Annotated in this window: 53 protein-coding genes, 2 pseudogenes and 1 riboswitch (2 of these 56 cut by a window edge); of the genes and pseudogenes, 41 read left to right on the top strand and 14 right to left on the bottom strand. The window is 35.2% G+C overall.

Annotated elements, in window-relative coordinates; translation table 11 throughout:
* A protein-coding gene (gene yfkAB, locus ACTYBU_RS11550) for a radical SAM/CxCxxxxC motif protein YfkAB (RefSeq protein ID WP_445489859.1) crosses the window boundary here: on the bottom strand, positions 1-77 show its 5' end (the start). Its footprint begins 1,045 nt before the window's first position; only the first 77 of its 1,122 coding nucleotides appear in the window; it begins with the start codon at positions 75-77; its stop codon lies beyond the left edge, outside the window.
* Positions 78-206: 129 nt separating this feature from the next.
* Between yfkAB and ACTYBU_RS11545 the strand changes: the two genes are divergently transcribed.
* The 6 genes from ACTYBU_RS11545 (at position 207) to rlmD (ending at position 6,948) form a co-directional block, all read left to right on the top strand.
* Positions 207-701 (top strand): hypothetical protein, encoded by a 495-nt coding sequence (locus tag ACTYBU_RS11545; protein ID WP_445489857.1) that lies wholly within the window; start codon positions 207-209, stop codon positions 699-701.
* Positions 702-1,427: 726 nt separating this feature from the next.
* On the top strand, positions 1,428-1,613 hold the full coding sequence (locus ACTYBU_RS11540; protein ID WP_445489855.1) for an SE1561 family protein: 186 nt from the start codon (positions 1,428-1,430) through the stop codon (positions 1,611-1,613).
* A 316-nt stretch (positions 1,614-1,929) separates the two neighbouring features.
* A complete protein-coding gene (locus tag ACTYBU_RS11535; protein ID WP_445489854.1) occupies positions 1,930-3,465 on the top strand; it encodes a fumarate hydratase in 1,536 nt (511 codons plus the stop codon).
* Positions 3,466-3,621: 156 nt separating this feature from the next.
* Positions 3,622-4,398: a delta-lactam-biosynthetic de-N-acetylase gene (pdaA, locus tag ACTYBU_RS11530; protein ID WP_445490081.1), complete on the top strand. Its 777-nt coding sequence runs from the start codon at positions 3,622-3,624 to the stop codon at positions 4,396-4,398.
* Between the two features lie 231 nt (positions 4,399-4,629).
* Positions 4,630-5,481, top strand: a complete 852-nt coding sequence (locus ACTYBU_RS11525) for a DNA-3-methyladenine glycosylase family protein (protein ID WP_445489852.1) — start codon at positions 4,630-4,632, stop codon at positions 5,479-5,481.
* A gap of 75 nt (positions 5,482-5,556) precedes the next feature.
* Positions 5,557-6,948 carry a 23S rRNA (uracil(1939)-C(5))-methyltransferase RlmD gene (gene rlmD, locus ACTYBU_RS11520; protein WP_445489850.1) on the top strand — a complete coding sequence of 464 codons (1,392 nt, stop codon included), beginning with the start codon at positions 5,557-5,559 and terminating at the stop codon, positions 6,946-6,948.
* A gap of 442 nt (positions 6,949-7,390) precedes the next feature.
* On the opposite strand, the pseudogene ACTYBU_RS11515 reads toward rlmD, so the two are convergent.
* The 3 genes and pseudogenes from ACTYBU_RS11515 to ACTYBU_RS11505 all read right to left on the bottom strand — a co-directional run.
* Positions 7,391-8,428 (bottom strand): annotated as a pseudogene (locus tag ACTYBU_RS11515) (recombinase family protein); the annotation flags it as partial.
* Positions 8,425-8,586, bottom strand: a complete 162-nt coding sequence (locus ACTYBU_RS11510) for a hypothetical protein (RefSeq protein WP_445489849.1) — start codon at positions 8,584-8,586, stop codon at positions 8,425-8,427. The gene ACTYBU_RS11510 and the pseudogene ACTYBU_RS11515, both read right to left, overlap by 4 nt.
* Positions 8,587-8,715: 129 nt before the next feature.
* Complete coding sequence (locus ACTYBU_RS11505) at positions 8,716-9,114, bottom strand: recombinase family protein (RefSeq protein WP_445489847.1); 399 nt, start codon at positions 9,112-9,114, stop codon at positions 8,716-8,718.
* Between the two features lie 507 nt (positions 9,115-9,621).
* Between ACTYBU_RS11505 and ACTYBU_RS11500 the strand changes: the two genes are divergently transcribed.
* The 4 genes from ACTYBU_RS11500 (at position 9,622) to ACTYBU_RS11485 (ending at position 16,194) form a co-directional block, all read left to right on the top strand.
* Positions 9,622-10,542: a phage/plasmid replication domain-containing protein gene (locus tag ACTYBU_RS11500; RefSeq protein ID WP_445489846.1), complete on the top strand. Its 921-nt coding sequence runs from the start codon at positions 9,622-9,624 to the stop codon at positions 10,540-10,542.
* 104 nt (positions 10,543-10,646) lie between these two features.
* A complete protein-coding gene (gene hsdR / locus ACTYBU_RS11495) occupies positions 10,647-13,022 on the top strand; it encodes an EcoAI/FtnUII family type I restriction enzme subunit R (RefSeq protein WP_445489844.1) in 2,376 nt (791 codons plus the stop codon).
* Positions 13,023-13,051: 29 nt separating this feature from the next.
* Complete coding sequence (locus ACTYBU_RS11490) at positions 13,052-14,497, top strand: type I restriction-modification system subunit M (protein ID WP_445489843.1); 1,446 nt, start codon at positions 13,052-13,054, stop codon at positions 14,495-14,497.
* The gene (locus ACTYBU_RS11485) at positions 14,494-16,194 is read left to right on the top strand and encodes a restriction endonuclease subunit S (protein WP_445489841.1); all 1,701 of its coding nucleotides are present in this window, start codon (positions 14,494-14,496) and stop codon (positions 16,192-16,194) included. Before ACTYBU_RS11490 ends, ACTYBU_RS11485 begins: the two co-directional genes overlap by 4 nt.
* 38 nt (positions 16,195-16,232) lie before the next feature.
* On the opposite strand, the gene ACTYBU_RS11480 is transcribed toward ACTYBU_RS11485, so the two are convergent.
* A complete protein-coding gene (locus tag ACTYBU_RS11480) occupies positions 16,233-16,709 on the bottom strand; it encodes a hypothetical protein (RefSeq protein WP_445489840.1) in 477 nt (158 codons plus the stop codon).
* Positions 16,710-16,896: 187 nt separating this feature from the next.
* Here ACTYBU_RS11480 and ACTYBU_RS11475 point away from each other — a divergent pair, with 187 nt between their 5' ends.
* Positions 16,897-17,148, top strand: a complete 252-nt coding sequence (locus ACTYBU_RS11475) for a helix-turn-helix domain-containing protein (RefSeq protein ID WP_445489838.1) — start codon at positions 16,897-16,899, stop codon at positions 17,146-17,148.
* 87 nt (positions 17,149-17,235) lie between these two features.
* Here ACTYBU_RS11475 and ACTYBU_RS11470 read toward each other — a convergent pair whose 3' ends face one another.
* A complete protein-coding gene (locus ACTYBU_RS11470; RefSeq protein WP_445489836.1) occupies positions 17,236-18,600 on the bottom strand; it encodes a zinc-ribbon domain-containing protein in 1,365 nt (454 codons plus the stop codon).
* A gap of 276 nt (positions 18,601-18,876) precedes the next feature.
* On the opposite strand from ACTYBU_RS11470, the gene ACTYBU_RS11465 reads away from it, so the two are divergent.
* The 17 genes from ACTYBU_RS11465 (at position 18,877) to ACTYBU_RS11385 (ending at position 35,755) form a co-directional block, all read left to right on the top strand.
* The gene (locus tag ACTYBU_RS11465; RefSeq protein WP_445489835.1) at positions 18,877-19,563 is read left to right on the top strand and encodes a hypothetical protein; all 687 of its coding nucleotides are present in this window, start codon (positions 18,877-18,879) and stop codon (positions 19,561-19,563) included.
* Between the two features lie 19 nt (positions 19,564-19,582).
* Positions 19,583-20,413 (top strand): serine/threonine protein kinase, encoded by an 831-nt coding sequence (locus ACTYBU_RS11460; RefSeq protein WP_445489833.1) that lies wholly within the window; start codon positions 19,583-19,585, stop codon positions 20,411-20,413.
* Positions 20,414-21,685 (top strand): hypothetical protein, encoded by a 1,272-nt coding sequence (locus ACTYBU_RS11455; RefSeq protein WP_445489831.1) that lies wholly within the window; start codon positions 20,414-20,416, stop codon positions 21,683-21,685.
* A 447-nt stretch (positions 21,686-22,132) separates the two neighbouring features.
* Entirely contained in the window at positions 22,133-22,972 is an 840-nt protein-coding gene (locus ACTYBU_RS11450) for a hypothetical protein (RefSeq protein WP_445489829.1), read from the top strand.
* Between the two features lie 658 nt (positions 22,973-23,630).
* Entirely contained in the window at positions 23,631-23,891 is a 261-nt protein-coding gene (locus tag ACTYBU_RS11445) for a hypothetical protein (RefSeq protein ID WP_445489828.1), read from the top strand.
* Positions 23,888-24,271: an aspartyl protease family protein gene (locus ACTYBU_RS11440; RefSeq protein WP_445489827.1), complete on the top strand. Its 384-nt coding sequence runs from the start codon at positions 23,888-23,890 to the stop codon at positions 24,269-24,271. Before ACTYBU_RS11445 ends, ACTYBU_RS11440 begins: the two co-directional genes overlap by 4 nt.
* A gap of 338 nt (positions 24,272-24,609) precedes the next feature.
* Positions 24,610-24,804: a DUF5412 family protein gene (locus ACTYBU_RS11435; protein WP_445489825.1), complete on the top strand. Its 195-nt coding sequence runs from the start codon at positions 24,610-24,612 to the stop codon at positions 24,802-24,804.
* Between the two features lie 9 nt (positions 24,805-24,813).
* Positions 24,814-25,380, top strand: a complete 567-nt coding sequence (locus ACTYBU_RS11430; RefSeq protein WP_445489824.1) for a hypothetical protein — start codon at positions 24,814-24,816, stop codon at positions 25,378-25,380.
* 18 nt (positions 25,381-25,398) lie between these two features.
* Positions 25,399-26,289 (top strand): DUF1835 domain-containing protein, encoded by an 891-nt coding sequence (locus ACTYBU_RS11425; RefSeq protein WP_445489822.1) that lies wholly within the window; start codon positions 25,399-25,401, stop codon positions 26,287-26,289.
* A 575-nt stretch (positions 26,290-26,864) separates the two neighbouring features.
* Complete coding sequence (locus ACTYBU_RS11420) at positions 26,865-27,356, top strand: general stress protein (protein WP_445490080.1); 492 nt, start codon at positions 26,865-26,867, stop codon at positions 27,354-27,356.
* A 111-nt stretch (positions 27,357-27,467) separates the two neighbouring features.
* Complete coding sequence (locus tag ACTYBU_RS11415; protein ID WP_445489821.1) at positions 27,468-28,238, top strand: hypothetical protein; 771 nt, start codon at positions 27,468-27,470, stop codon at positions 28,236-28,238.
* A gap of 329 nt (positions 28,239-28,567) precedes the next feature.
* Positions 28,568-28,653, top strand: a riboswitch (cyclic di-GMP riboswitch).
* A 290-nt stretch (positions 28,654-28,943) separates the two neighbouring features.
* Positions 28,944-30,635 (top strand): methyl-accepting chemotaxis protein, encoded by a 1,692-nt coding sequence (locus ACTYBU_RS11410; RefSeq protein ID WP_445489820.1) that lies wholly within the window; start codon positions 28,944-28,946, stop codon positions 30,633-30,635.
* A 531-nt stretch (positions 30,636-31,166) separates the two neighbouring features.
* A complete protein-coding gene (locus tag ACTYBU_RS11405; protein WP_445489818.1) occupies positions 31,167-31,460 on the top strand; it encodes a hypothetical protein in 294 nt (97 codons plus the stop codon).
* A gap of 11 nt (positions 31,461-31,471) precedes the next feature.
* Positions 31,472-31,693: a hypothetical protein gene (locus ACTYBU_RS11400; protein WP_445489817.1), complete on the top strand. Its 222-nt coding sequence runs from the start codon at positions 31,472-31,474 to the stop codon at positions 31,691-31,693.
* Positions 31,686-34,046: a hypothetical protein gene (locus ACTYBU_RS11395; RefSeq protein WP_445489815.1), complete on the top strand. Its 2,361-nt coding sequence runs from the start codon at positions 31,686-31,688 to the stop codon at positions 34,044-34,046. The genes ACTYBU_RS11400 and ACTYBU_RS11395 overlap by 8 nt, the downstream gene beginning before the upstream one ends.
* Positions 34,047-34,766: 720 nt before the next feature.
* Positions 34,767-34,895, top strand: coding sequence for a hypothetical protein (locus tag ACTYBU_RS11390; RefSeq protein WP_445489813.1), 129 nt, complete (start codon positions 34,767-34,769; stop codon positions 34,893-34,895).
* A gap of 344 nt (positions 34,896-35,239) precedes the next feature.
* Positions 35,240-35,755, top strand: a complete 516-nt coding sequence (locus ACTYBU_RS11385) for a YehS family protein (RefSeq protein ID WP_445489811.1) — start codon at positions 35,240-35,242, stop codon at positions 35,753-35,755.
* A gap of 514 nt (positions 35,756-36,269) precedes the next feature.
* Here the strand turns inward: ACTYBU_RS11385 and ACTYBU_RS11380 are convergent.
* On the bottom strand, positions 36,270-36,608 hold the full coding sequence (locus tag ACTYBU_RS11380; protein ID WP_445489809.1) for a winged helix-turn-helix transcriptional regulator: 339 nt from the start codon (positions 36,606-36,608) through the stop codon (positions 36,270-36,272).
* 295 nt (positions 36,609-36,903) lie between these two features.
* On the opposite strand from ACTYBU_RS11380, the gene ACTYBU_RS11375 reads away from it, so the two are divergent.
* The 4 genes from ACTYBU_RS11375 (at position 36,904) to ACTYBU_RS11360 (ending at position 40,272) form a co-directional block, all read left to right on the top strand.
* Complete coding sequence (locus ACTYBU_RS11375; RefSeq protein ID WP_445489807.1) at positions 36,904-37,458, top strand: NAD(P)H-dependent oxidoreductase; 555 nt, start codon at positions 36,904-36,906, stop codon at positions 37,456-37,458.
* A gap of 20 nt (positions 37,459-37,478) precedes the next feature.
* Positions 37,479-38,192 (top strand): SDR family oxidoreductase, encoded by a 714-nt coding sequence (locus tag ACTYBU_RS11370; protein WP_445489806.1) that lies wholly within the window; start codon positions 37,479-37,481, stop codon positions 38,190-38,192.
* A gap of 351 nt (positions 38,193-38,543) precedes the next feature.
* Entirely contained in the window at positions 38,544-39,047 is a 504-nt protein-coding gene (locus ACTYBU_RS11365; protein WP_445489804.1) for a hypothetical protein, read from the top strand.
* Positions 39,048-39,147: 100 nt separating this feature from the next.
* Positions 39,148-40,272, top strand: a complete 1,125-nt coding sequence (locus tag ACTYBU_RS11360) for a GIY-YIG nuclease family protein (RefSeq protein WP_445489802.1) — start codon at positions 39,148-39,150, stop codon at positions 40,270-40,272.
* A gap of 86 nt (positions 40,273-40,358) precedes the next feature.
* Here the strand turns inward: ACTYBU_RS11360 and ACTYBU_RS11355 are convergent, their stop codons facing one another.
* Positions 40,359-40,538, bottom strand: coding sequence for a small acid-soluble spore protein H (locus ACTYBU_RS11355; protein WP_445489800.1), 180 nt, complete (start codon positions 40,536-40,538; stop codon positions 40,359-40,361).
* A 711-nt stretch (positions 40,539-41,249) separates the two neighbouring features.
* Here ACTYBU_RS11355 and ACTYBU_RS11350 point away from each other — a divergent pair.
* The 5 genes from ACTYBU_RS11350 (at position 41,250) to ACTYBU_RS11330 (ending at position 45,691) form a co-directional block, all read left to right on the top strand.
* Positions 41,250-42,452, top strand: a complete 1,203-nt coding sequence (locus ACTYBU_RS11350; protein WP_445489798.1) for an MFS transporter — start codon at positions 41,250-41,252, stop codon at positions 42,450-42,452.
* A gap of 859 nt (positions 42,453-43,311) precedes the next feature.
* Entirely contained in the window at positions 43,312-44,271 is a 960-nt protein-coding gene (locus tag ACTYBU_RS11345) for an aldolase catalytic domain-containing protein (protein WP_445489797.1), read from the top strand.
* 472 nt (positions 44,272-44,743) lie between these two features.
* Entirely contained in the window at positions 44,744-44,902 is a 159-nt protein-coding gene (locus ACTYBU_RS11340; protein WP_445489795.1) for a Fur-regulated basic protein FbpA, read from the top strand.
* A 56-nt stretch (positions 44,903-44,958) separates the two neighbouring features.
* Complete coding sequence (locus ACTYBU_RS11335; RefSeq protein WP_445489793.1) at positions 44,959-45,423, top strand: riboflavin kinase; 465 nt, start codon at positions 44,959-44,961, stop codon at positions 45,421-45,423.
* Positions 45,335-45,691, top strand: coding sequence for a hypothetical protein (locus ACTYBU_RS11330; RefSeq protein ID WP_445490095.1), 357 nt, complete (start codon positions 45,335-45,337; stop codon positions 45,689-45,691). Before ACTYBU_RS11335 ends, ACTYBU_RS11330 begins: the two co-directional genes overlap by 89 nt.
* A 467-nt stretch (positions 45,692-46,158) precedes the next feature.
* Here the strand turns inward: ACTYBU_RS11330 and ACTYBU_RS11325 are convergent, their stop codons facing one another.
* Together ACTYBU_RS11325 and ACTYBU_RS11320 are read right to left on the bottom strand one after the other, a co-directional pair.
* Positions 46,159-47,457: an MFS transporter gene (locus ACTYBU_RS11325; protein WP_445489791.1), complete on the bottom strand. Its 1,299-nt coding sequence runs from the start codon at positions 47,455-47,457 to the stop codon at positions 46,159-46,161.
* A 737-nt stretch (positions 47,458-48,194) separates the two neighbouring features.
* A complete protein-coding gene (locus ACTYBU_RS11320; RefSeq protein WP_445489789.1) occupies positions 48,195-48,368 on the bottom strand; it encodes a hypothetical protein in 174 nt (57 codons plus the stop codon).
* A 510-nt stretch (positions 48,369-48,878) separates the two neighbouring features.
* On the opposite strand from ACTYBU_RS11320, the gene pepF reads away from it, so the two are divergent.
* On the top strand, positions 48,879-50,687 hold the full coding sequence (pepF, locus tag ACTYBU_RS11315; protein ID WP_445489787.1) for an oligoendopeptidase F: 1,809 nt from the start codon (positions 48,879-48,881) through the stop codon (positions 50,685-50,687).
* Positions 50,688-51,056: 369 nt separating this feature from the next.
* Here pepF and ACTYBU_RS11310 read toward each other — a convergent pair whose 3' ends face one another.
* Entirely contained in the window at positions 51,057-51,806 is a 750-nt protein-coding gene (locus ACTYBU_RS11310; protein ID WP_445489786.1) for an ABC transporter permease, read from the bottom strand.
* The gene (locus tag ACTYBU_RS11305; protein WP_445489784.1) at positions 51,803-52,546 is read right to left on the bottom strand and encodes an ABC transporter ATP-binding protein; all 744 of its coding nucleotides are present in this window, start codon (positions 52,544-52,546) and stop codon (positions 51,803-51,805) included. The genes ACTYBU_RS11310 and ACTYBU_RS11305 overlap by 4 nt, the downstream gene beginning before the upstream one ends.
* A 402-nt stretch (positions 52,547-52,948) precedes the next feature.
* On the opposite strand from ACTYBU_RS11305, the gene ACTYBU_RS11300 reads away from it, so the two are divergent.
* Entirely contained in the window at positions 52,949-53,848 is a 900-nt protein-coding gene (locus tag ACTYBU_RS11300; RefSeq protein WP_445489783.1) for a sulfite exporter TauE/SafE family protein, read from the top strand.
* A gap of 187 nt (positions 53,849-54,035) precedes the next feature.
* Here the strand turns inward: ACTYBU_RS11300 and ACTYBU_RS11295 are convergent.
* Both ACTYBU_RS11295 and ACTYBU_RS11290 read right to left on the bottom strand, forming a co-directional pair.
* Positions 54,036-54,549, bottom strand: a pseudogene (locus ACTYBU_RS11295) (GerAB/ArcD/ProY family transporter).
* Positions 54,550-54,700: 151 nt separating this feature from the next.
* Positions 54,701-56,167, bottom strand: coding sequence for a glycoside hydrolase family 68 protein (locus tag ACTYBU_RS11290; RefSeq protein ID WP_445489781.1), 1,467 nt, complete (start codon positions 56,165-56,167; stop codon positions 54,701-54,703).
* 177 nt (positions 56,168-56,344) lie between these two features.
* On the opposite strand from ACTYBU_RS11290, the gene ACTYBU_RS11285 reads away from it, so the two are divergent.
* Together ACTYBU_RS11285 and ACTYBU_RS11280 are read left to right on the top strand one after the other, a co-directional pair.
* The gene (locus ACTYBU_RS11285; RefSeq protein WP_445489779.1) at positions 56,345-56,536 is read left to right on the top strand and encodes a hypothetical protein; all 192 of its coding nucleotides are present in this window, start codon (positions 56,345-56,347) and stop codon (positions 56,534-56,536) included.
* 589 nt (positions 56,537-57,125) lie between these two features.
* On the top strand, positions 57,126-57,671 hold the 5' portion of the coding sequence (locus ACTYBU_RS11280) for an acetate uptake transporter (RefSeq protein WP_445489777.1). It continues 72 nt past the right edge of the window; the window shows 546 of its 618 coding nt (coding positions 1-546); its start codon is at positions 57,126-57,128; its stop codon lies beyond the right edge, outside the window.

Genomic DNA, 57,671 nt, shown 5'->3' with positions numbered 1-57,671 from the left:
TTTCCGTGCTGCTCGATATCCATATAGGCTTCCCACGGATCAATACTTGGGTTAATGGATGGTTTTTGAGAAATCATTGTTTAACTCCTTCTTCCTTCAAATCTTTAGTCATTATTGAGCGAAATGGTTGGATTGTCAAACCTTTTTGTTTAAAAAAATTCCAGCAGGGAATGGTACAAGTAAAAATGCAAAGGGAGATGAACTGCATGTCTAATGAAACAAAAAGAAACAGCAAACTAATAGCTGGAATGGTAATTGGCGGCATCATTGGCACAACATTTTCCCTAATGGATAAGTCAACAAGAAAAAATGTGCTAGTAAAAATGGAAACGATAAAAAACTGTTCGAATCGAATGATGCAGGAATTAAAAGAAAATCCTTCGGAAGTGAAAGATAAACTTAGTGAAAAGCTTCACTATACATCAGTTGTATTGAAAGATGCCTTGCGTGAAGGACAAGCATTATATGATCATATTCAACATACAGTAAGTCTAAGAGCGAATGACGTGAAAGAAATCGCACAAGATACAATGGATACGTATTATCAATCAAAGCAACAATTGCTGGCCATTTCAGAAAAATTTAAAGAAGCCGGCAATACAGTTAAAATTCCATCAATAGATGAGGAAGTAAATGAGAACAATACCAACTTGCCTGCCGTTCAAGGAAATAGGATGGTAAATAATCACCCCGTTCTTTAAATCCATATGTAGGGATAAAAGCATCTATTCACCGTTCAGAAAAAGTTCAATTAGAGAATCTTAGACTGCTCGAAACCGTTTATCCCACTCTTAACCCCACCTCAAGATGCCGAGAAATCGAGGAAGCTAGGTAGGGGATAACTGCCCATAAAGGTCCGATAAGTGCAACTAACCATCAGTGGGGGTTGAGGAAAAACCCCCACTGATGGAAGTTTACTTTATCACAGTACCATTTGCATTCTTAACCTTTGGAAAAGCAAAGTTTCAGGTTTAAGTAATGAGCATCAAAGCAAGGCGAACAACAAAGAAATCGAATGTTTGTAGACAGCTTACTATATTAATAGTTTATCATAAAGCAAAAACCTCCGTCAGTGTGATAGTGCTTTAACACTGATGCATGTCTATGTAGAATGAAGGAAAAGATCACCAAATGAAAAAGACAATGGTGATCTTTTTTTTGATTCATTTTGTTAAAGGATAAGAAAGTATAAGTTTTCTGAAGCCTGACAAGTGTCTAGCGCAAGCGCCCTATCGACTTCAACGCTTCCCCTCACCTCGCTTGCGTAGTCAACATCGACGCTTGCGCTTTTCTTATTAGTTGATTCCCTAAGGTGTAAAAGGCAGAAGAATGTGTAAACCTATATAATAGAAAAAAGAAAAGAAAGCATTGCCGAATGGAAAAAAGTTCGGTAGGATGATAACGAAAGTGAAAGGAGAGGAAATACTTTGGGCAGTTCCATAACAGGAAAAAATGAACAAGTAGATTTTTTAAAAACAAGATTAAATATGTTTATGGAAGTTTTGGATGCGATTGATCCAGAAGAAGCAGAGCTAGAAGATATTGATCGTCTAATTGAAATGATTGATGATATAGAATCCAAATGCAATGAATTTAAGCATAGAGACTTATAAAGTGAACCTTTCCATCAGTGGGGGTTTTACTGCCCGTTAAGAGTTGGATAAAAAATGTCAATTATGTAAAGACCTCAGTACACGAGTAATATTGAGGTCTAATCCTCTTTTTCTTTCCTTCAAAAAAATCCCTCATTAATGAAAGCGCCATTTCATTTACTTAGCAGTTTTATAATAATAAATGCGTGAAAACGATTGTGAATTACTTCTCACGATTTGACAGGAAGAGTATAATTTTTAGTAGAAGGTATTCCTATTGCTTCGATAGGTGGAACAACAACAACATTCGTCAAAATAGGGTGGAGGGGGCAATAACATGAATGTAGAAAATTTAACACGAAGCATCTATCAATTAATTGTAGAGACATCAACAAATCTTCCGAAAGATGTACGAAGAGCAATAAAAAAAGCAAAGGCATTAGAAAGTGCCGGCACTCGGTCTGCAATGAGCTTAGCAACAATTACCCAAAATATCAGCATGGCAGATGAAGAAGTGTCGCCAATCTGCCAAGATACGGGTTTGCCGACATTTAAAATTAAAACACCTATTCAATCGAATCAGCTGGAAATAAAAGCAGCCATCTATAAAGCGATGATAGAAGCAACTGAAAAAGGGAAACTAAGGCCGAATTCTGTTGATTCCTTAACGGGAGAAAATAGCGGGAACAACTTGGGAGCAGGCACACCTGTTATTAAATTTGAGCAATGGGATAAAGATTATATCGAAATGGCGTTAATTTTAAAAGGAGGGGGATGTGAGAATAAAAATATTCAATACAGTCTTCCATGTGAACTTGAAGGATTAGGAAGAGCAGGGCGAGATTTAGATGGCATCCGCAAATGCATCATGCACTCTGTCTACCAGGCGCAAGGGCAAGGATGCAGTGCCGGTTTTATTGGCGTTGGAATTGGCGGAGACCGTTCAGCTGGCTATGATTTAGCCAAAGAGCAGCTTTTCCGTTCTGTGGAAGATACAAACCCAATACCTGAGCTTGCTTCCCTTGAAGAATATGTGATGGAAAATGCCAATAAGCTTGGCATTGGGACAATGGGCTTTGGTGGAGAAACGACACTTTTAGGCTGTAAGGTAGGAGTAATGAACAGAATTCCAGCAAGCTTTTTCGTTTCTATTGCCTATAATTGCTGGGCTTTCCGTCGTTTAGCTGTAAAAGTGCATGCAGATACTGGCGCAATTTCTGAATGGAAATATCAAGACGGGGAAAAAATAGATTTTACGAAAGAAGAAAATCAGCAGGCAAATGATAAGGAAGAAATGATCACCCTGCAAGCCCCAATTAGTGAAGAAGCTATCCGCCAATTAAAGGTTGGCGATGTTGTCAAAATCAATGGAATGATGTATACAGGCAGGGATGCGATACATAAGCATTTAAGTACAAATGATGCTCCAATTGATTTAAATGGGCAAATTATTTATCATTGTGGTCCAGTTATGCTAAAAGACGAGGATGGGAAATGGCATGTAAAAGCAGCAGGACCAACAACAAGCATCCGAGAGGAGCCTTATCAAGGCGATATTATGAAAAAATTCGGCATTCGTGCTGTTATCGGCAAAGGCGGAATGGGTGCGAAAACGTTAAAAGCTTTAGAAGAGCATGGAGGCGTTTATTTAAATGCCATTGGCGGTGCAGCCCAATATTATGCAGACTGTATTAAATCCGTTGAAGGAGTGGATTTAATGCAATTTGGGATTCCAGAAGCAATGTGGCATTTACGCGTAGAAGGCTTTAAAGCAGTAGTAACAATGGATTCACACGGCAATTCCCTTCATCAAGATGTGGAAAAGTCCTCATTGGAGAAATTGGCCCAATTTAAAGAACCTGTTTTTAAATAACTAAGTCAGCTGCTAGTAGTATTTTCTAGCAGCTGCTTTATTATGCAGAAATAAATTTTCACAAATTAACCAAGCATTTTTTCCTTTTGAACACAAACAATAAGAGAAAGCTTTGAAGTAAGGAGGAAAAAAATGAAGATTTTAATAAAATATTGTATGATGCTATTCCTTATTTTATTTGTTGGATTACAACATGCATTTGCGAATGTTTCCAATAGTCCAATCCATTGGGGATTTAAAAAAGCAGCCAATGAGCAGCCGGCAGAAGCAGGCAAAGAATTAGACGAGCTGCTGAATAAATATGGAGCATATTATAAAGACAGCGCAGATAAAAAAGTGCTGTATTTAACATTTGATAATGGATACGAAAACGGCTATACAGGAAAAATATTAGATGTATTAAAAAAAGAACAAGTACCAGCTACTTTTTTTATAACCGGCCATTATTTAAAAAGCGCATCTGATTTAGTAAAAAGAATGGCGAATGAAGGCCATATTATCGGCAACCATTCCTATCATCATCCAGATTTCACCCAAATTTCTGATGAAAAGTTAAAAGCAGAATTACAAAGTGTAGCAGCCGAAACGGAAGCATTGACTGGTAAAAAAGGCATGATCTATCTGCGTCCGCCGCGGGGAGTATTCAGTGAACGTACGCTTCAGTTAGGAAAAGAACTCGGGTATACACAAGTATTCTGGTCATTGGCTTTTGTTGATTGGAAAACAGATCAGCAAAAAGGCTGGAAATACAGCTATGATAATATCATGGCACAAGTGCATCCAGGATGCATAATGCTTCTTCATACCGTTTCAAAAGATAATGCAGAAGCGCTGGAACAAGCTATTCAAGAGTTAAAGAAAAGAGGCTATACATTTAAAAGCCTAGATGATTTAACGCAGAAAAGTGAAGTTGAGGAAGGCATTATGAACTAAGCAGATCCGATTTGGGTCTGCTTTTTGGATGATTAGCGTGGGATGAAAATTAGCATTTCTTGTCGATAAAAAACTATATCTAAAAAATTGAAACGAAATCAGCAAAAACTGAAACAATAAACAGGAAAACTGAAACAATAGATATTTTCCAGGAATCAAAGCGGTAGAATTTCCACTAATAGCCATGCTATAATACGGAAAAAAGAGAACGGATGATTCATTTTGCGGAGAATGGAATTTGCAGGACCATATAATTTCGATTTAGTTTTAAGCCGTTTAGCATTAGATCCCTTACATCAAGTAGATGTAGCCGACAGAAGTGTGAAAGTACCTCTTTTCATAGAAAAAAAGCCATTTGTTGCAACAGTAAAGGCAGTAGGAACAACGGAACACCCTGCATTTGAAGTGAATGGAATAGAAGGAGAAATGGAAGAGAAGCTTATACAAGAATTAAAGCGCATTTTTCAATGGGATATCTCCTTGTTGTCCGTTTATGAGCATTTTCAACAGACAGATTTAAAGAAACTATTTGAAACTCATTTTGGCACTCCGCTAGTATTAGATTTTCATCCTTATAATTGTTTAGTAAAATGCATTGTCCATCAGCAATTAAATTTGAAATTTGCTTATACGCTTACCCATCGATTTGTAACTACATATGGTTTTCAAAAAGAAGGAGTTTGGTTTTACCCGCAGCCGGAAAGAGTGGCAGAACTAACAGTGGAAGAGTTAAGAGAGCTGCAATTCAGTACGCGGAAAGCAGAATACGTCATAAACCTCTCCAAACAAATCGTTAATGGCAATCTTCAGTTAGACAATTTGCAGCAAAAATCAGATGAAGAAATTATGGCAGAACTGCTTCCTTTAAGAGGAATAGGTCCATGGACGGTGCAAAACTTTTTACTATTTGGACTTGGAAGAAACAATTTATTTCCGATTGCTGATATCGGCATTCAAAATGCGATCAAAAAACTGCTGCAGTTAGAAAAAAAGCCAACAAAAGAGCAAATGGAAGAATTAATCGTAAATTGGCATCCTTATTTAAGCTATGCCTCTCTTTATTTATGGAGAAGCATCGAGTAATACTGGATATTCGAAAAAAGAAGTTTTATTATTAAAGGATGATTTCTAGTAATAAAAGAACGGAGCATTAAAAATATGAAAGAAAAAAAGCAAACAAGTACGGTTAAATTGACACAAGGTCAAACTTTTCCTTTAACCATAAAACGGTTAGGCATTAATGGTGAGGGTGTCGGTTATTTTAAACGGCAGGTTGTATTTGTGCCAGGCGCCCTTCCAGGAGAAGAAGTGGTAGTGGAAGCAACAAAGGTACAGCCGAAGTTTTCAGAAGGCAAAATAAAAAAAATCCGCAAATCGTCTCCATTTCGGGTAAAAGCCCCATGCCCGATTTACGAGCAATGCGGAGGCTGCCAGCTGCAGCATTTAGCTTATGATCAGCAGCTAAAGGAAAAACGGGATATTGTCATTCAATCAATGGAACGGCATACAAAGCTGAAAGTGGACAAAGTTGATATTCGTCAAACGATTGGCATGAAAGATCCATGGAATTATCGCAATAAAAGCCAATTCCAAATGGGACAGCAGAAAAACGGCAAAATTATTGCAGGTTTATACGGCTTGGATTCCCACCGTTTGGTTCCGATTCAAAACTGTATGGTCCAGCATCCTTTAACAAATAAAGTATCGGAAGAAGTAAGAAAGATTTTAGAAGAGCTGCAAGTGCCAATATACAATGAACGAACACAAAAAGGGATAGTCCGGACGATCGTAACCCGAGCAGGCTTTCAATCAGGCGAAGTGCAAGTAGTATTAATCACCACACAAAAAGAAGTGCCGCGGAAAAAGAAAATCATGGCAGAAATTCAAAAGAGACTGCCAGAAGTAAAATCCCTTGTACAAAATATTAACGGAAACAAAACCTCGCTTATTTTTGGCGAAAAAACATTGCATTTAAGCGGAGAAGAGGTTATTCAAGAAACATTGGGGGATTTAAATTTCGAATTATCCGCACGAGCATTTTTTCAATTAAATCCAGTCCAAACCGTAGCGTTATACGATGAAGTAAAAAAAGCTGCAGGGCTAACAGGAAAAGAAAAAATAGCCGATGCATATTGCGGAGTTGGCACAATCGGATTATGGCTGGCAGAAGGTGCAAGTGAAGTGCGGGGAATGGACACAATTGAAGCAGCTATCACGGATGCGCAAAAAAATGCAGCACGCCACGGAATTGAAAATGCCACTTATGTAACAGGCACAGCCGAGCACTGGCTGCCCAAATGGGTAGAAGAAGGATGGCGACCAGACACAGTGGTAGTCGATCCACCGCGAACAGGCTGCGACCGCAAATTATTAGATGCCATAAAAAAAGTAAAACCGAAGAAATTTGTGTACGTATCATGCAATCCATCTACACTGGCAAAGGATATTGATTATTTATCGAAGGAATATAAAGTCGAGTATATTCAGCCGGTGGATATGTTTCCGCATACGGCGCACGTAGAGTGCTGTGTGTTGCTTGAAAAAAAATAGAAGATATGTATGAGTTCGAGAATCTATAGTAGATTCTCGGACTTCCGTCTTCTTTGATTTCGATACGTTCTATGAGTTTGTGTAGAAATATTTCATCAAGTATTGGGTTTCGAATAAAATCTTCAAATTGTTTTTGTAACTCGTTGAAATTAAGTGCCTCTTTCTGGCGGTGTAGAGTTTCTCCCAATATCTGTTTTTCTTCTGTTAGTTTTGATATAGAAGTGTTACAATCCTCAATCAGTAATTGATATTCTTCATTTTCAATTTCCTTACGGATTTTTTCTCTAAGTGCATTCACTTTATCCTGTTTAAGTCTTTCGATTTCATCATCAATTTTTAAGAACCTCTTTTGGTCACGTTGAAAGATCTTAGAGATTTTCTTTTCAATTTCTTTTTGAAAAGAGTTTGAATTCAGCGATGAAAACATGTTACGGATATCTTGTGTAATGGCTTCAACCAAATCCTCTTCCTTAATATGATGATCAGAGCATTGAGTGTATCCATGTTTATTATATGTTCCGCAAATATAACCTTTACGGTTTGACTTGAAATGCATACTTTTACCACAACATGCACAGAAGGAGACATTGGTAAATAAATGCTTTTTAGCGTAAGGGCGTTTTCGTTTTCGTTCTTTTATGAGTTGTTGCACAACTTTAAAATCTTCTTTAGAAATTATTGCTTCGTGAGAGTCATTGATAATTACATAGTTTGAAGGATCTATTTGTTTACGTTGGTCGGTTGTTACATTAACAGTTGTTTCCCTGTGCTGGACAAGATCCCCAATATAATGAGGATTTTCTAATATCTTTCTTACAGATGAACCATGCCATACTAAACCCGCATTACTTTTCCCTGCAACTTGTGAAGGGGTTGGGATTTTTTCCTCGATTAGCTCTCTTGCTATACTGTCATATCCCTTTCCAGAGAGGTATGAGTTATAGATTCTACGTACTATATCAGAAGTATAATCCTTTTTTACTTTGAGTTTTTTGTTCTCGATATAATAACCGTAAGGCGGTATAGAGCCATTAAACTCAGCATTTTTAATTTTGGTATTAAGGGCGGTTTTTACACGCTCACTTGTTCTTTGGGATTCTTGTTCATACATCCAAGCGTATAATCCAAACATTTGAGTATTGCCTGAAAGTGTATCGATTGCACCATCTAAAGTTAGAATGTGGATGTCTCGAACTTCTGCGAGATTTTTGATTTCGTATGAAAGTTGTCCATTTCTTGCTAAACGTGACAATTCTTTTGCTAAGATTATATCGAACTTCTTCTCCTTAGCATCAGTTATCATGCGTTTCAGTTCAGGGCGTTTTTTGGTCTTTGTGCCTGATTGAATATCTAAATAGATATCATAAAGATCCCAACCCTTTTCTGATAGCAGGTTCATGAATAGTTCTTTTTGATTAGTCAAAGATTGTTTTTGTTCTGCCTTATTTGTTGATACACGTATATAAACTGCACATTTCATGCCACTAACTCTCCTTCCGTAGCAGAGTCAGTGGAATTCACCTTGTTATTAGCATAGGATTTGGAAATTAATGTGTCAACTTTTTCATTAAGGATGGACTTTAAAATGCTTTCGAGGGTAATGGTAGATTCATTGTTGAAGATTCTTTCGATTTTCATTGGGGAAATCCTCCTTTGTGATTTATTAGTATTTAAAGGTATTATTGCTTTTTTGTTTTGGATAGTTGGTAAATTTATTATGGGAAACTGAGGGTGAATGTTTAGAAGCATATGAGTGACTATGGGGGATTAAGAGAGGGATTGTAGAAATGGGTTTTCGTCAATAGACAATACTTCAACTCTACTTGAATAAAGAGTATCAAAAACATCGTTAATAAGATTCAACTTCCTTGAAAATCTTGATACAGTTTTTACAACCACCAAGTCAAACTTCTTTTCTGAAGCATCTTTTAGTAGTTGTTGTAGACCTGGTAGATCAATCGAATTACCGCTTCCTACATCCTGGTAAACAGACTGTAATAACAAACCATGACTTTTAATAAACGCCCTACAATGATTAATTTGATCTTCCAATGTTTGCTGATTATCCTGATTGCAATTTGTTCGTACATAAACCGCACATTTCATTTTCTTCTCCTCCTTTAAATGATTTTCATTATTGTTTAAAGTCTGTTTGCGGTTTTTCAATTAAAGATCTCCTAATGATAGATTTTTAGTAATAAAGAATGATTAAGAGGTAGAGTCTGTTGCAACTCTTATATTTATTATATTGGTGTTGAGAACATTTTCAATAGCTCATGTGTCGAACCTTTTATATTACAGGTATTTGTGTTATATAACTATGGTTCTAACCCCTTTTTTTACAGAGAAAAATAGACAAGATAGCATAAGGCTAACTTGTCTTTAATTTATAAATCTCTATATAGTAGTAAATGCGTTGTAAAGCTACTAAAACAATATAGAACCAAAAGCGAATAGTAGAATCCTTGACTTACCTTTACAATAGCATTATTAAATCGCTGAAACTGCGGTTGTAAGGAAAAATAAATATGGGTGGTTCGGGAAAAAAACATATACGTCGGTGGCTCCTTCTTATACAAGAAACCTTATGAATCAAGGAGTTTACTGATATGAAAGATCATCTCGTTTACTTCCCGTAACCTTTAACATCAGAACTAAAAGGAGGAAAATAGCTTGCTTCATACAGCACACTTTTATTTAGATTTAACGAGAGAGGAGTTGCATATTCTCGAAAATCATTTAGGAGTATCATATGAGGACATTGGCAGTAAAGCTGATGAATATGCAGATGGATTTAAAACTTGGGTAACAAAAAAATATGGGACAAGACTTCACTTCATTATTGATTTTATTAAGTTATTAGGTAAGCCAAACATTAGAGAATCAGACTATTTAGAAGCAGACGAAAAGCTAAAAGGCTTCATATTTTATTTATTCCTGGATCAAGAGTATTATAATAGAGTTGTTCTAATCCGAATCGATTATCGATTGGATGTACGGATACCCGAAAACCACCGTAAAGCGATATTGTACCTGTATAAAAAGACAGCGGTAAAGCATCGACATCAAAAGCGATATGATCAATATGGTACAACTATCTACTTTAATTCCAAAAGCATTCAGGGAACTTGTTATGATAAGGAGGTGCATGTTCATATAATGGGAAGGGAGATAGAAGATTATGAGAAGGGCATTCTTCGATTTGAAGTACGATTAGAAAATCGCCATTTGAAATATATGAAATATAGACAAGGAAAAGAAAAATGGTTAGAAGAATATTTTAAACAAGAATTGTACGTTAAGTACATGAAGCAGTACCTCGGAACATTAGTTCACAGTGGTGATTATTTTAAAATTTCAAGTGCAAGAAAGATTATCAATGGAAGCAGTCTGAAAGTAAAAGAACAAGAAAAACTGCTCGAATTCCTTCGCTATGTTTCACGTTATGGCATTGAAAAGGCAAAAGAGAAGTACACAGGTTACTACTTCAACAAATTCCTCAATCAATTAAAACACCTCAATATCAATCCAATCCTAATTCCAAGAGACAGAAAAGATTTCCCTTCATTTATGAGAAACCCCTTTACTATTTGACAATAGGCAAAAAACCCCCCTTCTTTCCTACTAATTAACACATTCATTCCCAAATATTTGCTACAATAATGATTAAGAAGGAATATTGGTTTGGAGGGGTAGGGTTGGCGAAAAAACTTTCAGAACGTGATATTTGTACTAAATTTATTACCCCCGCTCTGATAAATGCAGGGTGGGATTTACATAAGCAGATAAGAGAAGAAGTTACCTTTACGGCAGGTCGTATTGTTGTCAAAGGAAAGAGGCACGTTAGAAGGAAAAGTAAACGTGCAGATTACATTCTTTTTCATAAACCGAACCTTCCGCTTGCCATTATTGAAGCAAAAGATGGGGAGTCTTCCGTTGGCAGCGGAATGCAACAGGGTTTGGAATATGCGGAAGCATTGGATATCCCCTTTGTTTTCAGTAGCAATGGGAAAGGCTTTTTATTCCATGATCGTACAGGACTAAGCAACCAAATGGAAAAAGAGCTAAAATTAGAACAGTTCCCTTCACCTGAGATGTTATGGAATATGTACAAACAGTGGAAAGGGATAGATGAAAATGCTGAACAAGTTATCACACAAGAGTATTACAGTGATGGTAGTGGGAAAACACCACGCTATTATCAACGAATCTCAATTAATAGAACTGTTGAGGCGATTGCAAAAGGGCAAGATCGAGCGTTACTTGTATCGGCTACAGGGACAGGAAAGACTTTCATCGCTTTCCAAATCATATGGAGACTTTGGAAGTCTCGAATGAAGAAGCGTATTCTTTTCCTCGCTGATCGTAACATATTGGTAGATCAAACAATGGCAAATGATTTCAAGCACTTTGGTGATAAAATGACCAAGATAAAAAACCGCAAAGTCGATAAATCTTATGAAATTTACCTTGCCTTGTATCAAGCGGTGACGGGTACTGATGATATGAAAAACATTTATAAGGAGTTTTCACCTGATTTTTTCGACCTTATCGTAATAGATGAAGCACATCGAGGTAGTGCAAAGGAAGACAGTGCATGGCGTGATATTCTTGAATATTTCAGTTCAGCTACTCAAATTGGCCTTACAGCTACACCAAGGGAAACTAAGGAAGTTTCTAACATTGATTATTTTGGCGAACCTATTTACACATATAGCTTGAAGCAAGGCATTGATGATGGGTTTCTTGCCCCTTATCGGGTAATTCGCTACACCATAGATCGGGATGTCGATGGATGGCGACCAACCAAAGGACAACGTGATAAACACGGAAATGAAATTGAAGACCGAATTTATAATGCAAAAGACTTTGACCGTAATCTGGTACTTGAACAACGCACTGTACAGGTGGCTAAGAAAGTGACCGAATATTTGAAGAAGACTGATCGTTTTCAAAAAACAATTGTCTTTTGTGTCAATATTAAACATACTGAACGAATGCGGGAAGCACTTGTGAATGAAAACCAGGATTTAGTGAAAGAAAGTCATAAATACATTATGCAAATCACAGGGGATAATGACGAAGGAAAAGCTGAACTTGATAATTTTATTGATCCAAGTAGCAAATATCCTGTGATAGCTGTCACATCAAAGTTGATGACAACAGGTGTTGATGCTCAAACATGTAAATTGATTGTACTTGATAGTAACATCAATTCGATGACCGAGTTTAAGCAAATAATTGGAAGGGGTACAAGGGTAAACGTAGAATATGGAAAATTTTCTTTCACCATCATGGATTTTCGTAATGTAACCAACTTGTTTGCGGACAAAGATTTTGACGGTGATCCTGTTCAAATCTATGTCCCAAAAGATGGAGATGACCTTGTTCCTCCTGATATAGATGAAGATGAAGGTATTGACGAACCTATTGATAATCCCCCATCATTTGGAGGCAGCGGTAATGGGGGTGGGGTTGGTGAGGATATATATGGTGATGGTTGGGAAAAACCTCGTACTTATTATGTGAACAGCGTACCCGTTCAAGTGATTAATGAAAGAGTCCAATATTATGGTGATAATGGTGAATTGATTACTGAATCACTAACAGATTATACGAAAAAGACCGTTCAAAAAGAATTCCGTACACTTGATGACTTTATCCAATCTTGGAGTAAAGCAGATAAAAAGGATGCAATCATTGAAGAGTTATTAGAACAGGGTGTATTATTAGACGAGCTTCAAGAAGAAGTAGGAAAAAACTATGATCCATTTGATCTTATATGCCATGTAGCGTTTGAACAAAAACCGCTAACTCGTAAGGAGCGAGCAAATAACGTTAAAAAACGTGATTACTTTGCAAAATATAGTGAAACAGCAAGGGCAGTGTTAGAGGCTTTACTGGAAAAATACGCTGATGAAGGTATTGAACATATTGAAAGTATTGAAGTGTTAAAACTACGACCGTTTGATGAACATGGTTCCTTAATGGAAATCATCAAATCGTTTGGCGGAAAGAAACAATATTTACAAGCAGTTCAGGAATTAGAACAGCAAATTTATATGACAGCTTAATTAGAATTTCATAATGGAGGAATTGCAACATGTCAATATCAAACACAATTAAATCCATCCAAGATATTATGCGTCAGGATGTAGGCGTAGACGGTGACGCACAGCGTATTGCCCAACTGGTTTGGATGATTTTTTTGAAAATCTTTGCAGATAAAGAAGCAGAATTAGAGATATTAGAAGATGATTACCAGTCTCCTATACCAGAAAATCTCTGTTGGGAAAATTGGGCCGCTAACGAAGAGGGAATGACTGGAGATGAATTGTTAGACTTTGTAAACAATGAATTGTTCCCTACGTTAAAGGAACTACCTGATGTAGAATCAGGCACAAGAGGTCATATTGTCAAAGAAGTGTTTCGAGACAGCTTTAATTATATGAAAAGTGGCACACTTATGCGTCAAATCATCAATAAAATCAATGAGATAGACTTTAACAGTTCAGAAGACCGCCATCTTTTTAATGATTTTTACGAGTCATTTTTAAAAGATCTTCAATCAGCAGGAAATGCAGGTGAGTTTTACACACCAAGAGCAGTGACACAATTCATGGTTGATATGGTAAACCCTCAGTTGGGAGAAAAAGTGCTTGATCCTGCAACGGGAACAGGTGGATTTCTTAAAAGTGCTATCGAACATTTGATGAAACAAGCGAACAATCCAGAGGAAAGAAAAATTGTCCAAAACTCTATATTTGGTATTGAAAAAAAGCAATTACCCCATACTTTATCGGTGACAAACTTAATATTAAATGATGTAGATGTACCGAATATTCGCCATGATAACTCTCTATCCCGACCAATTCGTGATTATAGCCCAAAAGATAAGGTGGATTGTGTTACTACCAATCCTCCTTTTGGTGGTGTAGAAGAGGATGGAATTCAAGCTAACTTCCCGACTGCCTTTAGAACAAAGGAAACTGCTGATTTGTTCATGGTACTAATCATGACTTTGTTAAAAGATGGTGGAAGGGGTGCTGTTGTACTTCCAGACGGATTTCTATTTGGTGAGGGTGTTAAGACAAGAATTAAAGAAAAACTGCTTGAAGAATGTAATTTACACACCATTGTAAGGCTTCCTAATGGGGTTTTTGCACCGTATACAAGCATTCGTACTAACCTCTTATTCTTTACAAAGGGGGAGCCTACAAAGGAAATTTGGTATTATGAACACCCTTATCCAGAAGGGCAAAAATCGTATTCGAAAACCAGACCAATCCGAATTGAAGAATTTGACCGAGAGAAAGCATGGTGGAACAATCGGGAAGAAAATGAATATGCATGGAAAGTTACGATAGAAGAAATTAAGGATAAAAGTTATAATCTTGACAACAAAAACCCCCACTCGAAAGAGGAGGAATTGCTTGAACCAGAAGTTGCTCTACAGAAGTATTTGGAATCTGTTGAAAGAGTAAAGGAAGCAAAGCAACAGTTGGTTGATGAATTATCAGCGATTCTTAAAGAAGGTTCTCGTAAATGACTGCAATTTTAGAACACTTTCATGAAGTTGTAAATACACCAGAGGATGTTGAAAAGGTAAAAAAGTACATCCTTCAATTGGCAATGCAGGGGGAATTGGTTGAACAAGATCCACATGATGAAACTGCATCCGAAATCTTAAAGAAGATTTCGGAAGAGAAACAACGTTTAATTAAAGAAAAGAAATTAAAAAAGACTAAGCCCTTACCACCTCTATCAGATGAAGAATCCCTTTATGAACTCCCAAATAATTGGAAGTGGATAAGGTTAGGGGATATTTCAAAAAATATTCACTATGGACATACAGCTTCGGCTACTACAGAAAATACAGGTGTTAAATTTGTACGAATCACTGATATTCAAGACAGTAGAGTAATATGGGGGAATGTTCCGTACTGTGGTATAGATGAAAAGAAATTAAGCGATTTAGTTCTTTCAAATAATGATATATTGATTGCCAGAACAGGTGGTACAATTGGCAAATCGTTTATAGTTGAAAACATTGAGCAGACAGCAGTTTTCGCATCATATCTAATAAGAGTTGTGCTATTTGAAGAGAATTTTCCTAAATATATAAAGCTATTTCTTGAATCCGATTTATATTGGAACCAAATTGCAAGTAAGTCACAAGGAACTGGACAACCTAACGTAAATGCAGTCTCACTTGCAAATTTGGTTATGCCTTTGCCTCCAATAAACGAACAAAAAAGAATTTTTAATAAGGTTAATGAACTGTTTGAACAATGTGACCAATTAGTTGTCAATCTCGTTAAAAAGCAAACGACATCGGCATTGTTAAACAAAAGTGTCTTCACAAGAATACAGAATCACATCAACCCTGAACAAATGAATGACTTACTTTTTGCAGTGAAGAATATTGAACACCTTTGTAACGATAAAGAAAGTATAGATCAACTACGTAACGCAATCTTAACTCTTGCTGTCCAAGGGAAATTGGTAGAGCAAGATGTGAATAATAGACCTGCTTCTATGTTAGTAGAAAAGATAAAAGAAGAAAAGGACAGACTGTTAGCAGAGAAAAAAATCAAAAAAGAAAAACAACTACCTACGATAAGGGATGAAGACATTCCATTCAAACTTCCACAAGGATGGGAATGGGTAAGATTGGGAGATATAACTACTAAACTGGGAGCGGGTAAAACGCCTTCTGGTGGTCAAAAGGGTTATGTTCAAAAGGGAGTTAAATTTATTCGTTCACAGAATGTATGGAATGATGGTTTATTACTGGAAGGTATAGCCCATATAACTCCAGAAACACATGAAAGCATGAGTGGAAGTGCTGTACAACCAAAGGATATACTACTGAACATCACAGGTGCTTCTATTGGTAGAAGTTCTCTTGTACCTGATAACTTTGATACAGCAAATGTCAACCAACATGTGGCAATTATTAGGTTAGTAGAGGAGAATACCAGACACTATATCCATACTTGTATTACCTCACCATACTTCCAAAGCGAAGTGATGCGGGTACAGGTAGGTGCTTCAAGAGAAGGGCTGAGTATGGCTAAATTAGAAAAATTCATTATTCCACTTCCACCACTTGAAGAGCAGATAAGAATAATGGAAAAAGTAAAAACCCTAATTAATCTGATTAATTTTTATGAAAATCAGGTCATAAAAAAGGACTATTCAACAAAATCGTTTTTTCAATCGTTAATTACAAATATAATCTAAGAAAGACAAAAAAAAGAGCCGTTTGGCTCTTTTTTGCATTATCGTTTATAGTGTTCCATGAAATCCAACAATGCTTGTGCGATTAAATCTTGCAATTTTAAGTGTGGGTAATTTCCATCACAAAATTTACTAAAGTCACTGTAGATGTCCTTGTTCATTTTAATGCTTTTGTTCTCGAAAGTTGCTGTTTTACTATATACTCTTTCGTTAAGTAGAAGTAAATTATTTGATTGATACATTTCAATCAATCTCTTAAAGATTTGCCTGTTCTCGGTAATAAAGGAAAGTGAATCACTATCCTTTCCACTTATTTCTTCTAAGGTAACCGCTTTGACGTATTGCTTATTCTTTTTGTTGTATTGAAACTCACCGTTGTTCCTCATGTCTGTTGTAAAGGTTGAATACGCAAAGTTTAACATACTTGCGATTTCCTTTAGTGTATGACTCTTTAGCAAGTTATTAACTTCTTCTACCTTTTTTGTAGGTGATAGCGTAATAAATTGATCTTTATTCATTTCAAAACCCCTTTCTATTTGTAATATTTTATAGCTATCAAATCCTATACAAGAACGGTTTATTTCATGCCGTTATTTCAACAAAAATGCTTATGAAACTCTGAATATTTCAAAGCTAAATAACTACTATATATAGATGCTTATATACATCAGGCGTTTTAAAAAAACAACTTAGAAGGAGAAAAATATGGGTACAATATCGGATCAAAAGACAATTTTTGGAGCATTTATTCTAAAATTAAGATTGAAAAAAAGCTGGAGTCTTTGTGATTTAGAAAAGGAAACAGGTATCACAGCAAGTTATTTAAACAGACTTGAAAGAGGAGAAAGGAAAAATCCAACGATTATGGTTGTAAATGCTTTGGCAAGTGCATACAATGTCGAACTGAAAACAATGGTTGATTTAATTCTGCTTGAAAGAGAGGAAGAAATAAATTGAGGAATAAGAATAAGGGACTTTTAGGTTATTATTTTTTATAATAAGACTCAGAGCCGTTGTTAATTTTAACATTAACAACGGCTGCGTTTATAACGTGTTAGTTTTGGGATGCCATCTTACCAAGTGACTATTAGGATTAAGAATATCTCTTACATAAAATAGGCATTTGGGGCATAATCCTTTCGATTTCACAAAATTTTTCACCTTTCTTGAATAAAGATGTTTGCAATCGGGATTAGGACAAGAAATGTCCAATGGTTTGTTAGATCCATAAGAAAGGTACTTTTGGTTATCAGGAATATATCTCAAAAGCCCAGGGGCAACTGATTCTAAGGATTGCGTTTTGATTAAAGGATAATTAGAACGGGATATTTTTGGTAGTAACGTGGTAATTAGACCATATATCTCCCTATCGGTATATGAATCAATAAATAAATTATATATCTGCTTTAGTATGTATAAAGTTTCTTGAATCGGTTTAACTAAAAATTCGTAGGTGTACTTATGTTTGCTACAAATTATTTCATGTTGATTTTCAAAGTAACTTAAATTAGGTAACCCATCTTCACGAATACGAATAAAAATTGAAATTTCATCACAATTAGCCAACATCTTATTCTTTTCCACGTCAGAGAGCTTTCTTTGTTCATGCTGTTTACCGTCAAATTCAATACCAACCTTTAACGTATGTTGAAATAGATCGATTTCAACTGGATTACCATTTGACTTCCAACGAACAGTTTTTAGATTATATTTTTCAAATCCACCAATAAGGTGGTTAAGCGCCATACCAAGTAGCTGTTCCGTAAATGAGTTATTAGTATGGTTAGGGCATCCCTGGTTTTGTTCTGTTCTACAGCTTACCGATTTAAAATAGTAATCATCACATTCATCGCACCACCATTGATATTCCACAGAAGAATAAGGTAAAATTTCAGTTGCATTGTATTCAGGATGTAAAGTTTTAGCAATCTTAGGAAACAAAACCTGTAAATTGTAATCGGGTGTTGCAGATTTCCCGTTACAATAAGGACATGGAATATGATCGACTAAGTCTGCACATATTTGTGTTCCTTCCCAGTTATGTTCTTCACAATGAACATTAACTACTTTATTAGAATACATAGGAGTATATTCGGGATGCACATTTTTTTCAGCATTCTTTCTGTAATCCCAGTATTCCACAACTCTGAAAGGAGTCTTATACATAACACTTCTTTTAAATGGAAGTTCATGACAAACATTACATACTGGAGAGCCTTTATAAAGTGCTTGGTATACTTGATTGGGAGTTTTTCTATAACTACATAATCTACCCTCGAAATTACAAATCCAAAATGCTAATGTATTATTATCCTTAGTGCTTATATCACTAAACTCCAGCTTTAAAAACTGCTTGTTTTTTTGTTCATCCCACATTTGAAACATATATTCTTTATTACTTTTTTTCATTCTGAAAACTACCTCCGTTTTTTGATTACGAAGGTAGTTATTTGCAACAAACACACGATTATAACAGGAAATTTTTAGTATTACCCATTCAATATAGTTTCTATTCACTATTTAGTAAATTAATTTTTACAAAATTAAAATTCTAATCAATAACAAATTGGAGAAACTGGTTATCGAAGAAAAATGAGATTTTTCTCTGAGAAGGAGATAATGACAATTCAAATTAATTAATCTATATTACAAATTATGAAATGAATAATAAGTGGGACTGATTATATGAACTATAACCTTGAAAAAGAAATGATACCTGTCATTGAAAAATATGTAGTCAATAAGTTTAAATGTGAGGCAATTGCTGAAGAATTACCTGTTAATCACCGAATTGTCGATATTGTTCTTGCAAAGGTAAGTTATCCAGAGGAAAACCGACTACAAGCATACAAAACATCTTTTAACAAATTAACCATGGCAGAATTAGACGTACTTGCGGATATTTACATAAAAAAACAGGTTAGTATTCATTATCTAATTAAGAAATTGAGGATGGATAGTAATTCCATCAAGGAAAAGTATCTAAACAAATTTTTGGAAAATAACCTTATATCAAGATTTTCAAAATACCGATATAGAACAACCGAATGGGCAGAAATAAAAGTGGAAAATATGATTGCTATAGAGGCAAAATTGTCCGATTGGAAAACTGTCCTTAACCAAGCAATAGATAACTTTGCTTTTGCTGATTATTCATATGTAGCAATTGATGAAACAATTTGTTCTGAAAAAATTATTAGTCAGTTTGTTGGAAGAAATATTGGGATACTGTCAGTTGGTAAGGAAAATATGGTAAAATTGGTCTATAAACCAAAAATTAACAAAAACACTATCCCAGGAGACTTTGCTTTACAAAGGATATTAGTTTGTAGAGATCTTATATGTAACAAAAGTAAATGGAAGTTAGTATGAATATTTGGAGGCAAATTATATGGCTAATCCTTTTGAACCGATTTTGACATTAGAAGAAGTTGATTGTTCCTTTAGTCAATATAGAATATTCGATTTACTGGGTGGCGGTGGACAAGGTAGTGTGTTTAGAGGAATAGATTTAAGAAGTGATGAAGAAATTGCGGTTAAGTTATACTCTCCTAATCAATTAATTAAAAGAGCAGAATTAGAAGTTAGTAAACTTGAAAAAGTTGATTCTCCTAATCTTGCAAATGTTGTAGAACATGGGTATGTAAGATTGAGAGATACTAATTGTTATTTTGTTACAACAAGATATATGGAAGGTTCGGATTTGAAGGAAGTATTAAATACGAGGAAGTTAACACCAGGAGAGACAAGAAAACTGCTAATTGATATCTTGTTTGCAATTGATGATTTGTGGAAGTTAAGAGTGGTACATAGTGATTTGAAACCTGCAAATATTTTATATTTGTCAACTGGTGACTTTATTTTAATCGATTTAGGTTTTGCGAAGCATCTTGATAATGAGACGATTACTATGGGACAAGTTATCTATGGAACTTGGGGTTATATTGCACCTGAACAAGTAAGAGGAAGACGTAACCTTACTCTTCGTGCTGATATGTTTTCACTCGGTGTCCTTGCTTATGAAGCTCTAACTGGTATTCATCCTTATCATAGAAATCAGGATTTAATTTTTCATGGTCAATTACAGGTAACACCGATTAAAGATTTAATAGAAGTTGATGAAAAGCTATCAAAATCAATTCATTGGTTAATGGAACCAAATCCTTTAAAAAGACCCGTATCAGGTAAAAGAGTTATTGATTTCTTAAAGGAGGATTTATAAATGTATCTATTAAACTTGGGTTATCAGTGGAGTAATCACGACATTGTTGAGGGTGTAATTATTAATGCGAGTGGGGTACATATTGAACAAGCAAATAGAAGAGATCAAATTGAGGCTGCAAAATGGAAACTTTTTGATCCACAATTTTACCTTAAAACATTGGATTTAGACCAGTGTAGAAAAACATGTGAAAGGTTGTCAACCTATCCTTGGTTTGGAGGTAGCAGTGTAGAATTTAATAGTGGTGAATATACACCTACGGCTTGGTTCCAGGAACATAAAGAGAACGTACAATGGGATAACAATATACCTTCAGATGAAGAGCAAATTACTAAGTGTATTAAGGATTGTCTTGATTTTCAAATGTCTATTGGGGTTACACATTTGATTGCACCAATTCCAATAATTGAAAACCCAGAAGATGAATTCGCTCAGCAGTTAAAATGGATTGATGTGGTAGAGAACCTCCAAAGTGATTACGATAAGCCAATTTTAATAACCATTGCATTTTTAGATAATCTTTTCTTTTATGAAGCCCCTTTAGAAAATAAGTTATTTCAAACGATGTTGGATAACTTATCGGTTAGAACTGAATTGGATGGAATATATGTGGTTCCAATTCAGACAAATGATGCTACTTTAAAAATAGACGATAAATATGTCGTAGAAAGTTTACTGTATCTTTGCAACTTTATGACACAAAATGAAAAAGTAGTGGTTACAAACTTTGTAGACTCACTCGGTTTTGCTTGTTTAGGTGCTGGTGCAACCGCCTTTGGTGGGGGATACTCAAATAAAGAAAAAAGAATGTGTTTAAATGATTTTATTGATGCTTCAGGAGGAAGATCATATCCACGTTTTTATTCTTTTAATTTAATTTCAGATTTATATTCAAATAGAGACTTAACCAAGGTAAAAGATGTTAGATTGTTAAGGTTAATCAAGGATGATATAACCGATGTCTGTACAGATTTATATTCTGAACTAAAAAGTGGTGGTTCCGCAAATAATGTACCGAATTGGCGTGAAAGTTTAAATAACGTTACTACCTCGAAACAGCATCGTATAAAATGTTTTAAGGAAAAAACGAATTTTCTTAATAACATTGAACAAATTGAGGATAAAGAGGAGTTTATTTTAGAGTGGTTACAAAGTGCAAACGCTAACAGATTATTACTTGATTCCAAACTAATCGATAATCCTTTGAGTGATGATTCCAACCACATTTCACTCTGGTTAAGTGCATTTGAAGAATATTTGGATAACAAATAAGAACAAGACGAGAAAACACACTCGTCTCTTCTTTTCTTCTAATAGATAATCGGTTGGGGAGGACGGTTCAATAATCAAGTTATCATCTTGAATGAGTTTGCAATACCTTGACAACCGCTGATATACACATAGTCGTCTTCTTGCATCAGTTTTGTAAAGGTAGAATAAATTGATTTCAAGAATTTTTGGTACTTGCTGTAGGTTTTTTCCTCCTTTTTGTAGAAGGTCATTGACAATTTTTACACGTTCTTTGCTACTTATTGTAATGAAGGTGTCTTTGTCATGGGTACACCGTTTCATAGAGGTATCTTTATTCCTTCTATTTTGAAGAATATGAAATATTGTGTTTGAACTGGAGACTTAGTCAAATATCGAATAATCATTTGCAATATTTTTAATGAAATTGGATACTAAATTGCAATGAGGATTTATGAAAGAGGTGTTTGAATGAGATATTATGCAGAAAGAAATAATTTGCTGAACAAGGACTTTAAAATCGACCTTGATGATTTGAAAAACTATTTTATTCAAGTATATAGGTATTTTAACGACAGGAAACTTTTTGATGTAGCTTTTAATGGCGTATGGCAATCAGAGAGATATAAAGAGGATTATCAGTTGCATCCTCCAACAATGTCACCGTCACCAGAAATTTTCTTCCTTAATCATCTGAATAAAGATGAAATATATCCATTTTGGGAATACTACGAGTCATATAGTGAGGAAGAACTTTTTACAGTTATTGAAATATTGTATAACCACATTTGTTCTTACAATTATAGTGAAGGCACGTTCATTGAAGAGAAATATAAACAGGAATTTGCTATGCACATAAATAATTTGTTGAAGCGGTATAAGAATGGATTTTATTTGAATGAAAAACATGGCTTTATTATGGAGGAACCAAATGAGGCAGTAAATGCATTAATGAATGAGACTATTCCTGATTCAATGGACAATGATGTCATTGAACAATTGAAAACAGCAGTGAAAATGTATTATAGATTTGATTCTAATGAAGAATTAAAAAAGAAAGCGATAAATATATTAGCTGATATTTTGGAACCGCTACGGGATGATTTAAAAAGCCTCTTAAACAAGGAATATGACATAAGTAAGAACGACCATGATAAAATCATTTTTGGAATCGTGAATGGTTTTAATATACGTCATAATGACAAAAAGCAACTTACTGAGTACAATAAATCGGTCTGGTATGATTGGATGATGCAATATTATACCAGTGTTATTTTTACTTACTATAGGTTAAAAGTACAATACGAATAAATAAATAGGTTAAAAGGTGAATTCCACTACTCTTGTTAAACAATGTCTACAGATAGCACTCTACGCATGTGGAGTGTGTTTCGCAGATGGTTTTGAAATGTAACTAACCAATAAATTCACTAACCCGCTACAATAAACATTTCCGATTTCTCATTCAAGTGAAAAAAAGATTTCGTAAAAAAGACAGGGAAACCCCTTGGGGGGTCTGCCTTTCTTCTTTTTTTGTAATCGGAAAACTTTATTTTAACTCGATAAAAAATGTGAAAAAAAACGTGAAAAAAGAGCGGGAGAAGCGGGTGATTTCGGAAAACTTTATTATGACAGCGAATGGTGGAATGCGGGTTTAAGCAGGGGAAAATCGGAAGTTTATTTTTTAACTGTACAGAAAGTGTAATTCCAAAATAAATATTTGCTAATCCGACTCTGAATCCGTTAAAAAACTACTTTTGCGATTTCGGGGTCTTTTCCGGTTCTATTCCTTGCACTTCTAGTCTTTTTTGTTCTTCTCTCCAAATAAGCAAATATATTTTTTAATGCCCAAAAGTGTGAAAAAATAGTTGTTTTTTTAAGATAATTTCAATAGAAGGTTTCAAATTTTTTACATAATAAACATGATATAATAAAAAGAAATTAATTAATGAACTGGAGGCGCATGTGAATGAAATGGTCTGAAGTACGTCATCATTTTCCAGAACGTTGTGTCTTAGTAGAAGCATTAAAATCGGAAACAAGAGGAAAAGAAAGAGTCATTGAAGAAATGTCTGTGATTGATGACTTTGAAAATGGGAACGCCGCATGGAAAGTGTATAAAAAATTACATGCAGAAAATCAAAATCGTGAATTATATATCTTTCACACAAATAATGAGGAAACTAAGGTAATTGAGCAGCCATATATAGGAGTGCGAAGAAGAGTATGAAATTTAAAATGGTTGATCATTTACCTCTAGTTTCGGTTGAGATTGAATACAACGCTAAGAAAAAGACGTTTAGTAACGTACTGCTTGATACTGGCTGTTCTTCAACTATCTTTGATACGGATTTATGCGAGGAAATCGGAATATTGCTCGATCTAGAAAATGCGATAACACGAAAGATGTACGGAATTGGCGGTACTGAAATTTGCATTGAACAAAAAGTAAGCGTTATGAATATAGATGAGTTCCAACTTAATGATTTCATTATTCAGCTCGGTGATGTTAGGGAGATGCATGGATTTGACGGGATCATAGGTAGTGATTTTTTTCTCATAAATAAATTAATCATTGACTTTGAAAATATGGAAGTAAGAAATAACTAGGTTAAAGTAAACACTACTACATCTATAAATATCTGCCATTACTATCCAAACTATGTGGAGTGTGTCTCTCATAGGGTTTTAAAGCTGTAACCTCAAAATAAACATTTGCTAATCCGACCCTGATTTCGTGAAAAAAATCTTTTGCGAGTTCGGGGGCTTTTTCATAGATCCAATGTCCATCAATCTTTTCACGTTCTTCTCTCTAAATAAGCAAATATATTTTTAAACTTCCAAAAAAACAGTCATTTTTTGTGGATTTTTCGATATGGGAAACCTCCAGATGGTGAATATATTAAAGAAGCAACATCACAGATGGTCGGTTTACAGTAAAGGCATATGTGACAAACGGTGGAGCTACAACTTCATATGCTGTTCGTGGAGAGCTAAATTTCAATAACGATAAACCGAAAAATATCTACTGGCAATACAGAGTAGAAACAGCTTCGATAAAATGGTTAGATAATGATACTGTCATCGTTAATAATGTTGAACTCGATGTTCCAAATGATACTTATGATTATAGGAGAAATTGAGGTGATTTTTTGAAGAAGGTAATTACAATTCTCGCTTTCATTTTCATTGATATATTAATAATAGGCTCTTTTCCTTCGATTACAAGTGCTTGTTCGTGTACAGAATTACCAAGTGTAGAGGAGGAATTTGAACGTTCGAAAGCAGTGTTCAGTGGGAAAGTTGTTGATATAAGAGAGAAGCGAAGTTTAAAAGGATATACTTCTAAATCAGTCCTCTTTGAAGTAACGAACACTTGGAAGGGTGTTGAGCAATCACAAATTATCATTACCACTGGTCAGGGTGGTGGAGACTGTGGATTTAATTTTAAAGAGGGAGAAGAATATTTGGTTTATGCTAACGAATCAACTATGTACGGAGCAAAATCACTCGTATCAATCATTTGTGATCGAACCAATGAATTGAGTTCTTCACAGGAAGATTTGGCGATACTTGGTAAAGGACAGCCTCCGATTGAAGAAGTTGATTTATCTGGTAAGCACGCAGGAAATCAATTATATATATGGGTTGCGGTGATTGTAGTCTTTGGTATTGGATTAATTTTCATATTCAAGAGACGTAATAAAACAATTGAATAGTGTGGAGCGTGGTCAGTAATGAAAGAGATACATAAATCAACTGAAAAATTAAGTGGTAGTGAAGCCAAGAAGCACTTCGAAAGACCATATGAAACTGTACATATTGTTTGTGGAGAATCTCCTGCGGGTTCTTTACGTGTAGGTTTAGGAAGTGAGAATAGGGTGATTGGCTTCCCTGATTTCTTTGCTGTTGGGCCTATTTGGGAACTTCATAAAGAAGATGGGCGTAGGCGAAGATATAAATGGTTGAAGGATCATCTGAATTCTCCAAATGCCTTTTTTGAAAAAGAGCAGGAAAGCAAATTTTTAAAAACTCTTGCAGATATTGATTGCTTGAAAGAAGACATCCCAATTGTTATATGGACAGCTGAAAATGCAAATGAACAAACGGGATTACGGTATCTTTTATATTGGCTAAAAGAAAAAGCGAATGATGTTCTCCTTATAAATACAACAATTGCCTTTCAGGAATTATTTAATACACCTGAGTGGCAGTGTTTAAATATACACACTGGCGAAGTTCAACCTGAGAAATTAAACACAATCTATCAAAAGAAATTAACAAAGCTTTTAACTGCTGAGGAAAGAACGCGATTTGAAGAAGAATGGATTACTCTATCGAAAACAAAAGGAGTAGTGCGAATTTGGGAAAATAACAAAATCAAAACGGTCAATGAAGATTACTTTGATGAATTCATTGTGACCACTGCCCAAAAACAACATGCCGAGCAAAGAGAAAAGGATTTTATAAAATCAAGTAGAATAATCGGGGAAGTGTATGGTCAGATAGCCAATCAGGTAGGTGATGCTTTTATAGAATATAGAGTAAGGAGTCTAATCTATAAAGGGGTTTTTGAAATAAAGGGAATTCCAAAAGGCATGAGATATTACAGTGTGAAACTGCTATAAAGAACTGTTTTGCAAAGTAATGTAATAATTATGTGATTATTAGCTTCTAATTTCCAAAATGTGTTACGATAATATTTATTTTAGACAGTATTCTTATAAAGAAAATAGTGAGGGGTTAAATGAAAATATTGATGTTATTAAGAATAGACTTTTTCCTCCCCCACCTTTTCTTATCAACGTCAAACCAAAAGAAATCCGCAATAACAGCCAAAACGATTATGAATATCACAATAAATGAACTCATATTGTTATAACCTCCATTCGTTTTCAGTCACAACCATAACAATCATCAAAATACTTTTCATTCAGCAAACGTCTCCCTCTATATAACAATTCCCCTTATGTGGTGAAGTTAAAAGGAAACGAGAGAAAAACGGTGAAAATAGAGTCAAATATAGACGTAACAAATATGGAGAACCACATTGAAAGTGGTAGTTCAACAGGCGTAAATATTATCATTGAATCGGGAGAAAAGGTAAGGAAGCTATGAGGTAGATTATTTATTGAAGCGAGGAGATGCACAGTTGAGAAAGCAGGTAGAGAAGAGGCTTTCATATTTATATACAGGTGAATCAATGGCGGTAGTCAGTTTTATTATTGTAAGTTTTTTACTTAATAAGGCTTATCCCCAATTACAATTATATTCACTTGCTTCTTTTTGGCTTTCATTTTTTCTTTTGGAGTTTCTTTTAGTGCAGGGAAGTATATATTGGTATTCAAAATGGAGACGATTAAAAAGTGAAAATACATCGGTAACGCCAATTCGAATGGTTCAGCGATTAAAAAAAGTACAGAAGTGGAATATTGGCTTAACGATTGTCCCGCCTTTTATGTTCATTATCGACTTTCTCCAATGGTATCCGTCATTGCCCATAGGTGGCTTGTCTATTTCAGGATTTATTTACCTATTTGCGATACTTGAATATATTAACTATTTTCATATTCAACTTTCATACGACAATTCTTCTGATATCAAGTATCTTCTAAAGTCAAAGAGACTAAAACAGGCATGTTTAAATAAAGACTTTGAGAAAGTGAATGGTAGTAAATGGAATCAACAGAGTTAAGTAATATGAGATTGAAGCAAGTTGCTATAGGAATTGAATTTGCTTGGTAATGGTTTTTATTACCATTCCTTATATTATTTCAGGAATTTAAAGATTGGAGGGGATATTCATATGGATAGTAGAATACAAGAATTAATTGATTTTGCAAGGACAAAATTTGGATTAGAGAATTACCACTTAGAACGACATAGCCTTTCTCGAAACGTCCATATCTTCAATGATACGATCTATACATTATGTATGGAATGGTTTCCAAATCAAGTAACGGAACAAGAGGAAGATGGTTCAAATCCAGAAGGTACAGCTATTATTGAGATCAATTTAACTACTCGTAAGTTTGAGAGTGCTATTTTTGTAATGGGTAAGACATATGCAAAAGATGGTGTTACGTTTGCCAATCTGGATACAAAGAAAATAATAAAATGGATTGAACGTGAAACAGGTCTTACATATAGGAAGCAATTTCAATTACATAAAAAAAGTGAAGGGGAACTTCAATTTAAAGAATGTTTTGAAGGTGTAGCAGTATCTCCATCTGGATTTATTGAAGTTAAATTTAATCAGGAAGGGAAACTCACTTCGTTTTCTGTCCATGGTCAATTTCCTTCTAAAGAAATGGTTAAAGAAGAAACTTATACCCTTTCTCTTGAAGCAGTGGAGCATTTGACAAAGGAACAATTGAAATTGCTTGAATTTCCTTCCTATGAACAGAAAAAATTATTTCCTGTTTATGCGGTGGAAGAGATTTATGTTACGAATGATGGAACGTCAACGATTCCGTTTGAAGTTATAGTGGATGTTAGGTCCTATTTAAAAATCGACAAAACGATTGATTGGGATGAACCAATCAATGAACGGTTTGAAAGAAAAGAGATTAGTTAATCAGAATCAGGTGGTTTTCAATCTTCATTCAATCAGTTCTTGACGTCCAAACAGATTGGCTAAATCTAATGCGGATTCCGTCTTTTTTCTCAGTTCTCGATATGGTCAATACCTCTTCTCTGTAGAGTTCGTGTGTTCTTTCCTATTCACCATGGTTATAGAATTCCATTTCCACATTATATAGTGAGTTATACCCCCCTTAGTCTATTTTTTGCAGACGTAGCAGTGAGAAAGGTTCTATCTTATTTCATTTTTTGTGTGAATTGTCACGAAATGCCCAATTGTAAATAGTATAAAATTACTATATATTTACTTTGGATATATAAATAGTAATAAAGGGGCGAATCTATTGAAAAATAGAGACGCAAAGCTATAGGGGTGAATGAAGAATATTTGATGCCAGCCAGTAGCTAATTTCAAATAAAAGAAATTTATGAAACCTTTAATAAATAGTGGGTTTCTTTTTTGTAGAGAGAATGCTGATGTGCTGTTTGTAATATTCCAAGTTAGAAATGAGCAGTATGTCATCAGTATGTAAAGCAATTTCTAACGAAAGGGTAAAATCGTTAAAAGGTGAAAATACTCCGTATTGGATAAAAGGAACAACAGAAATTCGAGATATTTTGTGTTAGGAAGTATGTCTAAGAAAGATATAGTGTAATGCAACTTAATTTTTATATACCTTGAGTATAGGAGATGGATATCTTGAAGTTAAATATTTCTAAAAAATTGTTATTAGGGTTCTTTTCGATTTTGTTATTGTTGTTAATAGTTTCAGTACTATCATTTGTTGAATTTACAATAGTAAATGACAATTACTCGAGTTCTATTGATGAGAGCTTTAACCAAATTAACCTTGTTACAGATATGGAGAATGCTGTATTAAGGGAAGTAATTGTTGTTCGAGGTTATTTAGCTAATGGCAACAAAGATAACTTATCAGTATTAAATAATTCATCTGAATTATTTAATACTAAAGCAGAGGAATTATTGAAAACAAATAGTACGAATGAAGAAAATAATATAATTGATGAATTCATCTCGGTAAAAGAACAGTATAATCTGTTGGCTCAAGAACTAATTGAGTTAAAAGAGCAAAACAACACTTCTGAAATCACTAAAATAATGGCAGAGAGGGGAAATGCATTAACGACCAGCATTACTGATGTAGGTGAAAAAGCTCGTTTTTACCAAGAATCTAAGTTGAAAGAAACCAGTAATGAACTTTCTAAAAAAGTAGATGGTAGTAAAACAATTATAATAATTATAAGTGTCATAGCCTTTTTTCTTGGTATATTAATAGCGTTGTATATAAGTAGAATGATTTCAAAGCCTGTCCAACAAATCTCGAAATCAGCTGAAAGTGTTGCACGAGGAGATCTAACTATCGACCAGATAAAAATAAAAAATAGAGATGAGATTGGTGCGTTAGCTTTATCATTTAATCAAATGACTAAAAACTTGAGAGAATTAATCTTGAATGTGAGCACTACTTCAGAACGAGTTGCTTCTTCAGCTGAAGAATTAATGGCAAGTGCTGAGCAAACAACTTCGGCGACAAACCAGGTGACAAATGCTATTCAAGAGGTTGCAAGTGGATCTGAATTTCAAGGTAAGGCTACGAAAGAAAGTGCAAAATCTATTAGTGAAATGTCTATAGGAATTAATCGTATAGCAGATACATCTTCAAGTATTGCGGGTTCCTCAGCAGATACTACAAGTCAAGCAATAGCAGGTAATGAATTATTACAAAAGGTAGTAAGACAAATGAAATCTATCAATGATTCTACTACTGAAACAAATAAGGTAATCAATAAATTAAACATTAATTCTAACCAAATTGGTAAAATTATTGAAGTAATAACAGGAATAGCAGACCAAACAAATTTGTTAGCACTAAATGCGGCTATTGAGTCAGCAAGAGCAGGTGAACATGGAAAGGGCTTTGCAGTTGTTGCTGATGAGGTTCGGAAATTGGCAGAACAATCAAGGAGTTCAGCTAGTCAAATATCAAACTTAGTTCAGTATATTCAAGCTGATGTCCTAAAAGTAGTAGAAATGGTAGATCATGAGACTGCAGAAGTAAGTGAAGGAATGAACTTAGTAGAGCAAACTGGTACAGCATTTAGCAAAATCCTTAGTTCTATTAAAAGTGTAAGCGGAGAGATTCAAGAATTATCAGTTGTTTCAGAACAAATGTCTGCGAGTATGGAACGGGTGAATGCGTCTATTGAAGATGTTTCAAAAATTGCAATCTCCTCTATAGAAAATACTGCTGATATCGCATCTTCTTCTGAAGAACAGTTGGCAACAATGGAAGGGGTAACATCGTCGGCATCTAACTTAGCAAATATGGCAGAGGATCTAAGGGGATTAATAGGTGCTTTTAAAATCTAAAAATAACAGAAAGGGAATTTATGAAATTCAAACTACTCATTTAAATAGAAGTGGAAACTAAGTGCAGAAATCGCAGAAAGAGGTTTTAGTCAAGGACACGTTGAGTGTGTCACTCAGATGATTTTTAAAAGAAGCAGCAGGATATAATGAAGTTTTCCTGTTGCTATTCAAAATCTTGATGCGACGAATCGAAATCTATGAATAAACTTGCTTTAAGTCATATAAAGTAAACTTCCATCAGTGGGGGTTTTTCCTCATTCCCCACTGATGGTTAGTTGCACTTATCGGACCTTAACGGGCAGTTATCCCCCACCTAGCTTCCTTGATTTCTCGGCATCCCCGAGGTGGGGGTCTTACTGCCCGTTAAGAGTGGGATAAAATTAGTGATTGCCTTTTTTTACGCTACTCTACCTATTTTGTTTTATATGGATTTACCTCCTAAGGACCAAAGGTATGATGTGAATATTCCCATATAAAAACCATCATTATCCATGATGAAATTTCTATATAAATCAAAAAGGTGGGTTATCGTTGAAATTCTCTCTTAAATTCTTATTTGTTTTAATCTTAGTTTTATCATCTTCTGTACCTTTTTTTTCTAACACTCATGTCCAAGCAGTTTCGGCAAAAATCAATCTTAGTTTTACCCCAAACGATGTGGCAATGGACGAAACAAAACCAATTGTTTATATGACAAAGTTAGGCAGCAAAACATTGTATGCGGTTAACTACTCTACGGGGGGAATCAAAACATTAACCTTGCCTTATGAAGCGGAAAGGCTGGATTTAAAGAATAACCAGGTTCAGGACAGTGGGGTTATTTAAAAGTCTACTCCATGAAAGATAAAAAAGAAATTACTCAACCGCTTGGAATGGGTTCTTTGTATGAAAGCAATAACATATTTTTTAATGAGGACAATAGCAAATTATATGTGAACGATAGAGAGGGAATGGAATCTTTTTCAATAAAAAATGGAGTCATCCAAAGTTATAGTCGACCGAATTATGAAAATAACAATATTTTGGGGGTTTCAGGTAAGTTCTCTCTGGATGGGTAAGAACTTTTATAATATCGGTGGAAATGTATACAACCTGGCTGATACTCAAGATGGAGATATAACAGATAATTTTTGTTTTGGAAGAAAATACAATGATTTTGAGTTCAGTCAAGCATATCAGCTCACATATGCAGCAAGTGTAACAAGAGGTATTGACGTATATGAGTATGGAACAAATAAATTTTTATATTCATTGCGAAAGGACTTAAATGTTCAAAAGATGCTCTACCAAAAAGGGATGTTAATAACTATTAATAAAGACAGCAGTGGAAATAATTTTATCGAAACTATAAAAGCAGACACTCCGCCTTCCAAAGGTCTTCCAAGCACACAAGGGATGCCTGATAAAGCAGGGACAATGAACAACCTTGGATTTAAGCCGAATGATGTAGCATTGGACCCAAATAAACCTGTTATATATATGACAAGGCTTGGAAGTAAGACCATTTATGCTGTTAATATGTCTACAGGCGCAATAAAAGCTTTAGCACTGCCTTACCCTGCTGAAAGGCTAGAGCTATACAATAATAAACTATATGTAACACAGCAAGAGATGTCCCATACTTTAAGTTCTTCAAACTTAGTTGGAGCTATCACAGAGGTGGATACAGAAAGTTTTAAAGCAACGAAATTGATAGAAGTAGATACAGATCCTTTTGACATTGCGATTGATGAAAATGGTTTTGTTTATATTTCTCCTGGTTCAGGTTCATGGTCAACGATGAAGGTTTACTCTTTGAAAACTGGCGGTGAAATCTCCAATTCATACGTAGCCAATATGCGTCGAGGTTCCTATATTTATTATAATCAGGAGTCATCCAAAGTCTACTCCATTACACCTCCTCTTACTAGCCCGATGGGTGTAAGTGCTTATGAGGTTGATAATGGAATTATAAAGAGCCAATATGATTCTCCCTACCACGGAGATTACCCTATAGAACCTTCTTTAAAAATATCGCCTGATGGACTAAGTATAGTCAATAACAGCGGTGTTGTTTTTGATTCAGCCAAGTACCGATCTGGAGATATGATCTACACCTATCATTTAGGAAGAAAATATAATGATTATGCTTTTAACGAAAAAAATGGATTAACGTTTGCTGCAAGGAAAGACAATGGTATTGACGTGTATCAATATAATACAAATAAATATTTGTATACGATTAGAAAAGATTTAAGAGTACAAAATGTTTTTTATCAAAATGGATACTTAATGGATATTGGAACGGATAGAAATGGCAGCAGTTATGCTGCATTGATTGATGCTTCCATAAAAGGGATTCAGGATCCCCCAGGTTCCAGCGAACCAATAGCTTTTACAAAAGAGATTTCTGTATCAAAGACAGGCGAGGCTGCTTTAACTTTTAATTCTAAAATACCTGTAAACTCTAGTTTTGCGTTTTATTTTAATCAATTCATAGAGGTTGACCCTGATCAGATTGAATTGGCTGGTCCTACAGGGAAGGTCAAGTTCAATAGTGTGGTGAAGGAGAAGGCTTTATCCATATATCCTGAATATTTGCAGCCTTCTACTACTTACACACTTACAATTAAACAGGAAGCTATTTACGGAGAAGTAAGCCAAAACTTACAAAATGTACAAGTGTATCAGTTTACAACAGGTTCAAATTGGGTTAATTATGATGGGATTTGGCATTATTATGATCAAGCGACAGGTAAATTTTCGACCAGTTGGAAAGTAATTTCTAAATCGCAGTATTACTTTAATAAAGACAGGGAAATGCAGAAAGGCTGGCAGACGATAAGCAGTAAAAAGTATTATTTCAATACAAAGGGAATGATGCAGACAAGCTGGCAAACAATAAGCAGCAAAAAATATTATTTCGATACAAAAGGAATCATGCAAACAGGATGGGAAAAAATAAGCGGCAAGCAGTACTACTTTAATACATCTGGAATCATGCAGACAGGATGGGAAAAAATAAGCGGCAAGCAGTATTACTTTAATACATCTGGAATCATGCAGACAGGATGGGAAAAAATAAGCGGCAAGCAGTATTACTTTAATACATCTGGAATCATGCAGACTGGTTGGGAAAAAATAAGCGGCAAGCAGTACTACTTTAATACATCTGGAATCATGCAGACAGGATGGGGGAAAATAAGCGGCAAGCAGTATTACTTTAATACATCTGGAATCATGCAGACTGGTTGGGAAAAAATAAGCGGCAAGCAGTACTACTTTAATACATCTGGAATCATGCAAACAGGCTGGCAAAAAATAAATGGCAATAAATATTACTTTAACACCATTGGAATAATGCTGACAGGCAAACAAAAAATAGATGGGAAATATTATTATTTTAGTCAAAAAGGTATCTTAAACGGATAATTACAAAAATAAAGATTACCGACAAGAAAGCTATTAGCTATCAAACAATATAATATGAAATACCTTATTCATTTTAAGAAGGCAACAAACCATTTATGGTGTGTTGCCTCAGACTGTAGACAAACGCTCCTTAAAAAGGAAGTTTGTTTACAGTTTTTTTATTTATCCCACTCTTAACGGGCAGTAAGACCGCCACCTCAAGATGCTGAGGAATCGAAGAAGCTAGGTGGGGATATAACTGCACGTAAAGGTCCGATAGAGGTACACAAACTAAGGTCGCCACTTCCTATGTCTTCGTTTGTGTGACCCACATCCTGTGGACCGCAAGCTTTCCATCAGTAGGGATGAAGAAAACCACCACTGATGGAAAGGTTCACTTTATTTTTCTTTTAGATGGGGATGTTGATTTCCGCTCCAGGGGTTCGCTTTCCACGGGGCGAGCGCCGAGCCGCTTCCATCGCTTCGTCGCTTCGCTCCTGCAGGGTCTCGGACTGTCTCGCTAATCCCGTAGGAGTCTCACCCCTTCCACTCCAATCAACCGGTTTTTAATCTATTTTGTATAGAATTTTAAATAGATGGACTTTAAAATAGAAGTAGATATATAACAGAGGTGACATCGTGCTTTCTAAACAGATTGATGGGAAAAATATTCATATATTTAATAGCGAAATCTATATTTTTGCCTCAAGCACTGGATATACTTTGTAGTTGGATATAATTGTGAGTGAAGTGGTTGTGATTAAATATAAAAATGAGGAAAACCTGATTTTAGAGATAGAATTACAAGATGGCAGAGTAATAAATTCATTTATGCATCTAAAAAGCTTGTCTGGCGGATTGCCTCATTAATGACTATCTAAACACAAAACTAGGAGAAAGTTTCCATGTTGGCTTTTTTAGAAGATAAGCATCATATTCCCTCAATCTAAAGGTTTGAGGAATTTTTTGTATAAACATTACACATTTAATTTAGGTAAACTATAAAACATGTCTGTAAAGTGTTAAACTATTAATTTAATGGACATAAGCTTATGAGTGGTAGTTTTTTAATTGTTGGTTAGTATTGAAGGTACAATATAAATGCCTATTCTTGGTGATACTATTTTAAACATTATAGGGATTTAAATTTAGAGCATTTTTGGAAAATGTGCTTTGACTGCATGCTCATAGTCAATATTTTAGGAGGAATAAAGATGAATATGAATAATAATGATATCTTAATTCGGTTAAGATATGCTCTAGATATAAAAAATACAGAAATGGTAGAGATCTTTAAGCTTGGGGGCATAGAAGTACCAAAGGAAGAAGTGCTAAAGCTGCTCGTGAAGTCAAAGGACACATACGATAAGGAAGATGGCAGCGACGATGATATAGAGATATGCAGCAATTTCATGCTAGAGTCATTTTTAAATGGCCTTATTATATTTAAAAGAGGGAAGCAAGATCCAAAACCAGGTCAGCTTGAAAGACCAGCAATGTCTATCAAGGATAATGGAAGTGTTAATAATGTATTGCTAAAAAAATTAAAAATAGCACTAGCATTAAAAAGTGAGGACATGCTTGATATTTTAGAAGAAGCAGGGGTAATGATAACAAAAGGAGAATTAAGCGCTTTATTAAGAAAAGAAGGACATAAGAATTATGTAGAGTGTGGAGATAGATACGCTAGAAATTTCTTAAAAGGATTAGCTATAAGATATAGGGATTAACCAAATCTTTAGATGTATTTATTAAAAAAAGAATAAACCTTTACTAAAAATAACAATTTCACGTAGAGGTATTACTATCCTGTTAATTGCTAAACCCTTTTTTAAGGGAATCCCTATAGTTAATTTGTTATGTAAATGTGTTCAAAGTGAAGAAGGATTAAACTAAATGATATGTATGAAAAAGATGCGAAATTCTGTACAAGAATGGAAATTGGGCAAAATAAAATACATGTAAAAAAACAACAAGTCAATTGATGGTGATAATTGCCATTAAGTGACTTGTTGTTTTTTTTCTAATGATATTCAGATAGCGTTCATAATTGATGATCCGTCAAAATTTATCCCACTCTTAACGGGCAGTGAGACCCCCACCTCGGGGATGCTGAGAAATCGAGGAAGCTAGGTGGGGGATAACTGCCCGTAAAGGTCCGATAAGTGCAACTAACCATCAGTGGGGGATGAGGAAAACCCCCACTGATGGAAGTTTACTTTATGAATGATCTAAGTTTTGATTTTATAAATTTAATCCGAATCTCTTTAATTCAATGAAAATACTTTCCAATTGTTTTCCTTTTTCTGTTAACGTATATTCCACACGCGGGGGAACTTCTGGAAATACTTTTCTTTCCAATATCCCATGTTCCTCAAGTTCTTTAAGACGAAGCGAAAGCGTTTTTGGACTAATTTTATCCATCGATTTTAATAGATCGCTGAATCGCATCGTTCCTTCGATAAGCAAATCACGAATAATTAAAAAAGTCCATTTAGTCCCAATCACGTCAAGCGTTTTAGCAATGGGGCAAAGCTCATCTGGTGATCCTTTGGTCAGTATGACTGGCTCCATAACACTCATCTGAAATATCCTCCTTAAAAATGTTACGAATGATTTACCCTATCATAGCACATTAGTTCATTTTAGGAAACTATATGAAAAAAATATCACTACTTCCCTAAAGGAATAAATGATATATATAATAACAATGAGCCTTATATTTTAACCCTATATGGAAGAGGTGATGAAAATTAGTACGAGAAATCAACGAAACAAACTGCCATTAGCGCTCATTAATACAACAGCTTGGAGCAGTATCTGAAAATTAAGATCTATTGATTTTTAAAAAAATACAGAATTAAAGGAGACAAATAAGATGAAAAATATACTTATTATCAACGGCCATCAGAAATATAGTTCAGCGGACGGGAAATTAAATCAAACCTTGACGGATAAAATGGTCGATTTGCTAAGTGAAAAGAACCATATAAAAACATCCATTATTCAAAATGGATATAACATTGAAGAAGAACAACAAAAGTTTTTATGGGCTGATATTATTATCTACCAAACACCTATCTATTGGTTCAGTGTTCCAGGCCTATTGAAAACGTATATGGATGAAGTTTATGCTTATGGTTTGTTTTTTAAGGGTGCTGATCAATATGGAAGAGGTGGATTATTGACCGAAAAGAAATATATGCTTTCGACTACCTGGAATGCACCCGAAAAAGCATTTAACGATCCAACTCAATTTTTCGAAGGCAACAGCCTAGAATATGCATTAAGTCATTTACATCGTATACAGAAATTCCTCGGAATGAAACCTTTAAAGAGTTTCACTTGTTATGATGTAATCAAAAATCCAAAGGTTGAAAAATTTGTATCTGAACTTGAAGTACATCTGAAAGAAGTATTGAATTTTCAATAGAATGATAAGGAGGTGTTAACATGCTAAAAGGTAAAAAAATTGTGATTATCGGCGGAAGCTCGGGGATTGGTTTTGAAACAGCTAAACAAATATTAGCTCAAGAAGCAGAAGTAATTATTGCCAGCCGTTCCGAAGATAAATTACAGAAGGCCAAAGAACAGTTGGGAGCAAGAGCGGCAGCTTTTACTCTGGATACAACACAAGAAGAGCAAGTTCAATCTTTCTTTGAAAAAGTCGGTGAATTTGACCATCTTGTGGTGAGCGCAGCAGAAACATCTGGCGGGGCTTTCCTCGAAATGGATACTGCGCAAGCGCAGCAATTGTTTGAAAACAAATTTTGGGGCCAATACTACGCTGCTAAATATGGTGCTCCGAAAATCCTGCCAAACGGTTCTATTACTTTATTCTCTGGGGTTGTAGCATATAAATCAATGGTAGGTTCGTCCATTCTAGGTGCAGTCAATGCAGCTGTTTCTAACCTGGGACAGACCTTGGCATTAGAACTTGCCCCGATCCGAGTGAATATCGTTTCACCTGGTATAATAGATACACCTTCCCGGAACAAAATGCCGGAAGAAGCTCGCAATCATTTCTATGCTGCGGTTGGAGAAAAACTTCCTGTAAAACGAGTAGGAAGAGCGGAAGATGTTGCACAATGCGTACTATACCTGATCCAAAATAGTTTCGTAACTGGAACTGTACTTCATGTGGAAGGTGGCCACATTTTAACTTAAGCCATGCGGTAGAATGGGTAAGTTAAGCCTAATTGTTAAGCGGCTTTAGTCCTATATTCTTCAAAGGGCTACGGCCGTTTAAACGTGTTTGTAAATGACTGTGATTATTCCCATCTCATCATAATCCCCCCATTGATTAGCGGATAAGGTTTAATCCAAATGCCCTTTCGCGAAAGTCCTCCTTTGTTGACTTCACAACTAGAGATAATTATTGAATAATCTGGTGTTTTAAATCTATTCATTTTATTTTAAATAAAATGAATAACTACTTTCGTAAGTTAATTTGGAAGCCCGATATATGCAGGGAATCACTCACTTTTGTCGAAATAAAGACTGAAAGGAGCGTCTTTTATGGTGGAGGTTAAATTGGTAAAAATTGATGGGAAGAGTATCCATTTATTTAATAGCGCAATCTATATTTTTGCCTCAAGCACTGGATATACTTTGGAGTTGGATATAATTGTGAGTGAAGTGGTTGTGAATAAATATAGACAGGAAGAAAACCTAATTTTAGAGATAGAATTACAAGATGGTAGATTAATAAATACATTTATGCATCTAAAAAGCTTATCAGGAGGATTGCCTCAGCTTAATTTATTTTGCGAACTGAACGATATGGAAGAATATCAAGATTTTCTTCTAGTAAACGAAAACGATTCTTTATTTCCGAATATAGAAGAAGGAATTACTTTAGAAGAGATAAGAGAACATGAAATGCCTAATGAGAAAGTCACATTGAAATTAAATTTACCAATCGATCAAGCGGAATGGATAAAGAAGAAAAAAAACAAGGAATTAGCCGAAATAATTAAAGAAGCTATATATGGTTACTGGAAAAATAATGAAAATAGATAATGATTATACATACACAAGATCTGAATATCAGAAGATTACGCAAAGTTTACTAGTTTCTTTGCTGCTATAATAAAAAGGAAGTAATGAGGGAGGAATCACAATGAATATTAAAGATAAGGCGAAAAAACTTCCTTCTTCTCCAGGCGTTTATTTAATGAAAGATTCCTCTGATCATATTATATATGTGGGAAAATCGAAAAATTTAAAAAATAGAGTTCAATCCTACCTTCAAAACTCCAAGAATCATTCTAAAAAAGTGGAAAAGCTAGTCAACCATTTAAAGGATTTCGACTATATTCTAACCGATACAGAATTTGAAGCTTTTATGCTTGAATGTCATTTAATTAAGGAATTAAAACCACTATATAATAAATTGATGAAAAGTCCTCAATCTTACACATATATTAGGATCCGAATGGATAAAGGGCTGTATAGATTAGAGCAAACCAATCAGATCGATGAAAAGGACTGTAATCTATATTTTGGTCCATATTCAAGCAAGAATACGGTAGAAAAAGCAATCAAAGGGATGAAGGAATTCTTTAAAATGCAATGCAGCAATCCATCCTATCAAAATACTCCATGCTTAAACTATTCGCTTGGATTGTGTATGGGTACATGTTTTAATAGCTCGGCGAGGGAACAGTACCATCACAATATCAATAGAATCATTGCTTTACTTGAAGGGGCAGACACAATCATCCTTGCAGAACTGGAACAAAAAATGATCGAGACTTCGATGAGTTTTGATTTTGAGAAGGCAGCAAAGGTTAGAGATTGCATAGAAGCAATACATTCCCTTCTGCAAAAAGAAAAAGTAATCGAATTCACAAAAGAAAATAAGCATATTATTGTGATTGAATGTGTAGATGAACTGAATGTGAAACTATTCCTCATTAACAGGAACAAAGTTCTTTTCAACCAAATGTATAAAATAGATTTCACAAATAGCAACCAGCTAGCTGGTTGGATGAAATCCAATATTTTAGCCTATTTTAAACCAAAATCCCCTCATTCTCCCGCCGCCATTACGAAAGATGAAATAGATGAAGCACAGATCATCTATAGTTATTTAAATAGCAATGCTTGCGAATATTTGATTATTCCTGAAAAATGGCTTGATAAGGAAAACCAAAACAAAATCGACATAGCTATTCATGAATATTTAAAGACAAAGCTAGGGGGAAATATTAACATAACGAATAGTGAGGTCAAAATAGAGTAGAAAGAAGGAAATCTTAGAGTGAAATGGGGTTTTTTAAAACAATAAAACACTACCTTGAAGTAGTGTTTTACTGAAAAAAATTCCAGTCAAGATTCTATTAGGTTTGATACGGAAACACTTTGTTTAGTATTTGGCTCGTCAAGAGGATGAATGGTAGCTGTTCCATTTTGTTGATCTACATGTTCAATATAGATGCGTTTTCCGTTATATGTAACATTGGCCATAGTCTCTAAACCAGAAATTACTTGTGCGCGTTGTACGTCCATGATAGAACCTCCTTTCTTTTATAACTGTTACAGTATTTGCATTAAGATACTTTATATACGTTTGTTGCTAAAAAAACTGTTATCGCAGTTTTAATAATGTAGATGGGCAAACCCAATAAAAATATAAAATCTATTAAACAAGCCTTAAAGGTATATGGAAGTGAGTTAAAAGAAGAAGAAAGAAGGCAGATATAATACTGTATAAAAATATTTTGGATATAATTGGATAATCGATAAATAAGAAAGTAAAGTTTAAAGGAGGAAGCGGAGCAAAAGGAATAATGGGACAGGCAATAGAACATCTATCACATTTTTTCATGATAAAAAATTATAAGATATATGGCCCTGAGAATCATCTCTCTAAGCTGTTTTTTTAAGAGAAAAGAAAGTATAAGTTTTCTGAAGTCAGATAGCTGTCTAGCTCCAGCGCCTATTGCCTATCGAACTTCAGGTCATCTCACTACGATAAGTCAACATCGATTCGCTAACGCTCATCGTGTTTCCTTTATCTCAATCGAAGCCCTTCCAGTTCGTACGGCAATGAGCAAGGCGCTTGCGCTTTTCTTATTCCATAAAAAACCATTTATTTCATTCGTGAAACAAATATTTCGTGAATGAAAATAAATGGTTTTTATGCTATTATGTGTTTATCAAATGTCATGAGTGTGCTTGAGGAATTAAGGTATGCTGATGATGCTAGGGAGCGGATTGATGGCAACGTGGAAGCGTAATTTACTCGTATTATGGATTGGTGTTTTTTTTACTGCAGCAAGTTTTTTTATGGTTATTCCCTTTTTGCCCATTTTTCTTTTAGAACTAAATGTGCATGAACATACAGAAATGTGGTCAGGCTTATTATTTAGTGCAGCTTTTTTTGCAGGTGCTATATCTGCACCGTTCTGGGGAAGAGTGGCCGATAAGTATGGTCGGAAACCAATGATTATCCGTGCAGGATTTGTTCTTTTTGTCATTTATACATTAGCGGCATTTGTAACAAATCCCTATCAATTATTAGTGCTACGAATTATGCAAGGCTTATTATCTGGATTTATTCCAGGAGCTATTGCATTGGTTGGAACCAATACCCCTTCTGAAAGAACAGGCTATGCCCTCTCGATGATTTCGACTGCATCAGCTACAGGGGGAATTGTTGGTCCACTGCTTGGAGGATTTATTGCCGATTTAGCAGGAAATAGAATGGCATTTGCTAGTGCCGGCTTTATTGTTCTTCTTTCGACGATGCTGATTATATTTTTCGTAAAAGAAGAGAATTTTACTCCAAGCAAGGAAAAGGGTTCTGTAATGAATGATTTAAGAATCGCATTTGCTAATAGAATCTTGATGCTTGTGCTATTGTTAACTGTTGTTTCGATGTGCTCAATCATGACCATCGAGCCAATTCTTCCTTTGTACATTGTGGAATTAGGTGGATCTTCGGATAAAACTTCTTTATTAGCAGGTATTGTTTTTTCCTTGCCAGGGATTGCGAGTGTGATAATTGCCCCATACTGGGGAAGATTAGCGGATAGAGTAGGGTTTAACCGTATTTTGTTTATTGGCTTATTGGGTGGATCTCTCGGAACATTTGCGCAAATTATTTTCACTAATATTTGGGGCTTCTCGATTACTCGTTTTATATTTGGTCTATTTTTTTGTGCAGTGTTTCCAGCCTTAAATGGTCTCGTTGTGAAGTCAACATCCGAGGACTTTCGTGGAAGAGCATTTGGGTTAAATCAAACAGCCAATCAAATCGGAGGAATGCTTGGTCCTATGATGGGAGGATTTATTGGTGGAATTTTTCCTGCTCAAGCGGTGTTTGCTATGACAGGTTTATTACTTTTAGTTGCAACAGGAATTATATTTTTTAAAAGCAAACGTTCTAAGTCCAAAATACAGAAGAAAAGTATTGCATGAAAAGTAGATTACAGACCCAATTTTATCCCACTCTTAACGGGCAGTAAGACCCCCACCTCGGGGATGCAGAGAAATCGAGGAAGCTAGGTGGGGGATAACTGCCCGTAAAGGTCCGATAAGTTCAACTAACCATCAGTGGGGTATGAAGAAAACCCTCACTGATGGTTAGTTGAACTTTATCATAATGATTAATTATAAATTTAACAAAGGACTTATTCCTTTATTCGATTTTTTTGAATGAGAGAATGGTTCTTTTTATTTCCCTGCGCAATGATAAATAGAACAGCATTGAGGATAACTTAAACTGAATGTCCTCGTTCAGCACCAAAGTACAGAATATTACAGGGATATATCAAGGGCTGATGAGGACATAAAGAAGAGAGCGTACTTAATCAGCCAGTCCGCACGGCGATAAGTAAGGAGATTATGGGTTTGTTCATGTATCCGGTTAATTTAAGCCAATATTGAAAAAACTAAAACATAGAGGATAGCAAGATGGGGAAAAAGTCATAAACTGATTAGCATATAAAGTAAACTTCCATAAGTGGGGGTCTTACTGCCCGTTAAGCGTGGGATAAATGAAAATAACAAATTTTATCGTATACTTACTATTAAATAAATTCCTTCTGGTTATTAATGTTATAATGATTACTAAGTTTGTATGGTATGGTATGCATCCTATTAATGATTGATCTAATCGGATATGCAAAACCCTTTAAAAAATAGAATGTTCGGACAGAGATTGACATGAATGAGTAAACCATGTTATAAACACAATAGGGTATTTTAGTGATTAAAAGCATAAAAGCGTAAAAGCGTAAAAGTATAAATAAAGAGAAAACAGGGGGATATTACTATCGTGGAAAATCGTAGCAAAATTATAGACTGTACCATTCGTGATGGAGGATTAGTAAACAACTGGGATTTCAGCGTCGAATTTGTTCAAGACTTGTATAATGGCCTAAGTGCAGCGGGGGTTGAATACATGGAGATTGGCTATAAAAATTCCGCTAGACTTCTGAATGCAACGGAGCCAAATCCATGGAGATTTCTTGATGATAATTTCTTGAAAGAAATTATTCCTGAGAAAAAGTTCACAAAGCTATCTGCATTAGTAGATATTGGGCGGGTAGATCCAAACGACATCCTGCCTCGTGAGCAAAGTGCTTTAGATATGATTCGAGTAGCGTGTTATATTCGAGAAGTGGATAAGGGGCTAGAGCTAGTGCAAATGTTCCATGATTTGGGTTATGAAACGTCACTTAATATTATGGCTTTATCCAGCGTGCCTGAAAATCAGCTTATTGAAGCATTTGACATGGTGAAGGAAAGTCCAGTTGACGTTGTATATATAGTCGATTCTTTTGGAAGCTTAGATCCTGCGGATATTGAGCATCAAGTGAAAAAGTTCCAAAAGCTGATTCCTAACAAACAACTGGGTATTCATACACATAATAATATGCAGTTGGCATTTGCCAATACATTGACTGCGATGCGAAATGGAGTTGCATTTCTTGATTCATCTGTTTATGGCATGGGGCGTGCAGCTGGAAATTGCAACACAGAGCTACTAGTCAGCTATATACAGAAGCCAAGCTATGAGATGAAGCCAGTTCTTGGCGTAATTGAAAAGCACATGCTTGAAATGCGTCAAAAGTGGGAGTGGGGTTATATCATTCCTTATATGATTTCTGGTGTACTTAATGAACATCCACGTGTCGCTATGGCTTACCGCGACAGCGCAGATCGTGATAAATTCGTTGATTTTTATGATAAGGTAATATCACCTGAGGTTTCGATAGCTAAATCTTCGAAATAATTTAGAGTGTTAAAAAATACATTCTATTAAGCAGCTGGGAATATGTTTTTTTTCAATTTTAGGAAGAGGATAAACGAAAAGCGCTGAAGCAATTTTTAATTGCTTCAGCGTTTTTGTGTACATTAAATCAAGCATTCACAATCTTGTATAAACAAAGTTAATATAAGATTTATGGAAAAGTTTGTTTTAATTTATAGTTGACAGGTAGGAATAATGAGGTATATAATCTGTTTAATTAAAAAATAAACGTAAAATTATTTAAAAAATCTTAGCTGACTAGAAGACTAGAGGCTCTCTGTATCTTAAACAGGGAGCCTTTTTATATTACATTGCCATTGTTTTTGTCTTTTTAATAAGTAGTATGATCTAAGTCAATTGGATAAAACAAAATTTCTGAATGGTTATCTTTAAACTTTTGTAGTTCGACCATTGTAAAAGACAATGATTAGCTTATAAAAGGGAGGATAAATAAATGGCCCAATTACGTAAGGTAGTAGAGCAAAGGAAAGAAGAACTGATTAAAAAGCTAATTGCTTTAGGAGTATATAAAAAAGATGGACATCATCTTTATAGCTTAACTTTATCGGAAATAGAAGCGGAATATCATAAGGAACTTAAAAAAATTAATTAATTTCAATCATAGAAAGAGTAAGACTTTTTTGATTTCAAAACAAGGGAGGATTTATGATGCGGACAGATTTATTTGCATCCAGCCTTAAAGCAGTACCTTTCTTTGAAGGTGAGGTAGTTTCAGGAAGAAAATTGGGTAGGAAGTTGGGCTTTCCTACAGCAAATATAGATGTAAATATAAATTGGCTGAATAATGGAGTATATGGAGTGTCTGTCAAACTAGATGGTTCCACCTATTTAGGTGTGATGAATATTGGAGTAAAGCCTACGGTTGATTCCAATTTGAAAAGAACAACAGAAATACACTTAATGGATTTTAAGGGAAATATATATGGAGAAAAAATTAGCTGCAATGTGATTTTTCCTATAAGGGAGGAAAAAAGATTTAATTCATTGGAAGAATTAAAGCAGCAAATAAAGGAGGATATCATATATGCAAAAAAACATTTTAAACATAGAGGACTACTCGCAGCCGACAAGCAAATCCACTTTGTTAGAGAACAAGTATCTAAATCTTCCTGATTTGCTGTTTTATAACAATTGCAATCGAAAATATCGTATAAATCGAGGAGTTTTCAATACGGTTGATAACTGGTTTTATGAATATGGTGTAATAAATATTGTATATAGAAGAATCTATATTTTAGCTTTTTTTGATTTTGTAAAGGACAGAAACATTGGTCCAAATTCTCAGAAATTTATTAAATTTGGGCAAGGTGGACTTACTGCAAGTCTTAAGGAGTTTACTGAAAGTATTCAACGAGATAAAAACTTATATTCTGTCAAGTAAGGATAATATAAAGGAGCGGAAAAGAAGGGGCTGTCTGAAAAGTAGCAACATGTCAAAATCTATACTGTTTTCTAAAAGTTTGTAGCATTTTGAATAAGGTGAAATTCCTTTCTTAGCAGGAACCTAGCAGCCTGTATACACGAAGACTCCTGTGGGATAAAGACCCTACAGGAGCGCAAGCGACGAAGCGGATCGGCGCGCTCGCCCCGCCGGAAAGCGAAGTGTATACAGGCTGCGAATGACAAAGAAACCACTCATACCATAAGAGCCAAATGAAAAATCTGGAAAGCTGATTTAGTACTATTTTTCAACTAAAAAAGGGTGTCCAAAAGTCAAAAAAAAAAACGACAATAGGACACCTACTTTTATTAACTAACAATCTAAGGGATCCCCATCTCCTATTGATTGAAGTTTATTTTATCCCACACTTAACGGGCAGTATAACTCCCACTGATGGAAGGTTCACTTTATGCGAGTTCTTTCTCTTTTGTTTCAGGTGCCCATGCAATGGAAACAATCGTTCCAAGCAACAACACAGCAGCTAAAATAAGCATGGTATGGGATAAACCAAATTTAATAATTAATGTAGGAAGCATGAATGTGCCGAGTGCTGAACCTATTCGGCTGCATGCTGTTGCTACACCAACCCCAGATGCACGTAATTCTGTCGGGAAGCTTTCTGCTGGATAAATTCCCACTAAATTGTTGATTGCAGAGATGAATAATGTATAAACAACAAACGCTGCAATTAAAAGAAAGCTCATGCTTTGTGGGATAATTCCAAGTAATGCAAGCGATATAAAACAAATAATAAAGGAACTGATTAAGAAGGCTCTTCTTGAAAGTTTCACTGTTAAATACATTCCTACAAATGCTCCGAGCAATAAGAAAATATTTAATATAATGTCAGCTGTGTGACCTTCTTTCATATTAAAATAGTCCAGAATGGTTGGTAAGAATGTAAATACAGAGAAGTATGGCAATACAATACATGCATAGAATAAACCATTAAACAGTGTTAATCGAATATATTTTTTGCTGAATAAATGACCAAGGCTTAATTGTTTTGTTTCTTTTTCTGTTGTTAATACGACATTTTCACCTAGATGTTCTGTAACAATTGCTTGTGCTTCATCTACTCTGCCTTTGCTGACTAGATATTTTGGAGACTCAGGTGTTCCGATACGTAAAAAGAGAACAAGCACTGCTGGAATCCCTGACGAAGCAAGCATCCAGCGCCATGAAACATCTGCATCTAATAAAATCATTCCGACGATGCTGGAAACAACATAACCAATCGTAAAGAATACGTTAAAAGTTCCGAGCAATGTACCTCTATGACGTTTTGGAGAGAATTCGGCCAACATGGCTTGCCCAACCGTGTAATCTCCACCTAAACCAAACCCAATCGCAAAACGCAAGAAGAATAGTGTCCATACGTTAGGGGCGACGAATTGTAAGAATGAAGCCAAGGTAATTAAAATAAAACTAAATAAAAAGATTTTTTGACGGCCAATATAGTCAGAGGCCCATCCTAATAAAAAGCTTCCGAAGAATAAACCGATTAGTACGGAACTTCCTAACAGCCCTAAATCAAAAGCGCTTAAGTCCCATTGAGCTGCTAAAGATAATAATGCAAAACTGATAATACCGATTACATATCCATCTGTAAAATGTGCACCGAATGTTAAGGATGCTGTCTTAACATGGAATTTTGTAATGGGTGATTCATCCATTGTAATTTTTTTCTTCATTTTTTTCTTCATGAAATCCACCTTTATAAAAAATGTATAATCAACAAGTGATGATCATCGCTAATATCATGATTCATTTTCCTCGTTCTTATACGATAAAGTGATTTTCTTCAATCAGCGGGGCAGCTGTTGGATATGTCCACTTTTTCAAGTATCTTGGAATACTGTAAGAAATATACTCATTACGTGCATGAGCATACGTGTTAATTCACCCAAACCAGAAAACAGGTTTTTTGGTTTGGGTGAACCAACCAGGTGTTTAACTTTTTGCTATATAGTAAACAGCCTTTCTTAAAAGATGAGGAAAAAGTTAGTTATGCCTCATTAGCGATTTAAAATTCATCCTTGTCTAACAAGAGGTATATTCCCTTGCTACAGACATTTAAACATTAATTGATTAATTATGCAAAAAATATTCAGTGTAAAAATGGCTGTATCCATTGCTGTGAAAGGGATAAAAAAATTTAAATTTTTTCTTAGAAATGTATGATTTGCACGTTTTTTACTTCATTTTTTTGTATTTTTGAAAAAGAATTTAATGTTTTTTTTCGGGGGTGTTATTAGGGTGATTTTGGAAATGGAGAACAGGGAAAATGAATAAAAAAATGCATACAAAGATTTGGGAATTTAGATTATTTAATTAATGGTATAAGATCATTATTTGGATAAATTGCTAAAAAATCCACAGAAGGAAAAAGTCCACCAGATGAATGAAGCTGAACATTTTCCTTCTATGGATTTTTAAGTCCTTACTTAGATTGATCATCTTTATTTAATTTTGCTGCAATATCTTTTAAAATAATATTTTTTTCCTGTTGTATTTTAAGGATTTTCAGTAAAAACCAAATGACAAAAATAACAGGACCTAAATAAAAGAAAATAGTCACCAATGGAAATATAGAAAAAAGAATGTCGCCGTTCATGTAAGTACCTCCTAATGATTTGTGTACATAAGAATACGTTTAAAACAGGAAAAAGATTCAATGAAAAAGTTTATTCATTATAGTTGATTCATTTGGATTTCCCCTTTTTATTTGAGGCTGTTTTCTAAAAGTTAGTTGTTTTTGAATAAAATAATAAACATGGCTGCGGGTTAAATAACAACAATCTATACGAAAAGAGTCCTAATTGAAAATAGATAAATAGACAGCAGAATCGCGGATATTCTTTTAAACGATTTGGTTTTCTTATATAATAAAAGTGATTCTTTCGTTATTCGAAGTATTTTTTTGAGACAGGAGAATATGCCATTTATCCCACTCTTAACGGGCAGTAAGACCCCCACCTCAAGATGCCGAGAAATCGAGGAAGCTAGGCTAGGTGGGGGATAACTGCCCGTAAAGGTCCGATAAGTGCAACTAACCATCAGTGGGGGATGAGGAAAAACCCCCACTGATGGAAGTTTACTTTATTCAATAAAGGAGGAGAATTTTTTGGTGAAAGTCGTTAAAAAGGCGTTAGCTCGTTCAGAAGTTCTGGCTGAAGAAACATGGGATTTGCGTGATTTATTTCAAACAGAGGAGGATTGGAAAGCTGAATTAAAAGCAATAGAAAAAGATATCGTAACGGTTGCTAGATTCAAAGGTCGTCTAAATGAAAGTGCGAAGACTTTATTAGATTGTCTGCTTTCCAAGGATGCATTTAGCGAACGGGTAATCAGGGTGATGACTTATGCAAGCCTTTGTCAATCAGCAGATGGAACAAATGCAGAGAACCAAGCAAATGGTGCACTTGCTGCTTCCTTGTTTTCAACGGTTGAAGCAAGTATGGCATTTATTGAGTCAGAAATTCTTTTGTTATCAGAAAAAACGATTAATGAGTTTATAGAACAAGAGGAAGGGTTAAAGGCTTTTTCAAAAACATTCAGTGATCTATTAGAAACAAAAGACCATCGGCTGCTTCCTGAAACAGAAGAAGTGTTAGCTGCTTTCGGTGAAATCCAGGATGCACCTTATATGATTTATCAGCGCAGCAAAACTTCTGATATGCAGTTCTCCTCCTTTTATACAGAAGATGGGAAGGAATTTCCGTTAACTTTTAATTCGTATGCAAAATATGAAGAGGATGCTAATACAGAAGTGCGTAGAAAGGCATATGAATCCTTTGTCCAAACACTAAACCAATACAAACATACGTATGCTGCAACGCTGGCAACAGAAGTGAAAAAACAAGTGATAGAAGCAAGATTACGAAACTATGATTCGGTCACGGATATGCTTTTGCATGAACAACAAGTGTCCAAAGAAATGTACCATAATCAATTGAATACGATATTAACGGAATTAGCACCGCATATGCGCCGATATGCTAAATTAAAGCAGCGTGTCTTAGGTTTGGATAAATGCTGCTATAGTGATCTAAAAGCACCTCTTGATCCAAACTATAATCCGGAAATTACATATAAAGAAGCGTCCAAGCTTGTGTTGGATGCATTAAACATAATGGGTCCTGAATACAGTGGAATTATGGAGCAGGGATTAATGAATCGTTGGGTAGACTTAGCTGACAATATCGGGAAAAGATCCGGAGCATTCTGCTCCAGCCCTTATGGAGTCCATCCGTATATTTTAATGACGTGGAACAATTCAATGAGAAACGTATTTACTTTAGCACATGAGCTAGGTCACGCTGGCCACTTTGTACTTGCAGGACGCAGCCAGTCTATTTCCAATACTCGTCCTTCTCGATATTTTATTGAGGCGCCTTCTACCATGAATGAAATGCTGTTAAGCAAGCACATCTTAGCACAATCAGATAATAAACGTATGCGCCGATGGGTGATTCTACAATCATTAGGCACATATTATCATAATTTTGTCACTCATATACTAGAAGGAGAACTGCAGCGTCGAATTTATGATTTAGCGGATAAAGGAACTCCGATTACAGCAGCCATTTTATGTGAACAAAATATAGATCTTCTGTCTAAATTCTGGGGAGACAGCGTAGAACTGGATGAAGGAGCTGGATTGACTTGGATGAGGCAGCCACATTACTATATGGGTCTCTATCCGTATACGTACTCAGCAGGATTAACGGCTTCTACCGCTGCAGCACAAATGATAGAAGAAGAAGGCCAGCCTGCAGTTGATCGATGGATTGCAGCCTTAAAAGCCGGGGGAACATTAAAGCCCCTTGAAATAATGCAACTAGCAAATGTAGATATGTCTACAACTGATCCGATTCGCAAAGCAGTAGCATATGTAGGATCATTAATTGATGAACTGGAAAACAGTTTTTAAATGAATGTCTCTGTTAAACGATTATGTTGGTTCTAGGAAGGGAATTTGCGAGACTCCTGCTTAAAAAACGGGTTGGCAAGACCTTAGCTCAGACGGGTACGATCGAGAAGGCTTGCCGGTTCGTTCGAGGAAAGCGAAGTGTATTCTGACTGCGGTCTTTATTTTTAGGGTAAACACCCATGCAAATAAAGATTCGCACCATGGCACATGAAAAGAAGCAGTATCCCTATTTTTTAGCGAAGAGCAGCCGGCATATACGAAGACTCCTATGGGATTAGCGGGACAGACGAGACCCCGCAGGAGCAAAGCTCCGAGGGAGGCTCGACGCCCGCCCCATCATGCTTAGAGTATGGGGAACAAGCATCCTTCTTATCTTTTAACAAGCTGTTGATACGAATTAAATAAACTAGGGTATGTAAGTCGACTTAAAATAAAGCAGGTAAGTGTAGCAGAAGCCATTATGGCGAATACGATAAGAAGCTGGAATTTAACTGCTTGTATAGGACTTGCCCCGCCGATAATTTGACCAGTCATCATACCGGGAAGTTGAACAAGACCAATTGTTTTTTGACTTTCTAAAGTCGGAATCATGCTTGTTTTAATGGATGACTTTAAAATAGTATGAATGGCTTGTTTAGGTGTACCGCCAAGTGCAAGTATCAATTGAATTTCTTCTCTGCGACGATCGACTTCCGCATACAGTCTGTTTAAAAATAGGCTGGAAATAACCATTGAATTTCCAATAATCATTCCGCTGACAGGAATAATATACCTTGCTGTTGGAGGAATGATCTGAATGCTTAAAAGAATGCCTTGCGTAATGACTTCCACGATTGTAAGTGTGATAAACACTCTCCAAAATGATCGGAGCCCCTCCTGCTTTTTCTTGACAACATTTTGCGCAGCAATCGTTAGCATACAAAGAAGAATGAATAGGATAAAAATCGGGCTGTCTTTTTCAAAAATAAAGGACAGCAAATAGCCGATGAACAATAACTGTATGGCCGCTCGAACGCTGGCAATGACAATGTCTTTTTCCAGTCCAATGCGGAAGGATTTGGATAAAAATAATGCTATAAACACAAAAATAATGGTAAATAACAAAGATAGATTGCTCATAAAAGTGCCCCCTGCAAAAACGCACGTGTTTCGGGGTGTTTAGGAGTATTGAAAAAAGAAGAAGAATCTGCACTTTCAATCAGTTTGCCATCCATCAAAAGCCATACTTCATCTGCCAGCCGTTTCGCTTGGTCGAGGTTATGAGTAACCCAAATAATAGTTTTGTTCTGCTCTTTATTCAATTGAACAATAAGCTCCTCTATTTCATGTGCAGCAGCGATGTCTAATGCAGATGTAATTTCATCTAGTAGTAAAATATCAGAAGCATTCGATAATGTACGAGCTAAAGATAGTCTTTGTTTTTGTCCGCCTGATAGATCTTTGGCGTCCCGTTCTAATAAATCGGATGAAAGCCCTGTTAAGGAACAAAGCTGTTCAGGTGAATAGCACTGTTTGTTATGGAGATTTTGGACAAGCAGCATATTATCTCTTACTGTCCCATCAAGAATGGGAGCAGATTGAAAAGCAATGCCTACTTTTTTTCTCAGTTCCGCAACATCCCATTTTCTAATCTCTTTTCCAAGTACATTTATTTCTCCTTCATCAGGTGTGGTAAGCAGGTTGCACATCGAAAGAAGCGTGCTTTTTCCAGAACCGGAAGGACCGACTATCATAATGAAAGTGCCTTGATTAATCTTCCCTGATACGCCCTTTAAAACAGAATGTACTTCATCCTTTTCAGGAAAATATTTTTTTACGTTTGTAAATGTAATAGCGGTTTGAATAGGTTCATTATTCATATTTTCTCCTTTTATCAATTAAAGATTTATACAAACATAATAGCATAATTGCATAGATGCCCTGATATAAACAGAAAAATGAAATAGAATTGTCGTAATTACAGGTAAAATAGTAAAATACAAAAATCATTTAGATTGAAGGAATAAATTAGAAGGTTGATTTTGATAGTACGATAAGCATTTCTTTCATATCTTATAAATACTTAGATAAGGGAATGCTTGTTTTAAATTTCAATTTCTAGTTGACAGGTAGGAATAATACGATATATAATCTGTTTAATTAGAAAAAATAAAAAATGGCTGATCGGAAAAACCGAAGGCATAACCTTTTTATCTAGGAGGGTTATGTCTTTTTGTTTACTCTTTTGCTTATTTCATATTATATATTGGGGTGTTTTTATTATGAAAAAACTAATTGTTTTTGCTTTTATCGGTTTACTTGCACAATTGATTGATGGGGCATTAGGAATGGCATATGGAGTTACTTCCTCTTCCCTTCTATTGGCTTTCAGCATTGCACCTGCCGTTGCCTCTGCTTCGGTTCATTTAGCTGAGGTAGTTACTACTGCTGCTTCTGGAGCATCTCATATTAAGTTTGGAAATGTGGATAAGCAAACGGTTTTTCGTTTAATCATTCCAGGATCCATTGGTGCATTTTTAGGAGCTACATTTCTGAGTAATTTACCAGGAGATTTGGCGAAACCATATATATCTTTATTTTTGCTTATATTAGGGGCGTATGTTCTACTTCGATTTTTATTTAAATTTAGAGCAAATGAAGAGAAAAAGGGAATAACATTAAGCAGAAGACAAGCTATTCCTTTAGGGTTAATTGCTGGCTTTGCTGATGCTACTGGCGGCGGCGGATGGGGGCCGATTGCTACCCCCGTGTTGTTGTCTCGCAAAGGCATGAGTGCACGCAAAGTGGTTGGCACTGTGGATACAAGTGAATTTGCAATAGCAGTTTCCGCTACTCTTGGTTTCTTTATTTCGCTAGGCTGGGAACAAGTAAACTGGCTGTGGGTTGGAGCGTTGATGATTGGTGGAATAATAGCAGCACCATTAGCAGCATGGCTGGTGCAGAAAATTCATGCCCAACTAATGGGAGTGCTTGTAGGCGGATTTATTATTTTAGTGAATGCAAGAACATTAGTAACATCTTGGATTGAGAACACAACTGTCTACCCATTTGTTTATGCTGGATTAGCCATTGTTTGGGTTGCAGCAATTATTTATACAGCAATAAATATAGGTAATTTCAAAAGTAAGAATAAAGTTACTATTAATAGTCTAGCTGACTAGACAACTTGAGACTCTTTGCATAAATAATTTTTATTATTTATGCAAAGAGTCTTTTATCATATTCCGCATGAAGACCATTCCTTAATGAACAACTGTCCATGCAATGATTTTTCGGAAGGCTGGTTTACAAAGGAAGAAAGAACAAAATGTAAGGTTGAATGATAGTTAGGAATAATGGCACACCTTTTCATGATAAAACAGAAAACACTGGATAGGCATACATAGATAGGGAGTTTCCCAATAAAGATAATGTCACTATATTAATGTAAACCATTACTATCATAGCTAATATAACGGATAAAATAATAGGTTTTATTCCTTTGTTTTGATCTGTTATAGAAGGCAAAAGCATCGAAATTAGAAATATCTCACTGAACCAAACTTGAGGTACAAGTGCTCCTTTAATCGATGGCAATAACCCATATTCCATAACTGGGAGGATATTGGTGATATTTAAATGTGGCAACAGAAAAAAATAATAATAATGGAAAAAGATAAAGTGGAGCAAAAAGCACGGCACATCTTCCAATTATCTCAATTCCGCCGCGTACGGTAAATGCACAAACAAGTATCATGCTTGCCATAATGACGATGGCAGGTGTTTGAAAAAGGAAGATTGTATTGATTAAATTAGCGTATTCTATAGAAATTAACCCGCATGCATGCAAACAGTAAAGCCGGAACTGTTCTGCAGCCCCCATTCTCGATCAGGAAAATAAATTAATTGGTGTGCTTCATGTTTCCAGTATCTATCCCGCTATAAATACGCATTATAGGAAGCTAATGATATAAAAAGAGTACCTGACCCTCCCTGCTTGTAAGCAGGAGAAGGTGGTACTCTTTTTCAGATTCTTACTTATTTTCTTCTACTGTTAATTGTCCTTGTTCCAAGATGCTGTCTTTTACAACAGAAGTTTTGGAACCTTTAATATTCAGTAAAAAGCTTGGTGCAAATGTAGTATGGTGATCTTCAAAGTAGCCTCTATTTGTCATATAGCTTGTTACTACTACATTATTATCTTTATTCTTGTTTGGTGTCACAAAGTGAGCATAGTTAAATGTAATATCGTTAGGGTCAAGGTTATGGTGCAATACAAGGCCAGTTCCATTTAAAGGTTTGTATCCTCCAGTTAAGGAATCTGCCACATATCCTAACATGTAAATATCTTTAGAACCGATTCCGTCAACAGGCATTTTCGATCCTCTTGTACTTGTAAATAAGTACCATTTTCCGTTCATTTCAAAAACATTCGCTCTTTCAATTTCATCTGTAACAGTATTAGATGAAATTAGCGGCTTCATTACTTTTTTCAACGTATAATCATCATTTAATTCAATGATGCCTAGTGCACCATTAGCAATTTCAGCATCCTTTTTCTTAGGGCTTTGCATTAATTTATTTTTTTCTAATTGGAAGAAGGCTTCGCTTTTGCCATAATAAGCTTTATTAGACAGAGACTCTTCCCCTTGGTAGCCAGTTTCTGTACCTGTATTTGCTTCAAACACAAGGTATTTCTTACCATTTTCTTCCACGTAGTGAGGATCTCTTAATGTATGATTGTCAGAGTAGTCTCCACCACCGAAAGCTTGCTCAACTGTTTGATAGTATTTTCCGTCTCCATCAAAGATTGATTTGAAGTCTTCTACACCATCCATTTTAAGAGATTCAGAATCTGGTTGAGATACATTGATTTTAGCAGTTGTTAGTGTTTGCTTGCCAAAAAGTCCTTCTTCCGGTTTGAATGCATGACGGTTTGTATAGAATAAACGAACGTCTCCATCAGATGTTAAGGTTGCAGAACCTGACCACTCTTCTGATTGTTTGTGTAAAATAGCATCGTTGGTATTATACTTATCGCTGGCTTTAAATACTTTACCTGCATTTTTCCAATTTTCGATCGAATTATCGCCTGCTTTTTTATAGAACATATAAACAAATGTATCATTTGCGTCTTTTGGATCTCCTGCTAAGCCAAAAACAATTTCATATCCTTTATATTCTGCTACTGTTCCATCAGCATTTTGCAATGGCCAAGTATCCCACACATCTAAATCAATTGGATTGCCATCTTTGTCTACCCCTTTTGCTGATGGGATGTTTTTTATTGTTGATGCATCAAATTGAGGCACTTTAAATTGGTCACTTTTTTGTTGTTCAGGTAATTTCAGCATGTCAGATCGTGTAATATGGGTAAAACCATAATCTTCTTTATAATCTGTGCTAGCTTTTTCAGCAAAAGCCAGAGATCCACCTCCTACTAAAATAGCTGTAGAAAATGTTAGTGCTGTTGCTTGTTTAGCAATCTTTTTAATATTCATGTTTCTCCCTCTTTCCTAAACAATGTATCTAAAAATATAGTTAATAATTGCTTTAATAGCAGGTATGAACTTTCTTTTTAGACCAGGAAACTCCCCCTGTGTCATTTATTTAGATAGATTTATCACAAACTACTACTACATGAAATAGATTTCCCTTTAATTTGACTTGGCTGAGTCATGAAAACCGGTACCAAAATAATCGAAACTATTAATGAATCTATTTATTTTAGTAATGGAAAGTTTGGCAAACCTCCAAATAAAATGGCAAGAGTCGTTACAACAACAGATTACTTTTATAATGAAAAAGCGTCAATTCGACCAAATGTAACGATATTCAACATTCCGATTTTCATGATCAAATATAACTAGGACAAAAAGGATAAATACTGTTTCTTTCTTATCGTCCATATTAATTTTGTAAATAAAAAGTTTATAACCTTGCAATCTTTTTTTCTCGATCTTTTTTTGAATTTATATAGAGTAGAAAAGAAAAAGGGAGATTGTGATTTATCCCACTCTTAACGGGCAGTAAGCCCCCCACTTCAAGATGCTGTGAAATCGAGGATGCAAGGTGGGGGACAACTGCCCGTAAAGGTCCGAGGAGGTACACAAACTAAGGTCGCCGCTTCCTGTGAACCGTAAGCTTTCCATCAGTTTGGGATGAAAAAACCCCCACTGATGGAAAGGTTCACTTTATTCACTTTTTAAACATTTGAATTAAGATAAAAAACGTCCTCATAAACTATTTTTTTTATTTCTCTTGTAACAATATTGTTATAAAATGCAGGATAAAAGGTCGGAATTGAAATATTGAAAAATTTAGTGCCATTTACTTAAGAGAAAGCAAGTAATAAACCCCAAAAAAGATTATATAGAAAGGAAATGGACAAAAATTGTATGTTGACACTTCTATCATAATCCTATAAATTACTAAAGAATGTTTTTAAAGGAGGAAAATATGGAGAGTCAGACGAACACGCAAGTAAAAATTATAACAGCAGATCCATCGGCTTTAGGTTTATTCGGCCTTGCAATGGTAACGCTTGTTGCTTCATCACAAAAATTAGGCTTAACAGAAGGCTTGTCTCTAGTTTTGCCATGGGCTATTTTCTTAGGAGGAATCGCGCAATTGATTGCATCGCTGCTTGATGCAAAACACAATAATATTTTCGGAACCACTGCATTTGGAGCTTTCGGATTATTTTGGTTTGGAGTAGGGACTACATGGTTGATTCAACTGGGAGTATTTGGTGAAACACTTGCTGCAAATATAGATGTTAAACAGCTTGGCTTTGCATTTATTGGCTATTTAATTTTCAGTCTGTTTATGACAATTGGGGCATTGGAAACAAATAAAGTCTTATTTTTAATTTTTGTCTTTATTGATCTTTTATTTATTGGATTATCTTTAAGCTCTTTCGGCGTTATGTATGAAATAACGCATATGGTAGCTGGAATTGCAGAAATGTTCATCGCTATTTTATCCTTTTATGGTTGTGGTGCT

This window comes from Niallia sp. 03133 (assembly GCF_052663225.1).
Note: the sequence above shows the minus strand (reverse complement) of the source record. Positions and strands in the feature narration are given on the sequence as shown.

Excerpts from the sequence above, each read along its gene's own strand:
- ACTYBU_RS11545 (WP_445489857.1), top strand. The coding sequence starts at position 207 with ATGTCTAATGAAACAAAAAGAAACAGCAAACTAATAGCTGGAATGGTA.
- ACTYBU_RS11535 (WP_445489854.1), top strand. The coding sequence starts at position 1,930 with ATGAATGTAGAAAATTTAACACGAAGCATCTATCAATTAATTGTAGAG.
- pdaA (WP_445490081.1), top strand. The coding sequence starts at position 3,622 with ATGATGCTATTCCTTATTTTATTTGTTGGATTACAACATGCATTTGCG.
- ACTYBU_RS11525 (WP_445489852.1), top strand. The coding sequence starts at position 4,630 with ATGGAATTTGCAGGACCATATAATTTCGATTTAGTTTTAAGCCGTTTA.
- rlmD (WP_445489850.1), top strand. The coding sequence starts at position 5,557 with ATGAAAGAAAAAAAGCAAACAAGTACGGTTAAATTGACACAAGGTCAA.
- ACTYBU_RS11510 (WP_445489849.1), bottom strand. The coding sequence starts at position 8,586 with ATGAAAATCGAAAGAATCTTCAACAATGAATCTACCATTACCCTCGAA.
- ACTYBU_RS11490 (WP_445489843.1), top strand. The coding sequence starts at position 13,052 with ATGTCAATATCAAACACAATTAAATCCATCCAAGATATTATGCGTCAG.
- ACTYBU_RS11485 (WP_445489841.1), top strand. The coding sequence starts at position 14,494 with ATGACTGCAATTTTAGAACACTTTCATGAAGTTGTAAATACACCAGAG.
- ACTYBU_RS11480 (WP_445489840.1), bottom strand. The coding sequence starts at position 16,709 with ATGAATAAAGATCAATTTATTACGCTATCACCTACAAAAAAGGTAGAA.
- ACTYBU_RS11475 (WP_445489838.1), top strand. The coding sequence starts at position 16,897 with ATGGGTACAATATCGGATCAAAAGACAATTTTTGGAGCATTTATTCTA.
- ACTYBU_RS11470 (WP_445489836.1), bottom strand. The coding sequence starts at position 18,600 with ATGAAAAAAAGTAATAAAGAATATATGTTTCAAATGTGGGATGAACAA.
- ACTYBU_RS11465 (WP_445489835.1), top strand. The coding sequence starts at position 18,877 with ATGAACTATAACCTTGAAAAAGAAATGATACCTGTCATTGAAAAATAT.
- ACTYBU_RS11460 (WP_445489833.1), top strand. The coding sequence starts at position 19,583 with ATGGCTAATCCTTTTGAACCGATTTTGACATTAGAAGAAGTTGATTGT.
- ACTYBU_RS11455 (WP_445489831.1), top strand. The coding sequence starts at position 20,414 with ATGTATCTATTAAACTTGGGTTATCAGTGGAGTAATCACGACATTGTT.
- ACTYBU_RS11450 (WP_445489829.1), top strand. The coding sequence starts at position 22,133 with ATGAGATATTATGCAGAAAGAAATAATTTGCTGAACAAGGACTTTAAA.
- ACTYBU_RS11445 (WP_445489828.1), top strand. The coding sequence starts at position 23,631 with ATGAAATGGTCTGAAGTACGTCATCATTTTCCAGAACGTTGTGTCTTA.
- ACTYBU_RS11440 (WP_445489827.1), top strand. The coding sequence starts at position 23,888 with ATGAAATTTAAAATGGTTGATCATTTACCTCTAGTTTCGGTTGAGATT.
- ACTYBU_RS11425 (WP_445489822.1), top strand. The coding sequence starts at position 25,399 with ATGAAAGAGATACATAAATCAACTGAAAAATTAAGTGGTAGTGAAGCC.
- ACTYBU_RS11420 (WP_445490080.1), top strand. The coding sequence starts at position 26,865 with ATGGCGGTAGTCAGTTTTATTATTGTAAGTTTTTTACTTAATAAGGCT.
- ACTYBU_RS11415 (WP_445489821.1), top strand. The coding sequence starts at position 27,468 with ATGGATAGTAGAATACAAGAATTAATTGATTTTGCAAGGACAAAATTT.
- ACTYBU_RS11400 (WP_445489817.1), top strand. The coding sequence starts at position 31,472 with ATGAAAGATAAAAAAGAAATTACTCAACCGCTTGGAATGGGTTCTTTG.
- ACTYBU_RS11395 (WP_445489815.1), top strand. The coding sequence starts at position 31,686 with ATGGGTAAGAACTTTTATAATATCGGTGGAAATGTATACAACCTGGCT.
- ACTYBU_RS11385 (WP_445489811.1), top strand. The coding sequence starts at position 35,240 with ATGAATATGAATAATAATGATATCTTAATTCGGTTAAGATATGCTCTA.
- ACTYBU_RS11380 (WP_445489809.1), bottom strand. The coding sequence starts at position 36,608 with ATGAGTGTTATGGAGCCAGTCATACTGACCAAAGGATCACCAGATGAG.
- ACTYBU_RS11375 (WP_445489807.1), top strand. The coding sequence starts at position 36,904 with ATGAAAAATATACTTATTATCAACGGCCATCAGAAATATAGTTCAGCG.
- ACTYBU_RS11370 (WP_445489806.1), top strand. The coding sequence starts at position 37,479 with ATGCTAAAAGGTAAAAAAATTGTGATTATCGGCGGAAGCTCGGGGATT.
- ACTYBU_RS11365 (WP_445489804.1), top strand. The coding sequence starts at position 38,544 with ATGGTGGAGGTTAAATTGGTAAAAATTGATGGGAAGAGTATCCATTTA.
- ACTYBU_RS11360 (WP_445489802.1), top strand. The coding sequence starts at position 39,148 with ATGAATATTAAAGATAAGGCGAAAAAACTTCCTTCTTCTCCAGGCGTT.
- ACTYBU_RS11355 (WP_445489800.1), bottom strand. The coding sequence starts at position 40,538 with ATGGACGTACAACGCGCACAAGTAATTTCTGGTTTAGAGACTATGGCC.
- ACTYBU_RS11350 (WP_445489798.1), top strand. The coding sequence starts at position 41,250 with ATGGCAACGTGGAAGCGTAATTTACTCGTATTATGGATTGGTGTTTTT.
- ACTYBU_RS11340 (WP_445489795.1), top strand. The coding sequence starts at position 44,744 with ATGGCCCAATTACGTAAGGTAGTAGAGCAAAGGAAAGAAGAACTGATT.
- ACTYBU_RS11335 (WP_445489793.1), top strand. The coding sequence starts at position 44,959 with ATGCGGACAGATTTATTTGCATCCAGCCTTAAAGCAGTACCTTTCTTT.
- ACTYBU_RS11330 (WP_445490095.1), top strand. The coding sequence starts at position 45,335 with ATGCAAAAAAACATTTTAAACATAGAGGACTACTCGCAGCCGACAAGC.
- ACTYBU_RS11325 (WP_445489791.1), bottom strand. The coding sequence starts at position 47,457 with ATGAAGAAAAAAATGAAGAAAAAAATTACAATGGATGAATCACCCATT.
- ACTYBU_RS11320 (WP_445489789.1), bottom strand. The coding sequence starts at position 48,368 with ATGAACGGCGACATTCTTTTTTCTATATTTCCATTGGTGACTATTTTC.
- ACTYBU_RS11310 (WP_445489786.1), bottom strand. The coding sequence starts at position 51,806 with ATGAGCAATCTATCTTTGTTATTTACCATTATTTTTGTGTTTATAGCA.
- ACTYBU_RS11305 (WP_445489784.1), bottom strand. The coding sequence starts at position 52,546 with ATGAATAATGAACCTATTCAAACCGCTATTACATTTACAAACGTAAAA.
- ACTYBU_RS11300 (WP_445489783.1), top strand. The coding sequence starts at position 52,949 with ATGAAAAAACTAATTGTTTTTGCTTTTATCGGTTTACTTGCACAATTG.
- ACTYBU_RS11290 (WP_445489781.1), bottom strand. The coding sequence starts at position 56,167 with ATGAATATTAAAAAGATTGCTAAACAAGCAACAGCACTAACATTTTCT.
- ACTYBU_RS11285 (WP_445489779.1), top strand. The coding sequence starts at position 56,345 with ATGAAAACCGGTACCAAAATAATCGAAACTATTAATGAATCTATTTAT.